The organism is Chloroflexota bacterium, from assembly GCA_026710945.1.
Classification (GTDB): domain Bacteria; phylum Chloroflexota; class UBA11872; order VXOZ01; family VXOZ01; genus VXOZ01.
Window position 1 is genome coordinate 1 of record JAPOQA010000031.1, and the last position, 57,671, is coordinate 57,671.

Consider the following 57,671-nt stretch of genomic DNA (forward strand, 5'->3'; position numbering starts at 1 on the left):
CCAAGTCGGCAAACGTCGGCTGCTCCATGACCTATCTCCCTTCCACGCACCCCTTTCTTGCTATGATACTATGCCCAAGACTTGCTCAGAGAGTTCCTAGAATCTCCCGCACTTTAGATTCTTCGTCGCGGAGTTTATCCTGAGCCTGCCGAAGGGCTCCTCAGAATGACAGATTGGGAACCGCGTTGGGCGCGAGTGCGTACGACGCTTCACACATCTGCACGATGTGAGTCCAATCCTACTCATCCCGCTGAAGCCTGCCATCGTCTTGCTTGGCACTCTTGCATACCCACGCCGACTGGAATCTGTCGACTTGACTGCCAAGAAGCACGCTGCGGAGGAGTGCATTACTTCTGCGCAGGCGCTTCAAAAGGCACTACTTCTACTTCCTCAATTCCCTCGTCTGCCGTAAAGCGCCAGATGCCAATGTGACCCCGCTGCAAATCCCCGTTTTCGTCCCAGTCCAGCGTCGTTGCCGCGCCATCATAGTCGATGTCCCCGCCTTCCGCCAACACCTGCAGCCCGGCGGCAATACTCTCCACTCCGGCAGTCACAACCACACCCGGCCCGCTGCCGATGGCGCGCAACCGGTCGCGAATGGCGGCGCCATCCACGCTGCCGGCAGCCTGAGCCGCGAACGCCAGGGCAATGGTGGCGTCGTACGTCTCCTTAACGTAACCATATTCTGTCGCCGCCCCATACTCGGCGGCGTATGCCTCCTCCCACGCCGCCTTGGAGACGCTCGCGGGGTCGGACGTGCCTGCCGTGCCGTACATGCCGCCGAGGTGTTCGCCGCCGATCTCCTCCACCACTCTGGGGCTCTTCAGGGAGTCGCCGAAAGTGAACTGGTCGTAGAGGCCATGCGCGATTGCCTCCCGGACGATGATTATGCCCTCATCCCCAAAGGTGATGACGACGAGCGCCTGCGCGCCCGCCCTGGCGGTCCGACGCAGCGCGGGGAGAAAAGAAGCCTGGTTAGGGTCAACCGCAACTACCGTGGCCTCCCCCTCCCAGGCGGCGGCAAAAGCAGCCGCCAACCCCTGCCCCCAGGCGTCATCGCGGTAGATGACACCAACGTTGGTGAAGCCGCGTTCCCGCGTGACGCGTGCCAGCACGGGGCCTTGGGCCGTATCGGAAAGAGCCACGCGGAAGAGAAAATCGTTGTCCACCACCGACGTCACGAGAGGAGAGGTGGCAGAGGGGCTGATGAACGGAATGCCCACCGGTCCGGCAACGCTCTCCGCCACCGGGAGCGTGTTCGCGCTGGTGCCGGGGCCGACTATCGCGTGGACGCCCTCAACCTCCACCAAGCACCGCGCCTCCTTAACCGCGACTTCCGGATCGAGGGTGGAATCCGCAATCGCCACCTCCACCGGGCGGCCAAACACCCCACCGGCGGCGTTTATGTGCTTGATGGCTAATTCGAAAGACCGTCGCCGTACCAAGTCCCGGTCGGACACTCCTTCCCCGAGGCTCATCAGCAATCCGATCTTCAAAGGAGTAACAGCCTCCGCGTCTGCCGCGGATGGTGTCTGGGTACGAAGTTCCACCCTGCCGCACGCTGCGGCCCCAAGAAGCAACAGCAAGCAGAGCGCCGCGTACTACATGCACAAATCGCCTCAGGAGTAACACCAGCCTTCCTCTCTGTTGATTACGGCAGCGATCGACACTGATCTCCACTTTCTCTTGAATCGTAGCGCGGGGGCTTCTCCCCCGCCAGAGCAAAGAGAAACAGGCACGCAAAGGATTGACCTTACAAGAACGCAGAGCCTGCCCCGTACTCGATACGGGGTTGCAAACGTGTCCTGAGCCTGTCGAAGGGCGTGTCCTGAGCACTGCGGCAGGCTCAGCACAGGCTCTGTCGAAGGGCCTGCGCTACCGGGAATGTGAGGCGCGGTGTCTTTCGCCATCATGCTTTAATGCGACAACATTAGGGCTTGTCTCCCGCCTCTTGGCCGTCAAGGACGAACACCTGCATCGGCAGACTGCCCGGGTCAATTACTGCCTCGCTGCCAAGCGGTTCACCGATGGACTGTCTGCTGCTCTTATGCGTGCTGCAATCTCAAGCTTCAAGCATACCTGGACAGCTTATGCCTTTCCGCCATCAGTATGTACCGTCAACGCCTCGCTCACCTCCCACAGCCGCCGCGCTGACTCCACGTCGTGCGAAATCGGCGACGACTCCACCGCTTCGCGTCGTTCGAAATAGCGTCCGCTTACATCGGCAACATCAGGAGAAGCAGCCAAATAGATTGCCGTGTCCGCTCCCTGGGCGGGAGTGAGCAGCAAGGGACGCGCCAGCTTGACCGCAAAACCGAGCAACGGCGGCAAGTGGCGGAAGAGAGCGGTCGAAACTACACCCGGATGGAGGCAGTTGGCGGTCACGCCGGTTCCCTCCAAACGCCGCGCCAATTCGTACGTGAAGTAGACGTTTGCGAGCTTCGATTGGCTGTACACGTCAAAAGGCACGTAGCGCTGCTCGTTCTGCAGATCGTCGAAGTTGAGCGAGACCCGCCGGTGCGCCCCGGAACTGACAGTTACAACCCGCGCCGGCGCGGTGGCCTTGAGGCGGTCGAGCAGAAGGTTGGTGAGCAAGAACGGCGCGAGGTGATTGACCGCGAAGACGAGCTCCAGGCCGTTCTCGGCTGTCTCACGCCGCTCCCAAGGTGTTACACCCGCGTTGTTGCCCGCCACGCCGAGCCGGTCACACTTCTCCTGAATGGCCGCGGCCGCCTCGCGCACCTGCTGTTGCGAACTGAAATCGGCCACAATCAGCGAAACGACATCGTTACCCGTTTGCGCCTTTATGTCTTCCTGCGCGGCAGTCCCGCGTCCCTCGTTCCGGCACACCAGCACCACCGTTGCCCCCATGCGCGCCAAAGCGAGGGCAGTCTCCTTGCCAATGCCGGAGTTTGCGCCGGTGACCGCACAGACTTTGCCCCGCATATCGACTTCGATGGGTGCAAGCTCAGTTCGGCGCGTGCGGCCAATGGCTCTGAGGCCCACGCCTAGGTTGGAAGCTGCGGCCCGTACTCTCGTTAACATTAGTGAACTTTCAAACTATCGTGCACATTCAATTGGCGACGGAAACAATCCGGCGTGTTGAATTGGCGGCTACTGGGATTCGAATGCTGTTTTCTGTCTCATAGAATGAGGATCGCATAGTCCGTCATTACGGCGAAGAGCCTGCCCCGTGCTTGATATGGGGCCGGAATCCCACTCCTCGGATTCACTGGACTCCGGCTTTGGCCGGAGAAACGTGGCGCCTAATGCCTTACGTCAATCTGCCAGTACTCAGTATGCGCGCCGGGTTGGTTCTGGTTGCGCATGTCGGCATCGGGCACGTGCACTGCATCCCGCACCGGCAGGTCGTCGTCATCCAGATACTTCCCGCCGCGGGCCCGTTGCCGGCGTACAAGCTCATCCCGCAGCTCTTCTTTCTTGGCGGCGGCGCTACGCTCGTAGGCAAGGTTCCGCGCTTCTTGCGGATCCGCCTCCAAGTCAAAGAGCAGCTCGGCGGGACCCTCGGGATAGTACATATACTTCCAACGGCCGTCCGTAAGCGCCAGATAGACACAGCCCAGGTGCAAGTCCTTGCCGGTGGGCCCCGGGCCGTTCATGCCTTCCAGGTACTTTCGCGGCGATTCATGCTCGCCCCGCGCCACGGCGACGAGATCTTGGCCGTCGGTGTCAGCCGGTGGTTCGCCTCCCGCCGCTTTTAGCAGCGTGGGCAGTATGTCGGCATGGGTGACCGGCGACGACACCTGCGTACCGTGGCAACGGTTGTCCCAGCTACTTGGCAGGCGCATAGCAAAGGGCACGTGCGCCGACGGCTCGTGAAAGTGGCTCTTGGCGCCCGCGCGGTGGTCGCCCAGAAACTCGCCGTGATCGGAAGTATAGACGATGAGTGACTCGTGATAGAGCGCCAGGTCTTCCAAGGCGCTGTAGACGCGCGCCATGTTGTAGTCAATCTGCGTAATCAAACCGTAGTACGCTGAGCGCGCCTCACGAATAACCTCCGGCGATAGAAGGTCGTACGTGCGGCGCTTCTGCTGCTTGGCAAAAGCCGGCGGGCACTCCTCTGTTTCCCGCCAGTCACCGATGACCGGATCGGGAACAGCCTCTTGGCGATACATCGAGTAGTAGGGTTCGGGTGGATCAAACGGCGGATGCGGCTTTGTAAAAGAACACCAGAGAAAGAATGGCACCGACGGATCGCGGCGAAAGTGTATGTAATTCATACATTGCTCGGCAATCCACGAGGTCAAGGTGAGCGCTTCCGGCACCGTGGCCATACCCGGGTAAAGCTCATTCTGGCCGAGGCCGTGCCGCATGGGCTGGAAGTCATTGCCCGAATGGCGCATCTCGCGGTAGTAGTCGTCGGGCAGGATCATCTCATCGAAACCGTGCCGCGCCCGCTCCGGCCCAAAGTGCATTTTGCCGATGGCGATCGTCTGATAGCCCAGTTCGCGCAGATACCACGGCAGCGTGCCTTCTCGACCCAGTATCTTCGAGGTGATGCCGTTGCCGCTCATGCCATGGGTAAACACCTGCTTGCCGGTCATGATGCCCATGCGCGAGGGCACGCAGACCGGATCATCCGAATAGCCGCTGGTGAACGTAATTCCTTCGTGGCGCAAGCGGTCGAAGTGCGGCGTGCGGAGAAAGGACGGACCCGCACCGCCGGAAGCATCATAGCGCTGCTGGTCGGTGGTGATGAGGAGGATGTTTGGTTGCGTTGCCGGCACGGCGACTTCTCCTTAGGGCCTGCCTACTGTCTTTCTAAGTGGTCTCTTCGACGCCAATGAGAACCGTTCGTGCTGAGTGCTGCGACAAGATCAGCACAGGCCTGTCGAAGCCTGAACGGTTTCAATTGCGAATCGCCGCTTCTGCACAAGAAACGTTCGCCCTGAGCCTGTCGAAGGGTGAACGTTTCTTGTCCAGACATCACCATGTAAACATACCCCTACACTTGCTGATACGCCTCGACCACGTTCTGCCATGCCAGAGCCGGATCGCCGCCCCAGTCGTAGAGCGTGCCGCCCGGCTCGCCGAGGAACGACCATACGGCGAGCATGTCCGCCCCCATCTCCGCCGCCGCCAGCAGGCTGCGCTTCACGTCGGGCTCTCTGTTCGGCGGAATCCAGATTGATTGCACCCAGATCTGGCAGGGCTTGTCGTATTTGTGAGACAAGTCAATGGCCTTCTGGGTGTTCTGAGTAAAGTACTCCCAGTCGCCGCCGTGGCGGTGGATCCAGTACGGGTCGGTGGAAAAGACGTCCACTTCGGGCACCGCGACAAAGGGCTCCCAATCGTCAACACCGTACCAGCCGGGACAGGAGGACGGGTGGTTTCCACTTTCGTCCAAGGGCATGAGACAAAGCACGTTCTCACCGCCGCCAACCTCCTTGCTGGCACGAATGAGTCTGGTCAGGAAGACCAGCAGGGAGTCTTGCCGAAACTGGCGCACATCGGCGTCGAGTTGAATTGGCATCGCCCGCCGGAAGCGCCGCGAAAAGCCTTCCTGGCAGGAGGAACAACGGCACGCCCACACGTTAGGAAAGTTGCTATCGCTGGAAAAGTGCGGCTCGTCCCAGAAGACACCGTCCGGCGCAAAGTGCGCGATGATCTCCCGCGCACGCTCCTCCATCCATGCGGCAAATTCCGGGTTGTTCGGACACGCCATGGCCTCGGCGGACCGGACGCCATTTGAGAAATACTGCGCGGCCGACGGGTTTTCCAGGAGATAGCGCGTCGACTGGATGTAGGAAGCAAACGCGCCAAAGCCGTGCCAGTTCAGATAGACCTTGAGACCCAACTCCCGTGCTTTCTCCACGATGCGTTCGCGGGCCGCCCGGAAGACGTACCAGTCGCTCTCGTTCAAGGTCATATTGATCGAGGTGCAGCCTGCGGCCTTGATCTCTTCCAGGTCTTGATCGTTGTGGTGCGGATACCACCCACCGGGATAGGCGACGTTCTTATCTACGACCATGTGCCGCTACTTTCCTTCTGTGCCAAATATAGTTCTCGTTGCGCGGGGAATGTACGTGTAGTTGGCTGTCAATCCGTCACTATCATGAAAACAGGCTATCATACCGTTCGCCCCCGTACCCGGTACGGGGCAGGCTCAGAGCCTGCCTGTCCTGAGCTTGTCGAAGGGTCGAAGAGTGAACGGCGGGAGGCGATTGACCGACTTCGCCACTCCTCTCTCCTTTCACGCTTCAACAAGCCTGTACTGGGCTTGCCGAAGTGCTCAGCACGAACGCGGGGGTTCAATTCTTATTCCCTTGAGCGGCCTGAGCAGGGCAGCGGTCACTCTCGCTTTCGCGGGAATCCATCTTATCCGCGTACCCTGGACTCCGGCTTCCGCCGGAGTGACGGATTCAGCTAGCGAATCTTGCCCCGCGCCCAGATCGGCCAGATGGCAACCACCTCGCCGTTGCGGTGCATTACGACTTCATCAAAGTTGTTCGTTGCGCCGCAGGCGTGATTAGGGATCACGGACACGCGTTCGCCGATCTCCGGCGTGCGTGCGCAGAGGCTTACGTCCACATGGCCGTGTTCCTCAGATTGCGCGAACATGCGGGCCTCCGGGTACTCGATGATGTGGCAGAACGTGCTGCGCGGATCGCCCACCTGCGGCATGTCGCTCGTAAAGGTCTTGGTGCCGCCGTCGAGAATGACGCGCTCCGGCGTCGGCTTGCTTACCACCGTGCAGATAAAGCGCTGAGCGCACTGTTCGTAGGTCATCACGCCGTTGCCAACAGTGTTGCGGTCGCCGTAGTTGAACGTCCCGACGCGCACCTCGGTTGCGTGAGGGATGCGATGCAGGTCGTGGAAGTCCACCGACCCGCCGCCGCTCACGATCTTAACCGGCATGCCATTGCGCTCGAAGTGCTCGCGCGCCGCGACTGTCTTATTTTGCTGCTCGGGCTTCGTGGACGGATACACCATCAGTCCGCGAAAGTGCACACCGGGCAGCTTATCGATGACTTTCGCGAGCGCCAGCGCGTCCTCTTGAGTCGGCACGCCCGTGCGCTCGAAATTGGGCATGGCAAGCTCGACAACGAGGTTTATGGGATGATTGGGATCGGCGTAGGCGGAAATGCCGCGGGCAGTGTATTCCGAATCGACGGTGAGAGTAATGTCCGTAAGCTGCGATACCGCCCGCAGGCGCTCGAGCTTCTGCGCGCCCATCACGTTGTAGCAAAGCATGATGTCGCCGGTGATGCCAGCCTCCACCATCACCTCGACCTCGCCCAGCTTCTGGCACGCAATGCCGGTGGCGCCGGCGTCGAGCTGCATCTTGGCGATGTAGGTGACTTTGTGGGTCTTGATGTGGGGGCGGTTATTCAGGCCGTGGGCGTCGCAGTACGCCTGCAGTTCATTGATGTTCGCCTGCAGCTTGTCCATGTCCACGACCATGGCCGGTGTATCGAGGTCATCGATCGTCAGGGGTTTGCCCCGGGTCGGAGCAGCCATTGCGCTCGTTGCTTGTGCCGCACTCGTCATGTTCGCCTCACCTTCCGACTTCGTTGACACGTAGTATGCATACGATACCATAGAAGCACTCATCTCTCCGTTCTAGCCGCAGCCGTTACAGAAGGGCAACAGTTGACTGCTCCTGCCTCACAATACGCTGACCTCGCGGGCAACATTCCCACTATTGCCACGCCTATGCGTGACGGCGCGGTCGACCATGACAGCTTACGGAGTCTGTTGGCGTACATTGACCCCTACGTTGACGGTTACCTTACCTGCGGCAGTGTGGGTGAAGGGGCGAGTTTGACACTGAAAGAACGCATCGACGTCATTGGGACCGTCGCTTCGTTTCGCGACACAACCGGCTCCAGGCGCACGTGGTTCTTTGGCACGTCGGGCACAGCACTCCCTGAGATTGAGCGCCTGGTGGCTGCCTGTGTGGACCACGGTGTGGACGCGCTGCTCACACCCCAGCCGTCATACTTTGCTACTTCGACGCCTATGCCGCAGCAATTCTTTGCCGCCGTCGCGGGCATGAGCGACCTGCCAGTCGTCATTTATGACAACCCGTACCCCACCAACTACTATCTTGGCACCGACGAAATCATCGAGTTGGCGGCCGCGAATGCCACCATCGTCGGCGTGAAAGTTACCGACCCCAACGTGCAGAAGGTGAGCGCGCTGAAGTCACGCAGCGACATGCTCGTTTACACCGGCGACGACTTCATCGCCTGGCGCATGCTCTGCCGTGGGGCCGACGGCGCCATGCTGGCCTATCCCATGATCCTGCCGGAGACGTTTGCCCGCATGTATCGCCTCCATCAAGAAGGCCGCCGCGAAGACGCGTTCACGGTCTGGTCGCGGGAGATCCTGCCCTTTGTCAACGAGTGCCTGCGTGATACCGATTACGTGCAGACCAGCAAGGCGGCGCTCAACCGCCTGGGCGTAATCGGCTCAGCCGAGATGCGCCTGCCGTTGACACCCTTGGATGCCACACGCTGGCAGGAGGTGGATGAGGCGCTTGCGTTCATTCCCGAAGCGCGGCTAAGAATTCAAGTGTAGCGGACTACGCACGATGAATTGGAGAACAAAGGCACCCCGGAGATGCCCACGTTGTACACGGGTCAAGTGAAACAGTCCGCACGAAAGCACTGGGCCGGTCGGAAGTACGTTCAGATCCGCCGGAACGGCTGACAGGTTGCAACCGTTCGTGCTGAGCCCGTCGAAGCATGAACGGTCGCTTCGCACCTGCCTAGCTGTTTGAATTCAGACAATTGAATGTGATGTGCCCATTCTTCGCACATCTCGCCCGCATGTGGCAAAGTGAACGGTATTGAAAGATTCGGGCCCAATAAGGAGACCGCTCATGGCCGATCCGGCGCAACAAATCGATGATTGGGTACACGCCCACCAAGACGAACTCGTTCAATTCTTGCAGCAGCTTGTGCAGATACCCTCGGAATCCCTTCCGCCCGAGGGGCACGAGGCCGCAGCCCAGGAATTCGTGGCACAGGCATTCGAAGATGCCGGAGCGGAAGTAGACGTCTTTGACCCCATTGACGTGCCCGGTCTCACCGAGCATCCCGTCTACCATCCGGTCTGGGGTGACATGCCGCGCAACTTGGAAAACCGCCCCTGCGTCGTCGGCGTTTTTCGCGGCTCCGGCGGCGGCAAGTCAATTCTTATGTCTAGCCATATTGACACGGTCGGTGCCGACGATCCCGCCCTTTGGACGGAAGCGGCACCATTCAGCGCAGACATTATTGACGGCAAAATGTACGGACGCGGCACTTATGATACGAAGGCCGGCATCGCCACCGCCCTCTTTGCTGTTCGCTGTTTGCGCGACCTCGGACTGCCGCTCAAGGGCGACGTCATTGTCGAAAGCGTCTCGGACGAGGAATTTGGCGGCTCCCATGGCACCCTGGCGTGTCGGCTCAAGGGCTACAACGCCGACATCGCCATCAATTGCGAGCCGACGAACATGCATATCGCGGCTGCCACCCGCGGCGGCGGGCAGTGGAAGATCACGGTCGCAGGCGAAGCCGGCATGGCGCTCGGCGGCGTGGAGCGCGTGAGTTCGTCGTACAAAATCGCCTGGGTCATCGAGGCGCTGCGGCAATATAACCTCAAGCGCAATCGCGATATTCCCACGCCGCCGCTCTACGCCCACGAACCGGGCCTGCCACTCTACGTCTCGCAAATCGGCGGCGGTGGTGACACATTTGCCGAAGACCAAGGCGCCGCGCCGCCCTCGTGCTACGCCAACATGTGGTGTGAGGTCTATCCCGGCACCACCGCGGAAGAGCATATGCATGAGATAAAGACGTTCGTGAACAGCTACTTGGACGGCATCGAGGGTTTCGACGGCGAGTATCCGGAGTACGAATTGGAATTGCGCTTCTTACCGGGCAGCGAGACCAGCACCGACCACCCCATCTTCGCGCACCTGGAAGACGCCTACCTATCGGCTGATCGGGAGTATCTTGTCCAAGGCGCGCCGTTTGCCTCCGACGGCTACGTCTTCAACCTGCACAGCCCGACGCCGGTCGTTACCGTCGGCGTCGGCGGCGACAACGCCCACGCACCCAACGAGTACATCTACGTGCAAGACCTTATCGACCTGACCCGCATCTTCGCGCGTACGATGCTTTCCTGGAGCGGCTAGGAGCAAATATCAGGCAAGGCTACCAGGCGGTGTCTCAAACTGAGCGTCCGTTCATCCTTCGACAAGCTCAGGACGAACGGATACGGGGACTTCCTTAAACGAAAACTCGGACTTTCCAAGTTGGAATACTATATCTTTCGTACGCAAGAAAAAGGATACTCTATCCTCCGTTCAAGAAGGGAAATTCTACCCTCCGTTCGTATCAATAGGGGATACTCTACTCTCCGTTCATGAAGGGATACTCTGTCCCCCGTTCATGTTAATGAAGGCTACTCTACCTTCCGTTCAAGAAGGGAAATTCTATCCTCCGAACGAATAAATAAGGGATCCTCTACCCTCCGTTCATGAAGGGATACTCTGTCCCCTGTTCATGTTTATAGGGGACACTTAATCCTCCGTTCATGAAGAGACAATCTATCTTCCGTTCATGATAATTGGGGATATTGTATCCCCCGTTCGTGGTGAGCTTGTCGAACCATGAACGGCGACTGGCCGGGGTCTTCTCACACATCCCCGAAGAGAGGTCTGGATATGCAGCAACCCCACATTCTTCTCATTACGTCAGATCAGCATCGCGGCGACTGCCTCGGCATCAACGGGCATCCGGTGGTCAGCGCGCCCAATCTCGACTACCTCGCCGCCTCCGGCACCAACTTCCAACACGCCTACGTGGAAGGGCCGTCCTGCATTGCCGCGCGCCGCACCATTCTCTCCGGCCAGAAGCCGGTGACCCATGGCATGGTGACGTATTGGGACGGCGTGCCGTGGGAAATCGATCACACACTGCCGGGTGAGTTGGGCAAAGCCGGCTACCAGACCCAGCTCGTCGGCAAGCTGCACATGCATCCGCCCCGCAAGCGCTATGGCTTCGACCACGTGCTCTGGGCCGATTCGCCGTGGGGCGAGAACGACTACACGAACTGGCTGCAGGAAAACGGCATTCAGTCCGTGTCGCCGGGCGTCGCCCACGGGCAAGACATGAACTCCTGGGTCGCTCGTCCTTCCCATCTGCCGGAAGAGATGGAGCACACCACCTGGTGCACCGACCAGGCCATGCGCTTCCTGGACCGGCGCGATCCCTCGGCGCCTTTCTTTCTCTATGTGTCGTATTTTGCGCCCCATCCGCCGCTCACGCCGCCGCAGTTCTACTACGATCGTTACCTGTCTCTACCCACGCCTGAGCCCGTCGTTGGCGATTGGGCGGACCAGTACGACGGTCCGGTGCCGGGGCTCGATCCCAATTCGCCCCGCGGCTCGTGGGATCCAGAGGCCATGCATCGCTGCCGCGCGGCGTACTATGGTTTGATCAACTTCCTTGACGACCAGGTTGCCCGCCTACTGCAGCACGTGCGCAAGCTCGGTCTCTTGCAGGACACGTTGATACTCTACACGTCCGACCACGGTGAGATGCTCGGCGACCACAATCTCTTCCGCAAGACGTTTGCCTACGAAGGCTCCGCCCGCATCCCCTTCTTCGTCAATGCACCAAGCTGGCTCGTGGGTGAAAGCGGCGCGGCTAGAGCAAATGTAGTAGGGCTGCAAGACGTTATGCCGACGTTGCTCGACGCGGCAGGGGCAGAAGTCCCCGAAACCGTTGACGGCGCCAGCCTGCTGCCCCTGATGCGCGGTGAAGATTCCACATGGCGCGACTACCTCCACGGCGAACACCTGGGCACCTACCGTCCGGAAGACGCCATGCAATACCTCACCGACGGCAAGGAGAAGTACATCTGGTACACGGTGACGGGCGAGGAGCAACTATTCAATTTGGTTGACGATCCGCAAGAGTGCCGCAATCTTGCCACCGATCCAAACTGTGAAGAGCGCCTGGTGCTCTGGCGCCAGCGCATGATGCAAGAGCTGTTGAGCCGCACCGAGGGCTATACCGACGGCAAGTCCCTCATCCCCGGCCGCCGCCCGAACGCATTCCAACCCGACGAATGACGGGTCAGGACTGGTCTATCCTTAAAGTGAGCCGCGCTCACGACGAGATCCGCCAAGTCCTGCCCATCATTGCCGTGCCACACATGCTTCGGGTCAAGGTTGCGGTCACGGCACTCATAGGCGACGAGAACGGGATTCTCTTCAATCCTGCATCAGCGGCTGGTGCTCGGCAGATTATTGCGGCTCTCCTCAGTGTGCGACAGAGCCTCAACAGTTTTCGCCATTGACTTTCGTGGCACGGGCCCTACTCCACGCTATCAACTGATTGAGAGCCATGCTGGGGCCTAGAGAAGCCGCTCGTCAACTTATCAATGTGCTCTGAAAGGTCGGGCGCTACTTGCTGCCAAAGAGGGTCTAGGATGAAGATAACGCCTTCTCGCCGGGCGAGTTTTGCCGCCGGCACAAAATCGCTATCACCGGAAACGAGGACAATGATGTTGGCCTGCTTCTTGAGCGTGATTGTAGCGATATCCAGGCCAATTCGCATATCAACGCCCTTTTGCCGGAGTTGATCGGTAAAATCAGAGTCTTCGAGGTCCGATGCTGCCAAATCGCCGCTTAGGAGGCGTTTCTGAGAATCCTGCTTCAACACCCACAACCCCTCGCTCGGCTTTCTCACTTGCCCCAATCTGAGGGCAACATTTGGCCGGCTGCGCAGCGCCTCGAAAAGCTCCCGGCGAAACACCGCCACATCCGATTTGGCATAGTCTATGGCTTGATTGCTTTTTGGTTTATGTGCCTTGGCACCATAGGGCAAGGCATCGTAGTAGAAGATTCGATAGAGTAGCCGGCGGGGATTTTGGGAGCCATAAACACTGCTTAGCTTTTCCAGATGGCTCTGCACCAACTGCTCAACCGCCTTCACTACTGCATCGGGATTTGACGTGTCGATGTCACGGCGAACCTGAGGCAGGCGCTTTAGGAAGAACCCGCCGTCAATAAGAACTGCCGTCCTGACTAAGCCGGACACCATTTACCTTTCAACATAGACAAAAGAAATAGCCCCAGGGGATCGGCCCTGCTCGCGATTACCGAATTATCCGGGAGCCGGGCGTACTGCCAAGGGGCGAATGTACATTGTAGGCTACCAGACACAGAGGTGCCTGTCAACCCCCTTGGCGGCCCACCTGTGTGCTGGCAAGCACGTCACGCCGGCTGCTGCCATGCCAATGTGCGTGAAACTATAGACACCACGTCATTCGTAACGTGTGGCACTTTCGCACATCCTGAATTAGACAGTCATTGTCTTTGAGATGTGCCCTAGAGTCCACATTGGGCGCTTCCAATGGAAGCACCCAATGTATGAACTACCAGTCGTACAGCGGATCTTAGCCAATCACACCCAGCCGCCTTAGCTCTACCTGTTCCTCATCGAGGATCTTGTTGCCAACAGCGACGGCGGTGGCAACGGCTTCATCCATGGTCACCTCGTTATCCACGGCCTTGTTGAGTTCGGCCGGGATGGCGCTGTTCCACTCCAGGGTGGAGTACGACTGCGGGTAGTCGAAGCCCCAGTCCATGGAGTCGAGGAATTTCTGCGCCAGTTCGGGGAACTCGTTATTGGCGGTCCAATTGCGAGAGCCCTTCCAACTGCCGGGCATGGTGAATTCGGCGGTGGAATTCTCGCCGGTGTCCGAGGTGGTGGCGTACTTGATGAACGCCCACGATTGGTCGGGTGTTGGCACTTGGTCACCGGCCGCAAACGATGAGCCGTGCACTACGTTCGCCTGGCGGGCGTTCCTGGGGAGATATTGCACACCCCAGTTGATGTGGTCCAACGGTGCCAGATGGCCGAATTCCCACGGGCCGCTGGCGCGGAACGTAAGCAAGCCGTTGTGGAACATATCCCGCTTGCCGCCGGCGTCGGAGGCCTCCGGCCGCGTGGGCGCGACGCCATGCTGGTGAATGAGACCATGCATGAAATTGAAGGCTGCCAGTCCCTCCGGCTGACCGAAGAGAAACTCTGTCTTGTCCTTGCTCAGAATCTCGCCGCCGTTCGCCAGAACGTAATTGTAGCCTTCGGTCTGGCCCCAAACTGAGACATATGTGCCCCAGCGCTCCGGCGTTTCGCCCTGGCGGATGGTGAGCTTTTGCGACATCTCCAGCCAGTCGTCGAACGTCCAGTCCTCCGCCGGCTCGTCCAGCCCCGCTTCACCCAGGTGCTCGCGGTTGTAGTACATGCCGATGGTGGCGTGGAAGTTGGGCAGACCCCAGACTTTGCCGAACAACGTGTATACGTTTACGAGATAGGCCGGGAAGGTTTCCAGCATGTCGATGCCGTCGGCCTTGACGTAGGGCGATAGATCATAAAGGATGTTGTTCGCCGCGTGGAACATGATGTTGGGGCCGTTCATGATCATCACGTCGAACGGCGTGCCCACGGCGGCTGATGTCTTAAGCTTCGGCCAATATTCCGCCCACGCCGTAATGTCGATGGAGAGGTCGATTTCTGCGCCGACCTCCTGACGATAGCCGTCAATACACCGCTGGTAGTCGCCGCCCTGCGCCTCCGTATAGCAGATGGCATTGAGCGTCACCGTCTCCGGCATGGCTTCCTTGGCTTCCGCCGCCGGTTTCTCAGCCATCTCCGCGTCCGGCTCGCCAGTCATTGTGGCCTGGCCGCACGCCGCGAGCAGCAGAGCGCCGCTCCCCCCAAGCATGCCGGCAAGTACGCCACGTCGAGAAATACTGCTCTGACGCATCGTTAACTCTCCTTCAGTTCGCTGCAAACGCGTCTACAATGTGGGAAGTATACTCCCAATAATTGTTCGATGCAACGCTTCAACATATCGGCTTTTCATCTTGACAGCTAGAATGGAGATGCAATTCGCGCTGCGAACTTTGCAGCCATGACAGAAAACCCAATCCGCACACAGTCATGTCGAAAACGAACCAAGCACGAGAAAGGCAGTTGCGCCGCAGCTTGACTGACTTTCTAACAAGCCGCTGCACCTCCGCATTTGCTATGCTGGGAGGAACCGGACGGGCAACTGATATCGGGTCTTGGCGGAAGATTCTTCACGTGACCGGAGGTGGCAATGGCATCGTTGATGACAGAGACGTGCGTAGTCTGTCGCACAGGCGCGCCGACGATGACTACAGAAGAAATCAAGGAGCTTAAGCCCCAGATTCCCGAGTGGAAGATTGTGGAGCGAGATGGCATATCTCAGTTGGAGCGGTTCTACGCCTTTCGGAATTTCACCCAGTCGCTCGCATTTACCAATGAGATCGCAGCCTTGGCGGAAGAGGTGGGGCATCATCCCGCCCTACTCACTGAGTGGGTGGGCGTCACAGTGTCGTGGTGGACGCACAAGATCAAGGGCCTGCACCGCAACGACTTCATCATGGCAGCCAAGACCGACGCGCTGTATCAGGGTTGATTTACCTCTCGATTGAGTCTCACCGGTTGCGCGCGATTCCAATGCTCCGCGGGAGGGACGACTCAACTTGCCGCCCAATGAGCCAGTTAAATTCGGGTTCTAGTGAAGGAGCCGCTCTCCGTTCATACTTCGACAAGCTCAGTACGAACGGAGAGCGGCTTGACTGCTCTATCTGATCCAACTCCGCCGTTCGCCCTCCAACAAGCTCAGAGCCTGCCCCGTACCCGATTCAGCGTATCGTTCAATACAGCCTATCGCTCAGTCCAGCGTATCGTACGATTTGGGGGGCGAACAGGCATTCGTTGTGCAACCTAAGAGCGTTTCCTCGCTTCTAATCTTCCACGTCGTTCCGGCGCAAAAGCACGGGGCTAAGCACGGTATAAAGCACAAACGCCACGACAAACGACGGCAGCGAGCCGCCGTAGCCGGTGAACGCGGCCGGCACAAGATCCTGAACTTGCGAAACGAAGGAGCCCATGATCTCGAAGGCACTTAGCAAGTTCGTGTTGACCGTGTGGTAGACGATGACACCGGCCGCCCAGCAGAGCAGTGCGAGCCAGTTCACGCCGCCCAAGTACCAGTACGCGCCCTCACGATTTTGGAGTTCGGCGGAGTCGTACTCCTGCCGCCGCACGACGAAGTAGTCCGCCGCCATCACGCCAAAGAGCGAAATGAATACCGAGCCGATGAGCAACATGAAGATCTCGTACGTCACCATATTCAGGAACGATGCCAGTATGAGGCCGATCACGGCCACGATGACGACAAAGACCCGTTGCGGGATGCGCGAGAAGACGTTCTGGGCGGTAACGGCCGCCGAATAGATGTCGGCGAAGGCCTGATCTGTTTCCACTGCCAGGGTCGCCAGCAGCGCCAGCCAGCCGGCGGTGAAGACGATGATCGCGCCCGCAATAGCCACCGCCGGATTGCTCAGATCACCGAGCGTCACCGTAGCTACAAGCAGCACGCCGAGTCCGTAGAACCACGTATTCGCCAAGAGGTATCCCAGTCCGGTACCGGCAAACGCGCCTCTGTCGCTGCGCCCGAAGCGGCTGTAGTCCGCGACAAGCGGAATCCAGGAGATGGGCATAGCAATGACGAGATCGACGCCGACCCAGAAGGGCGCGCCGTCCGTGCTCGTTTGGGAGAGAACATCGCCAAGGTTGAAACTGCTCACAATCGAATACGTTAGCCAGAGCGACGCCGCCGTCATGACCCAAATGCCAAACTTCTCCATCCACTGGCGCACGACAACTATCGGACCGCCCAGGGCAAACGACGTGCAGATAACGGCAAAGATCACAAGCCACAACAGATACGCGTCGAAATCGAATATGGTCTTGGCGACGTGATTGGCTGCCCACGACATGGCCCACAACTCGAATGCCGTCCATCCCACGAGTTGCAGGAAATTGAAAGCGCTCGGCACGTAAGACCCTCGTATTCCCAGAACGGGACGCAGCAACACCATGGTGGGCACATGCACGCGAGCACCAGCGTAGGCCATGAGCGACAGCAAGAAGACGCCGATGATGCTGCCAACGATCACGGCCAGCAGCGCCTGCCGGGGAGCCATGCCCAAACCGTGGTCTTCCGCAGGCAGCACCAGCAAGGCGCCGGTAAGGATGACGAGCAGGCCGATCCCCAGGTTGAACCAGAGCACGAAATGTTGCCGAAACGACATGCGGCGCTCTGACGGCGGTACGGGGTCAACTCCCCACTCCGGCGGGATCTCGACTCTGGGCAGAACCTTGGATAGTGATCCGAGCATCGGTGCATACCTCCTTCTGGAATCCGGCTTGCGCCGGAATTACGGATTTTAGATGCCTGGAGCCTCCAGGCCAACCGTTAACGAAAACAGGCGTGCTGCGGATTCAGCACGCCCAAAAGGTAAGGCTTAGCAGTGCATTCCCTCCGCAGGTATTACCCTGATCAGGTTCAAGGGTATGAGGACGTAAACGCGTCTCTCTTCTCAGCCCGGACTCTCGGGCACCCCTATCACGCCACTCTTCACTTGTCCGACGTCGTTCACTCTATCACCATCGTGTCAAACGCGCAAGGTCTCGTGCTCGTCAAGATACGGCGCGAGCACACAGCGAAAGAGACGCAAGGCCTCAATTGCAAACTGTCGCTGATTTGCCGTGCGACCGGAATCCGCAAGTCTATGTGTCGTTGTCCATGTCGACTCCTGCCCAGAATAGATGGTTGCCGTAACATTGGAACTCTTCCCCAGTCCATGCGCGAGTCTTGCTTCACCGCAAAGCTCTTCAGTAGCGCGGGGGCTTGTCCCCCGCTCCTGAGCCAAGTCTCCTGCAACTTCCGGTCCGGCGACGGCTAGGCACACCGTTCCCGCGGGCTTGGCCGAGCGACGCCCGGTCTGAGGGCCGGCAATGCCACTCTCCGCCAGCGTCCACTGGCACGCAAAGGTGCGGCGCATGTACTGTGCCAGCGCCCCTACGTACTCCTCGCTAACGACCCCGAATTCTCTGGCAACATCGCGCATACCCTCTGCCAACGGTGCTTCACTGCCCGCGTACAGAACAATTCCACCCAGGAACCACTCAGCACACGCGGGATTCCCATGAATCAATGTTGCCAACACGCCGCCTGCTGAAGTTTCGCCCACAGACAGCGTTTCGTTTCGCTTGGCAAGCGCTGCTCCGACATCTTCGATCAGCCGCTGCAGATCGAGGCTGCCGCACAGTCGTGGTCCTTTACGGCCTTCGTTGGGTACCATTCGAAATTACCGGGATGCATGCCGTAGGCTATTGGGCAAGGGTGCGTTCATCCCCATCACGCTGGGTCACGCTATCGCGGTCCATCTGTTCCAACAACGGCAGCACGAATTTGCGGCTGGTGCCAAAGGCGTCACGCACCTGGGCCACCGTTACCCGATCCTCCCGCGCCAAGAGTTCCCGCACTTTCTCCACTGCCTGTTCGTACGCCCGGCGCGAGTAGATAAGCTCATGGTCTAATTGGATCACTCGGCCCTGTTCCACGAGGAAACTTAGGAAGTCATCGTCCACCGCGAGCTTCTCGCGGATCATACCTAGGCTTGGCGGCGCCAACGGGTCTCGCTCCAGTAGATCGAGTAGAGCTACTGCAACCTCTTCTTGGGCAGGACTCAAGGCAACGTTCGTGCCGAATAGCTGGAGTGAGCCCAGGCTTTCTGCGATCACTTCATCGGCACAGAGTCGCTGCACCATCTCGCTGAAGACCCGGCTCTCCAAGCCAAGACTGCGCCGCACCTCCTCCTTGCCCTGTCCGTAGCGCAAGGGATAGCGCGCGTGGAACTGCTCGAGCAGAGAGGTTACGCGATCCGAAATGTCAGACCAGCCTGCAGCGGAATACAGAGTACGCCCGAGGTCTATCACCTGTTCCGCTCCCAGGAGCCTTGCCATGACTTCCTCTACCTCCGAGACGGCAAGCGGAAGTACGCCAGTGATCTCCTTCTGCGTGCAGGGCTCCCGCTGCCGGATGGCTTGGAGCACCACGTCCTCCGGCGAGCCTTGCTCCAATGTTTCCAGCGCTGTAACTACGTTTTCTGCAAAGCGTTTGTGCCGAGGCGGATAGGGGTCCAGCACCTCGCCTCCGCCAAGGGTGCACGCCGGGCTAAGCTGACGGACTATGAAGAGGTCGCCCTTGATGAGACTTACAGGTTTTACGAGCAGCAGTTGTACCAGCCCACTCTCACCGGGGGTGATCGCTTCCCGGTCGAGAGTCCGCACCCGGGCGAGCGTCTCCATCGTCCCGCTATGAATAGTCACGACGGTCCCGTGCTCAAGCGGACGCGGCGCCGAGGGCAACAGGCGGATGCGGACGTCGGCAAAGCGCGTCGCAGAGAGCGTATCCGGCAATGTGAGCACTTGCCCGCGATACACATTCTCGACGTCGATCCCGCCAATGTTGACGGCAACGCGATTGCCGGGCAAGGCGGTCTCGATCTTGTGCTTGTGACTCTGCAAGCCACGTATGCGGCCGCTCATGCCGCCAGGCACGAATTGCGCCTCTGCGCCGACGTTTAGTTGACCGTCAAGCAGCGTTCCGGTGACGATCGTGCCAAAGCCGGTGAGCGAAAAGGCCCGATCGATTGGCAGGCGTGGGCGCCCCACGTCCCGTTTCGCCTCGGTACCCGCGAGCAATTCGCCGAGAGCCGCACGCAAATCGTCGAGACCCGCGCCGGTGAGTGCAGAGACTCGCACGAGCGGACTTTGGGCAAGCACAGTCTCCGCTACCGTTTCGCGCACGTCTTCTTCTACGAGCCGCAGCCACTCTTCATCCTCCACGAGGTCGCACCGCGTCAACACGAGGATTCCCGCGGGAATTCGCAACAAATCCAAAATATCCAGGTGCTCGCGCGTCTGCGGCATGACCCCCTCATCAGCCGCAATCACCAGCAACGCCGCGTCGATTCCACCGACTCCCGCCAGCATGTTCTTGACAAACCGTTCGTGGCCGGGGACATCGACGATTGATATCTCCTTGCCGTTGGGCAAGGTAAGCCACGCAAAGCCCAGATCGATGGTCAACCCACGCTCTTTCTCTTCGCGCAGCCGGTCCGGGTCGATGCCGGTAAGCGCCTGAATTAGCGTAGACTTGCCGTGGTCCACGTGACCCGCGGTGCCTATGGTGTACATGCTGTGAGCTCTATGTAACTAAGGTGTCGTAGATCACACACGACCGCATTCTTGCCATCCAATATATCTTGGTCCGCCGTACTCGCCTAAACGATCGAGGCGTGTACGGCGGCAAGCAAGCGCCGACCGCTTGCCGCCATGCCGCTGACCCTAAAACTATCACACTGCCAATTGCTGGAGTGCCCATTTCACTCCCCCAACGAAGTCTTCTCGTCTCAGAGCCCTTTGCGTTGCCATTTAGCGAAGCAATAGAGCACCTTCTCCCAGACAAGGCCACTGCAATTCACTGACCATCGTTGGAGATTAGGCTAGTTCAGCAGGAATCCCCCTCACCCCAACCCTCTCCCCAGGGAGAGGAAGCAAGTCCGGCACCGCTGATTAGATTTCTTGCAGAGGTCTCCACTTTTAGCAGGTCAGGGCCCGCCACGTACGCGATAGAATAGTCACGCTAGGTGGACTTTGCGACCTTGAACACGCTGGCTTTCTTTCCCGATACGAGCACATCGTAGCGTTCTACCACGGTCAGCGCTCCCTTCAAGTCTTGTAGAGAATCCTCAAAGAGTTGCGGTCTCCCCGCGAGCAGCACCAGGAGACCGTTCCGGCGCAAGACTCTGTGAAACTCGCGCAGCATTTCGCGCTGAAACCGCTCGGGATCTGGGCTCTGTTGCTGATAGAAGCCCCACGGCGGGTCGGTGATGATCTTGTCAACAGAATCCGGCGCGAACGTGCGCAAGTCCCGGGCATCCCATCGACCAATCACAAACTTCTGCTGCTTCCGGCGCTGTACCCAGCGAAGCTGCCGCACCTTCGAACGCAGACTCTTTACGTGCTTGGAGTCTGCGTCTCCGGCCAGAACGGTCTGATACGGGAATGCGAATGCGCGTTCCAGCGGGATGGCTCCCGAACCGCAAAATGGGTCAAGCACGATGTCATCTTTCGCAGGTTCCGAGACCAAGCAGAGGAGGTGGCAGAGCTCAGGCCGCAACTCCCCGCGCGCCAAGGCTTTTTCATAGGCTCTGTGGCGGGTAATGCGCACGCCTACGCAGCCAAAACCCTCCCGCCGGGACAGCAGCCAAAATTCGATATCCGGATTGCTGTGATCGGGTCTGAGCCGCTTTTCACAAGAAAGGAGCCGCTCTAAGTCCGCGCGTGTACGCTGCGGGATTGAAACAAACTGATTGCCGTGGGAAGCAACAAAGCGGTATGTCAGACTCTTTCGCGGGAGATGTGGTGCAATGCGGTCCAGCAATTGCCCATCCGCCAGCACGGCTCGGCTCATGCTCCCAATCGGATTGTGCCCCAATCCATCGAATGAAAAGACACAAACAAAACTATTGTTGCAGAAACGCAGCGACTGTACGTCAGCAATATCGGACAAAGAGCGGTATACCGCAAGTCCGTCGAGAAGAAGGTCCAGTTGAACATGCGCCAGCGACCGCTTCAGCGCGTCTGCGACAACCTCTCCCAAACCGGGAATGAATGTGGAAACGTATGTGGTCATGAACGTACACTAGCAAGAATCTGTGCCGAGACGCATTAAGCGAGCGCCAAAGTCCTCGTTTGCGCTAATCGTCTCGCGGAGCCTCGCGGCTACACGAATGCTCAAACTCTTCCTTGCAGGGACCTCAGTTCATCGCAGAGATCCTGCGCAACGCGAGGGACCTTAGCTCAACGCAAGGACACTTGTGCAACGTGATTCGGCAACCAAGACTTCCCCCTCCCCTGTCAAGGAGACCTTTGCGTAACTCCGTCATTCCGGCGAAAGCCGGAGTCCAGCGCGCCTTTACAGCTAGAGATTGCATGATGTCAAGTCATTTCACCCCCATCCCAACCTTCCCCCTCATGGGTGAAGGGTTATGCAAAGGTCTCCGGTAGGAGAGGGTGAGAGCCAGCCCCGAACTCGATACAGCGTATCGACACGAAACGGGAGTGAGAGAGAAATCCCACGTGGGCAAAGGCCAATGCCTAATCGCCCAAATAAGAAAGCCCCGCTCCTCAGGAGCAGGACTTCACCTTCCAACCTGTTCAGGTGTCCGTCACGTACTACACGGCCGGGCCTCACCGGCGCTCTCCGCCGTATCAAACGACTGGCCGCACGAGCACGACTGCTCGGCATTGGGATTGAGAATAGTAAACCCGCCGCCAATCAAGGCATTGCTAAAGTCGATTTCCGATCCGCTGAGGTACATCAGGCTGAAAGGGTCCACAAAGACGCGCACGCCCTCGTCCTCAACCACCTCGTCACCGTCGTCCGGGCGCTCCTCCATGGACATGCCATACTGAAACCCGGAACACCCGCCCGGCGACACAAACACCCGCAGCCCCGCTTCCGGATTCCCTTGCTCCGTCAGCAGGCCCTTCAAATGCTCAACAGCCGTCGGCGTTACAGAAAGCATCGCAATCCATCCTACCGGTTCAGCGCAACGTAAACTATCTAACTAATTCATACCTCTACCGCAATCCTACTGTTTCCAAACCTAGTAGTCAAGCGAAAAGCCCAACAGCACGTCTTGATCTAGGTCACAAGAGTCTTACCCGCTGGCCAAGACCCCTTACTTCTGCTCCGTTGCACGAATATGGGCTGCTATACTGGATTTAGAGTGAGAGATCGAGGGTCTGTTGAGCAGATAGGCGGGGAGTCTAGACAATGGAACTGGGCCAACTATTCAAGAATTTCAATCTGGAAAGTATTAGCTTGTCCGCTGCGGCGATAAGCGCAGAGGTTTCCTTCCAAGAGACGGACAAAGACGCCGCCTGGGAACTCTACATTGAAATGCTGACCAGGATCATCACGCAGCCTCTGCCGGCGGAAGCAGGAGACGAAAAGACCGCCCTGGACAGCGTGTACTCGCTCTTCCCAACTACCCGCGAGATATTGCGCAGGCATGGTCGCAAGACAATCACATTCAGTAAAGTCGCTATACCGGTTCTGAATCAGATAGTTCGGCCCTTCACCGCCAAATGGCATGGAGAATCCTTGGCCGGCGCTTTCGAGGACGAGCCAAAGCGGCTGGAGTTTCGCAAGGAACTCTCAGCCTTGCAGGTAGAACTACGCAACTACAACCGCCTGCTGGCAGAAATCGCCGGTGTAGAAGACTTGACGAACCTTGAACAGACAGAAGGGAGATAGCTTTGTATCAATCTCAAACTCCGCGTCACAGGACATTCATCAGTTTCCACCATGAGGATCAGGAGTACAAGGATTATTTCGTTCAGATGCTAGGTGATGACATTGTAGATGAGTCTGTCAGCGACGGAGACATAGATGATGATAATCTTTCCACGGACAGAATACGCCAAATAGTTAGGGATGATTTCATTCGAGATGCAACCGTGACCGTCGTGCTAATTGGTCCCTGCACGTGGCAGCGCAAGCATGTGGACTGGGAGATTGGTTCTAGCTTGAGGTCTACGAAACGGAATTCCCGATGCGGACTCTTGGGCATCCTGCTCCCAAATCACTGGGACCGCCTTACAGGAAAATACAACCCTAACTTGATACCGCCACGATTGGCGGACAACTGCATTGTCGACGATCCGTACGCTCTAATCTATGATTGGTCGAAAAACTCGACTAGGGTTCGAAAGTGGATCCATAGAGCCTTTGAGCGCAGGAGCGGCACACCGCCAGATAACAGTCGACCGCAGTTCAAGAACAACAGAAGTGGTGACTGCTACGACGGATGGACAAGCTAGAGCGACGCGTCCCGGCAAGCGACAATGGCACAGTGTGTCAAGATGTTGAGATGTAAGCAATCACCGGAAAGCAACGCCTTCTTTCAGTTGCGTCAATTTTGATACCAGATACTCCATTGGTCTATCGCCCTTGATGCGATTGCACGAGGAGCACAGCAGTTGCAGGTTATCTATGTGATCGGTACCGCCCCGAGACTGTGGCACTACGTGGTCTACGTCGAATATCTTGAAGGGGAAGTCCATTTTGCAGCCGTTGCAGACACCCTCTTGCCGTCCGAATAGCACGTGCTTGTTCTGGCGGTAGTGGATAGGCGCATCAACGTCTGTACGCTTTGGTATGTCTTCGCGGGAAGTTACGAAGCCGTAGTGGTAGAGACTACCTAGCGCGCTTTTCAAGCGGAAGTTGACCAATTCCACGGCCTTAGGCGAGAGGTCAATTCCTACCCACTGTCGTCCCAGCGACTCTGCTGCAACGCAAGCGGTTGCGCATCCAGCGAAGGGATCTAGGACCACATCCCCAAGTTTGCTGGACGCCAATATGACGCGCTCCAAGAGCTTTAGGGGCTTCTGGGTTGGAAAGCCTATACGCTCTTTAGCTTGTGAATTGACCGCACTAATGTCTGTCCAGTTGTTGCTTGGCACTTGACCTGGGCTAGCGTCCAAGTAACGTTTGAGCTGTGGCACAGCCCCCTTAGTCGCATGGATGAGCATGTCGGCCTCTTCCAATGCGTCCAAGCGTGCCAACACGCTCTCAATCTCCAAGTATCCCGGTATTACATTTTCGTCAATCCACTCAGCATACTTGCCGGATTTCGGAGCTGACCAGCAGCGCCCAATGTTTGAAGGGTCATAGTTTCGCCAGATCTGCCCACTCTCGCCCGCTGATAGGCCGGGACCCGTTAGGTTGTCCGTCCTATACCGACCTCTCAAATCTTCAAAGCTATAGTGACTCTTCACATACGAAGCGGCTAGAGGGGTGCGGATGGCATCAGCATTGATAGGCGACGCGCCGTAAAAGAGGATTCTATCGCATACATTGCCAAATGTGCGTGAGTCGCTATGCGCGGTCGTTCTTTGCCAGTTGATTTCCGCCTTGTACAGTTTCGCTCCAAATGTCGCGTCCATGAGCATTTTGAGGTAGTGGGACGCCGTAGTATCACAATGTAAGTAAATGCTTCCAGCCTTCCTCAGTACCCTCCGCATTTCAAGCAAGCGAATTGCCATCATGCACAAGTATGACTGCATGCCCTTGCCGTGTGTCAGTCTGGCCGCCTCCAACAGCTTGTAGATGGCAGGTTCCTGGTCGGCAATGAGACCCATCCAAGCCACGTCTAGGTCGGATAGAGTCCACGTATCCTTAAAGGCCGCTCCCGCCGCTTTGGAACCTACCGGAGCAGCATAGTTCTTGTTGGAGTTAAAGGGAGGGTCAAGGTAGATGAGGTCAACGCTCTCGCTATTCATGCCGCGCATGATATCGAGATTGTCGCCGGTGAAGATTGTGCGGTTAGCCCAGTTCGAAGTACCCATAGCGCCTTGGAGGACAAGGGCAAGCCACAGAGCATGAAAGTCATTGTTCTCTAATTCCGAGGCTTGCCCTAGATGCAGAAAGACAGCTTGATATACTAGCATAGGAGTATACGGGCCGCAATCCCTAAAGGACAAAGGTCATATACTCATGTCCATTGAAACATAGTGTTTAGCGTATCGACTTTAGAAGGATTGAATTGCCATCAGGGCAGCTCTCAATAGCAAACCTGCAAGGAGAACTCCATGGCTGTTCGTAAAACTACGGCTGACAGGGGACAGTGCACTCAAGCTAAGCAAGAGAATAGTGCAGGAAAGTTGAGGCATTCAATATGGCATGGGTAAAGCCACAGTACACTAAAGAGAAAGTTGATGCTGCGGGTCGAGCACTAATCGACGAAGACTCAACAGCGAGCATTCACCTCGAAGAGACCCTAGACATCATCAACAACTGGCGGTCTTCACACGCTTTTCCATTGAATACAATGCAAATGAACTTGCGTGGAAAGGCTACGGATGCTGATTCAGGAAATCTAGTAGCTCAGCGCATTAAACGCCTCTCTTCCATAAGGTCTAAGCTTGAGCGCTTCGATTGGCTCACGCTCTCTGAGATGCAGGATATTGGAGGATGTAGGGCGGTCCTAAGGACGGTAAGTGCCGTGGAGGATGTAGCTCGGGCATTCAAGAACAGTAGGATAAAACACAGACTCATAAATGAGGATGACTACATTCAGTGTCCAAAGAGAACTGGATACAGGGGGCACCACCTCATCTACAGCTATTTCAGCGATAGGACTGAAACATATTGTGGCAAAAAGATTGAAGTTCAGCTTCGTTCAAGGTTACAGCACACTTGGGCAACAGCAGTTGAAACGGTTGGGACATTTACTAATCAAGCGCTAAAGTCTAGTCAGGGCGAAAAGGCTTGGCTGAGATTCTTTGTTTTGGTGAGCAGCGTGTTTGCAATAAAGGAAGAGAGGCCGATTGTCCACAATACATCAGAGGAACGCAACCAATTGGTCGACGAATTGAAACACTACGTTGAATGCCTAGACGTAGTGAATCGTCTTCGTTCCTATCAGGCTGCCCTTAGAGTTACAAGAACTAATCCCGTACTAAGACGAGCTCGTTACTTTCTCCTGGAACTTGAGCCGGAGCGTCCAGTTCTAAGAATCAGGAGTTTTCCATCCAACAGCCTCGAAGTAGCAACAGAGGAGTATTTAGAAGCAGAACAACGCCTAAGAACGAAAGTTGGTGGAGATGCGGTTCTCGTCTCAGTTGGATCATTAGACTCACTTGAGCGGGCTTTTCCAAACTACTATCTTGATACGTCAAGGTTTCTCGGTGAAATTGAAAGTGCCATAGCTCGATAGAGTCATCGAAAACTGCGTACTCTTGAATCTAGATAATGGTCGCCAAGGGTCTCATCAAGCTCTTGAATAGTATGCCTATTCTGGGAATCCTCACATTGCAATTTAGTTAAGGTAGTAGGCAGCTATGAACGAAAGACCTAAACAATACCAGAATTGAGCATTCGGCGGTTTCCCTGTAGTTGATAGCGGTTAGGCCAAGTCATTGAATCTGGTTGACGCCAGTGGACGCAAGAATTCCTTGACGCTGTGGCCTGGGTTTGCGTAGCATGAGAAATGAGGCTGTGCTAGACGGGGAACTAGCGGTGCCCTGCACCCGCAATCCGCTATAGCGGGGTTGACAGCTTTCCGTGAGGTTCGCGTTGTTTGGAGGCTGCTGCGTGGTAGCGGCGTTGATGGCTGGGTCTTGCGCGGCGAGAGGCCGTGAACCCCGTCAGGTCCGGAAGGAAGCAGCGGTAAGCGGTTACTTTCGGGTGCCGCAAGGAAGCTTGGCCGGAGCTAGCGCCACGTAAGCGCTTCAGGGAGCCGAATCGAAGGAAAGGCACGGCCTCTTTTCGTCTCATTCACATCGGCGATTCAGGGACGTTATCGGCAACCAAGAATAGCCGGAATTCGCCTGCCTACCACTCCTGGCGCAGATTAACGCCTCCCCAGCCTGCGCTTGCATGGCGGGCAACAGAGTACGATTTACCCCTCGTTATTTCAGGATTAGCCTTGCCCATGGTTTAAATGGGGCCGTTGTCCTTGGTGCGGGGCAAAGATTAATTCCCGCCCATGTCGAGAACGGGGCAGGCTTTTCGCGGGAATCACCATGATCTTGCCCAGGCCGCACAAGGGAACGAAAATGAACGCCACTCTTCCCGTTCGTGCTGAGTGGGCTTCGCGAAGCCCTTGTCGAAGCATGAACGGAGACAAGAGTGTCTCAGGTAGTTAACCGTTCCCGCTGCCGTTCACCCTTCGACAAAGCCTGTGCTGAGCCTGTCGAAGTACTCAGAGCCTGCCCCGTACTTGATACGGGGGCGAACGGCAAGATCGCTTGTTTTCATGGTATTGACAGACCCAAATACTCTCTTCAATACCCCGCAGCCGGAACTCCAGCAACGCTAGGCGTCTGTTTTCTAAGACCACCTGGATATGTGCGTCCCGCTGTACACTTGACCCTGAAAACATTGACTCTAGATTCCTCGCTCCGCTCGGAATGACATAATCTGTCAACACTGCCGCGTGTGAGCAGGATTCTGTCAACGAATTTCTCAACACTTACAGGAATGACGTACAATTCAGTTCAAGGAATGAGCAGGGGTTTCATTCGAACGATTTCGGCGAATTCTTGCCATTACAACGTTCGCCAAATGACAAACGACGTGGCTGACCTAATCGAGGAGATTCATTACCGGTGTCGCGGGTGGTGTTGTACAACAAGTGGCGGCCGCAGACGTTTGCCGACGTGGTCGGCCAAGAGCCTACCGTGCGCACGCTGCAGAACTCCCTGGCATCCGGGCAGATCGCCCACGCCTACATCTTTGCGGGACCGCGCGGCTCGGGCAAAACTTCGCTGGCGCGCATCTTGGCAAAAGCCCTCAACTGCCTACAGGGCGTCCAGCCGGAACCATGCAGCAAGTGCGCCGCCTGCACGGATGTCGTGGAAGGCCGCTTCCTCGATCTGGTTGAACTCGACGCCGCCTCCAACCGGGGCATCGAGGATATTCGCGACCTGCGGGAGCGCGTGAACTTCGCGCCGGTGAGCGGACGCTACAAATTCTATCTCATCGACGAGGTACACCAACTCACGCCGGAAGCGTCGAATGCGCTCCTAAAGACGCTGGAAGAGCCGCCCGAACACGCCGTATTCGTGCTGGCAACTACCGAAATTCACCGGGTGCTGCCCACTATCTTGTCGCGGTGCCAGCGGTTCGACTTTCGCCGCATCCCCGTGCGGGCGCTGGTAGGGCGCTTGCAGGAAATTGCCGCTGCGGAGAAGGTCTCCGCCGATCCGGAAGCGCTGAACATCCTGGCGCGCATGGCCGGCGGCAGCGCCCGCGACGCGGTGAGCCTCTTCGATCAGGCAATCATTTACGCTTCCGGCGGCGTGACCGCCGAACAGGTGCGTGAGATGCTCGGCCTGGCCAACACGGCGGTGGTGGCCGAATTCGTCGATACACTCGCCCGCCGCGATACCAGGGAAGGCCTGCGGGTCCTTTCCCACGCCGCGGACCAGGGTTTGGACATGCGGCAGTTCGCGCGGGAGACCATCCGCTACTTGCGGGGTACGCTGCTTCACAAGAGCGGCATGGAAGCTGCCGAACTTCTTGAAATGAGCGAGGAAGAGGCCGCGCTCATGGATGGGTTGGCGGGGCGAATATCTCTCGCCGAAATCGTGCAGGCAATCAAGCTCTTTTCGGAAGCAGAGCAATCTTTGCGCTTGGGAGTTTTTCCGCAACTTCCGGTCGAGCTGGCATTGGTAGAGTTTTGCGCCGCTGAAGACTCCTCTCCCCCAACATCCACCAGACCTGTCGCACGGCGGGCGCCGGCGGGGGCTCCCCGACGAGAGGAAAGCCCATCTGTACCTCCGGCGAGCACGCCCGCTGCCGACAGTCCGCCGGCAACTCGAACCGGCACTACGGAATCGAAAGCTGATGCCGGCGATCCGGCCGCTGCCGACTCTCCAACGCCAAGCCCACAACCGCAAGCGGACCCGCCCCGGACGACGAATCTGGAAGACTCACCACTGGCCGAGATCCAACAACGCTGGGATGCCGTGGTGGACTCGTTCCGTAGACCAAACGTGCACCTGCGCGGTGTCCTGCGCGACTGCACGCCAAAGTCCGTACAGGACCGCGTGCTGACGTTGGAGTTTGCGCACGGATGGCACCGCGACCAAGTGCGCCAGCCGGACAACCTCTTTCTCGTGGAGAAAGCCGTCGCGCAGACGATCGGCCGCCATTTTTCAATTGAGTGCACGCTGGCGGAAAAGGACTCGGCTGCAAGCCGCTACGAAAAGGACCCCGCCCATGACCCGGTGGTACGCAAGGCCCAGAAACTCTTTCCCGGTACCATCACATTTGAAGACTCCGACGAGGACACGCCCTCTTCAGCCGAAGAGATGTAGACCTGTAAATTAACTACGCCTACTCCGAATTCTGCATTCCCGTTAGCGCCTGCAGCAGTGCCGGAACATAGCCACCGATCTCGATGCAATGGTACATTAAGCGGGTAAAGCTGCAAGAGATATGGCCCGGCGCAAGCAGAGAATTGGCCGGACGAGGCACGGCGGCACGTTTCAAAGGAGATCTGAACCATGGGTCTAGAGATTTTCGAGCGGGGTAAGCTGCCCCGATGGGTGAGGGTACGGCAGAATCTCGTCACCGCCACCATAGACAACGTGGCTGCTGCCGTTGCCGGTGAGTTCTCGCGTCCGGAGATTCGCGAAACCATTCAGCCGGGTCAAAAAGTGGCGCTCACGGGTGGCAGTCGCGGCATCGACCGCATCGATCACGTGCTGAAAGCAGCCGCGCACGAGATCAAACGACTCGGCGCCGAGCCCTTTATCGTGCCCGCCATGGGGAGCCACGGCGGTGCAACTGCAGAGGGTCAGTTGGAAATCCTCGAGCATTACGGTGTCACGGAAGAGAAGATGGGCTGCCCGGTCCGCTCCAGCATGGAAACGGTCCTGCTCGGCCACGTAAAAGACAACGTGCCGGTTTGGGTGGACAAGACGGCCTATACCGAAGCCGACATTACGATCCCAATCAACCGCGTCAAGCCGCACACCGACTTTCACGGGCACATCGAATCCGGCTTGATGAAGATGATTGCTATCGGCCTCGGCAAACAGAAGGGCGCGGACACATTCCACGGCCGCAGTTTTGTCGAATTCCCCACGCTCATACCCGCGGTCGGTCAGTTTACTCTCCAGCACATGCCGATGCCCTTCGGACTGGCACTCGTGGAGGATGGGCAATCCCGCCTCTCACTAATCCAGGCTGTGCCGGCCGCGCGGATCCTGGATGAGGAACAGGAATTGCTCAAGATTGCCCGCGAGCGCATGGCGCGCCTGCCCGGCGAAGAGATCGACGTGCTGATCGTCGACCAACTCGGTAAGGACATTAGCGGTATTGGCGCCGATACCAACGTCATTAACCGCTATTGGAACGGCCCTCTGCCCCATCCTCCTCACATCAAGCGGGTCGTTATGCGCGATCTGACCAAAGATACGGAAGGCAACGCTTGCGGTATCGGACTGGGCGATGTCGTTCTGCAGCAGATCGTGGATAAGCTGGACCCGGTGCAAACCTACATGAACGTTGTCACCGCCAAAGGACCGGAAGGCGCGCGTATACCGCTCACGGTGGCAAATGACCGCGAAGCGCTCTTCGTCGCGTTGGCCTGCTGTCATCAAATCGAGAACGAGTCGGCCCGCATCATGCGCATCCAGGATACGAAGCACCTTGAAGATCTCTGGGTCTCCGAGCCGCTGCTGCCGCAAATGGAAGCTACCGGCCGGGTACATCGCATTGGCGAAGCGGAAGACATCAGCTTTGATGCACAGGGGATGTTCACGCAAGCTACCCGGAACGGCGCCGCGGTGGCTGCTTCTTAAATGCGAGGACAAAGAGAGGCAAAAGAGCATAGAATAGAATTGTCCTACGGTAACGGATTCAGCATCGCCGCTGAGCGCGTTGATCGAGTAGTCTTGCTTGAGTCCAGCGCACCCGTAAAGGGATACGAGTATCGAATTCACTAAGGGTAGTGAGCGTCATGGCAGTCGAGACCCACAGTACGCGCAAATCCTCCAAATCTACACTTAGCCAGCAGGCTGAAGTGCTCTATGCGCGCTATGGCAAACCGCTGGAAGCCGAGCACTCCGGTGATTTCATTGCTATCTCAACGCAAGGGAAGGTTGCGCGCGCGCCCACGCTGCCGCAGGTTCTGGACCTATCGTTAGAGCAGCTTGGTAAAGGCAGCTATGTATTCAGGCTCGGAGCCGACCGCAGTGTCATCAAGTGGCGATGACGGGGCGCCAGTGCAGTGCGTGTCGAGAGTGAACACTTTCCTTACCTTCCTGTTTGTCTCTCGCTTCGCGGTCGCAAGACCGAGTTCGAAGCTCTTCTCGACACTGGCTTCGATGGTGGTTTGGCAGTGTCCAAAAGCTCCATTGCAGACCGGCAAACTGCCGAGTGGCACCTAACGGCTTCTTTGGCAGATGGGTCCATGGTGGACGTTCCTGCATATCTGGGAACGGTGCAGGTCGGTGAGCTACCACCCGTGACCACGATCATCGTTACTTTGGGTGACGAGCCAATCCTGGGTCGTGCAGTATCCGATCAGTTCAACATCACGCTCGACCACGGCCAGCGCATAGTTGTCGAACCATAGCCAGGAAGGAAATCCTTGTGCTCAATGCATTTGACCTGACCGGCCGGACAGTAATCGTCACCGGCGCGAGCCGCGGCATCGGCCGGACTACGGCGGAAGTGCTCGCTGCTGCCGGTGCCAATGTCGTGGCCGTTGCCCGTACCGAGAGTGCGCTTCAGTCTCTTGTGCAGGACATCCTCGCCTCCGGCGGCAAGGCGCTCGCAGTGCGCGCCGACGTGAACGTGCCCGAAGACACTGAGATGCTTGTGGAACGCACAAGAGAAGCCTTCGGCACGGTGGACGCGCTGGTGAATAACGCGGGCGAGGCTGGGAAACATGGGGCCATGGGCGAGACCTCCGCGGCCGATTGGGACGAACTGATCGAGAATAACCTGCGCAGCGCGTTCCTGTGTTCCAAGGCTGTCTTTCCAACCATGGAGAAGCAACAGCACGGCAGCATTGTCAACATGGCAAGCATCAGCGGACAGAACGGTGGCCAGAGCGCGCGTGTGCACTATGCGGCTTCGAAAGGCGGCATGATCGCGTTTACGAAAGCGCTCGCCCGGCAGATGGCGCCCTGGGGCCGCGCCAACAACATCGCACCCGGCCAGATAGACACCGGCTTCGCCCGCATTCCCGAAGACCGGCTGCGCGTTGTACTCGACCGCACCCCGCTGCAACGCCTCGGCAAGTCGGAAGACATCGCCTACGGCGTGCTCTATCTCGCCAGTGACGCTTCATCGTTCATCACCGGCCATACGCTTTCCATCAACGGTGGGATGATCATGGATTGAGTGAGCAGTGGCACGATAATTCATTATGTCGACCACTAAGCACACGGCTTTGCTAGGAAGGTCAAGGGTCATTCGCAGCGCAACAAGAAAGTAGGTGACATTGGCTGCAAATGCGAGCACTGCCGCGCTGGGCAGTCCGCCCGGGCCGGGCGACTTCCTGGGACTACGTACGTTGCGCGCCTTTAAGCGCGATCCTCTGGGGTCACTGCAGGACCTGCATCTCGCGTATGGCGAGGTCGTCTATTCACCCCTGGTCAATGCTCCAACATACTTGCTTGCTCACCCCGACCATGTCGGATACGTACTCCAAGCAAACCACCGCAACTATCGGCGGAGCCGCAACAGCGACAAGCTCAAGCGGGCCCTCGGCAATGGTCTCTTGACCAACGACGGCGCGTCCTGGCTCAAGCAACGCCGGCTCATGCAGCCGGCTTTCCACCGCAATCGCATTGTTCACTTCGGTGAGACCATGACGAACGAGACGCAAAAGCTGCTAGCGGAGTGGCAGGCTGAGGCGCCTCGTGGCAAGCCGCTGGACGTGAGCAGTGAGATGATGCGCCTGACTCTCGCCATAGTGAGCCGCACGATGTTCGGCGCCACAGTAGTGCAGGAGGCTGAGCAGCTCGGTCCGGCGATCTCGCAGTTGCAGGAAGAGGCCCACAGGCGTCAGTTTGTGTTGTTCGACGTGCCGGAGTGGGTCCCTTTGCCACATCTGCGCCGTGCCAAGGCCGCACGGGTGACCATCGAGCGAGTTGTAACGCGCATGATCGAGGAAAGGCGCCGCACGGACAGACCTACCCACAATGACTTGCTCGCCATGCTGCTAGACGCCAAAGACGCCGGCACCGGGGAGCCCATGGACGACACGCAACTGCGCGATGAGGTGCGCACAATCTTTCTTGCCGGGCATGAGACAACGTCAAACGCACTCACGTGGATGTGGTACCTGCTCGCGCGCAATCCTGCCGCCGCCGAGAAATTGCGGGCAGAGCTCGCTCATGTCCTGGGAGGCCGTTTGCCCACCGTGGCCGATCTCCCCCAGCTTCCGTACACCAAGATGGTCGTGGAAGAGTCCATGCGCCTGCTGCCGCCGGTCTGGGCCATTTCGCGTGAGGCAATCGCTGACGATGAGATTGGCGGGTACCGCATTCCATCTGGCAGCACGGTTGTCGTCAGCCAGTTCATCACGCATCGGCACCCCGATTTCTGGGAAGAGCCGGAGACCTTTGACCCGGAACGCTTCTCACCGGACCGCGTGAAGCAGCGCCATCGCTTTGCCTATTTTCCCTTCGGTGGCGGGCCCCGACTCTGCATCGGCAGCAACTTTGCGATGCTTGAAGCGCAACTAATCCTTGCTACGATTGCCCAGCAATACGAGCTGGAACTTGTGCCCGATCACCCGGTCGAACTGGAACCCCTCATCACTCTGCGACCCAAACATGGGGTGATGATGACGCTCCGTCCGTGTACCTCAGGCGACAAGCGGGATACCGGCCACGCACGGCACACTGCGTGATCTCTCTGACGCTCACCACATCACTATGGCAGCCTTCGAGTCATTCGTCTTCGTCTTCGCCGCATCGTTCTCCATCGGCCTCTCCGGTGCGATGTCCCCCGGTCCGTTAACCGTATTCGTGATGGGGCAGAGTGCCCGCTACGGCATAGTAGCCGGCCCGCTGGCATCGTTGGGGCACGGACTATTGGAGGCGGCACTCGTCGTGCTGCTGTGGCTCGGACTCGCCCGCGTACTTCAGTGGGATCCGGTGCTTGCAGCTATCGGCGTGGTAGGCGGCCTCGTGATGATTTGGATGGGCTGGCAAATCGTGAGCGGCGTGCGGCGCAAAGGCGCAAGACTGGCCGAATCTGTTTCTGACAAGCATGCCGATCACCCTATGGTGGGCGGAGCCCTACTTAGCTTGGCGAACCCCTATTGGTCGTTCTGGTGGGCCACCGTTGGCATCTCCACGATGACAACCCTCGCGTTGCCGCGTGGCGCGACCGGTCTCGCTGCCTTCACTCTCGGCCACGTCGCCAGCGACTTCCTTTGGCTCACGCTGGTTGCCATTGTCTTTGCGACCGGGAGACGCTTCATCTCGGACCGTATGTACCAGTCCGCGCTCTATCTCTTCGGCATGGTCCTGGCGCTCTTTGGGCTCTACTTCATATGGTTCGGCGTAATGAAGCTCTTGTCACCCTAAATCCGGGTGGCTCGCGCCATAGAGCTTACGGAGTATTGAGGACCTCTTGCGCCGCAGGATTCTAAACCAAATTCCATAGACGGTAGGCAAAATCCGCTGGTATAATCGGATTCGGCGCCATTCATTCGCCACGGTTGATCGAGCGTTACTTCGATACATCTCGTGCGCTGGTCAATTCCTTCTGCCCCCGTAGCTCAGTGGACAGAGCAACTGCCTTCTAAGTAGTCGGTCGGGTGTTCGAATCACCCCGGGGGTACCGCTGGTCTGCCTTCTTCCTCAGTTGTCCGCCCCGCGGGCAAAGGTCCCCGCAACCCATGCCTCCGCAGGGTTTACCAACGGCCCGCGCAGCACGGTATGCATGCCAAACTTGCCACGGATTTTATCTACGGCCCGGTCACGTTGGCTCAGCCGATCCTCGGGCTCTAACCAAAGCGGCAACTGACCCTCTCCTGCGGGTATCAACTCGTGCACCCCCACTCCGATGAGTCGATACCCACCGGCGACGAGCTTGACGCCGTGCAGGAGCCGCTTCGCTTCGGCATAGATGATGTCGGTTGCATCAGTCGGACGCGCGAGCGTGGTCTGGCGGGACAGTGTCGCAAAGTCTGCCGAACGCAGTTTAAGTGCAATCGTTCTGCCCCGCATTCCCTTCCCACGCAGTCTCTTTCCCACCTGTTCCGCCAGCGACATGAGCATATTGAACAACGTCTCACGCTCATAGACCGTGTGAGGAAACGTCGCTTCATTGCTTACACTCTTCATCGAATGTGACTGCGACACCCTTCGCGAATCACGCCCGTGTGCCAGATGATACGCCTGCCTACCCCATGCGCCAAATGCACGCTGCAACGCATCGCTGGAGTAAGCTGCTAACTGGCCGATAGTGCGAATGCCGTAGGCGTGCAGTCGCGCTCCCATCTGCGGACCCACCCCCCACATGGCGCCAATCGGCAGTGGCGCCAAGAATGCTTGCTCGCCTCCCTGAGGAACAAGCACCAACCCATCGGGCTTGCCGGTGTTTGTCGCAATCTTGGCCACATACTTGGAGTTCGCGATACCTATTGAGATCGTCAGTCCGCACTCAACTTTGACTCGCTCCCTGATTTCCCTGGCCGCGGGCACCGGACCGCCTTTCCAGCGTTCCAAACCCGTCGCATCGAGAAAGGCCTCGTCGATTGAAAGCGACTCCACCGCAGGCGAGTATTCCCTCAATATGCCCATCACGCGAGCCGATTCAGTCTGATACTTTCTGTAATTGCCTCTTACGAAAATGCCGTGCGGGCACAAGCGCCGCGCCCGCGCGCCGGGCATCGCCGCATGGACGCCAAACACCCTCGCCTCATACGACGCCGCTGTTACGACACCGCGCCCTCCCGCACCGCCTACCATGACCGGCTTGCCGCGCAATGCAGGATTGTCACGCTGCTCCACGGCAGCAAAAAAGGCATCAAGATCGGCATGGATAATCCAACGCGAGGCCATTGTGTTTCCCTTCGTTCTTCAATCCGGCAATACCTACCCCAAATTACTGCATGCGAAGAAAGGCTTCACATGAGAGCATTCTTGAAGGGAGGCCAAACGCAACACCACAAGCCACCGAGAGGAGGCCACTTCCCAGGTAAACTGTCGCAGGACGAGCCGATGCCAATGCGGCTCAGCGACTCCAATGCCTACTCTCTTGAAAACGGTTACACTGTGATTGCTGCCCGCAGGGGGTTGACTTCGCAGCGGGCAAGGCCAAATAGCTAAGATTAACAGGAGCAGAGGCAAGCAATGGTCACACTTGGCGACGGAAACTACACATACACGGTATCTGGGACTAATTGGGGCAACTTGCCGGCGGGCGCCAATTACAAAGAGGCCACGTCCGTAGCAGTGGACTCCCACGACAACGTGTACGTCTTCAATCGCGGTACTCATCCCATGGTCGTTTACGACTCGGACGGAAACGTGCTGCGCACCTGGGGTCACGGCATCTTCGACACGCCGCATGGGGTTGCGGTAGGGCCGGACGACTCCGTGTATTGCATCGATAGCGGTGACTCAACCGTGCGCAAATTCACGCCGGCCGGCGAATTGCTCATGACCCTTGGCACACCTGGCGAACCGCCGCCGCCAATGAGCGGTAAGCCCTTCAACCGCCCGACGACGGTCGCGTTTGCGCCGGATTCAGAAGACTTCTACGTGGCGGACGGGTACAGCAACGCGCACGTGCACAAGTTTTCGGGGGATGGTGAACTGCTCCACTCCTGGGGCGCGTCCGGCACCGAGCCGGGACATTTCAACATCGTGCACGACATCTCGGTGGATGCCGCCGGGCGCGTGTACATAGCCGACCGCGAGAATCACCGCGTGCAGATCTTTGCGGCAGACGGTACGTACCTGACGCAATGGGTAAACCTCTCGAAGGCCGCCTGCGTGCTCGTGGACCCGCGCGGCGAGGACCTGGTCTACGTGGGCGAGTATTTCGGCGGCATAGATTCAAACGCAATGGGCATGGACCTCGGCCCGCGCGTCTCCATTCTGGACACCGCCGGCAACGTGCTGGCGCGCCTGGGCAGGGAGTCCTACGGCGACGCACCCGGCCGCTTCTACTCACCGCACAGCCTGGCCGTAGACTCTAAGGGCGACATCTATGTAGCGGAGGTTTCCTGGAGCGAGTACGGCATGAAGCTCGACCCGCCGCGGGAACTGCGGTCGTTGCAAAAGCTCATCCGGCAGCCGGCCTAGCTCCGTCGTGATGCGCCGCCCTATCCCATAAGGCCCTATTGCAACGAGGGACAAATGAAAAGAGCGAGAGAACCGATGTGGTTCTCTCGCTCCTTGTTCTTCTCGCACATGTCCGTATTGCGCAGCGCACGCTTGCGTTCGAATCAAGCGCAGCGCGCCCTAAGGGCAATGCTAGCCTGCAGCGTCAAAGAGGGCGTTAATCTGGTCCTGCGCCTGCCGCAAACCTTCAGCCACACCGATTTCGTTATCGAAAATCGGATTCATGCTGGGGTTGATGCCTTCGCGGATCATCTGTTGCCAGGTCACCACGTCATGGGTCGGCAGCGAAATGGTCGCGCGCAGCGAGTCTTCCAGCTGAGCGCGAGATGCCGGCGGACCCGACTTTTCAGTGCTGGTATAGAGCTCCAGCGCGGAGTCAAGCCTGGCCGGAACCTCATTGAAGTTCGCCACGATGCTGTCCTGCACCGGCTTCGTAAGCGAGTGGGCCAACCACTTCCAGGCTGCGTCCGGCACTGACGTTTGCGGGTTCATCACGGTGCCGCGGAAGTTACTGTTGTTGCCGGTCTGTCCGGTAGTTGGCGCCTTCGGCAGGAAGGTAACATCCCAATCCAAATCGGGATGGTCCTTGTAGCGATTCCAATACCAGTCTCCCGCGGAGAAGATTGAGACCAGACCTGAAATCATCAGCGCGGATGGATGGAGTCCACCTTCGCGCATCGCCGTGTACTCGTCGCGGGTTGGCGCAACGCGATGCTTCTGCACCAGATCCACGCAGAACTGCACCGCATCGATCGCTTCCTCGGAGGCGATGGTGCACCGTGTCCGATCCTCATTGAGCACGCTGCCGCCGTTCATCTGGATGTAATTGCCCCAGCCGGTCTCGATCCCGTGCAGGTGTCCCTGGCCGTAGCGCGTGATGTTTTCGCCATCGCGCTGGGTCAGCTTTTCGGCGTACTCCTGCATCGCGTCCCAGTCCCAGCCGTCACCGAGCTCGGCGGGTGGGGTCAGACCGGCTGCCACGACGTGCTCTTCGTTATATTGCGTGTTGCTCGTGCTATAGTCCCATGGTGTCCCGGACGCTTTACCGTCAGTTGAGTACCAGTCGACGAAGGACGGCAGCACTGCTCCCAGGTCTTCTGTTGCTTGCTGATCAGCGGCAAAGAATTGCGAAAGGTCGCCTACCACCCGACCGCCATCTATCCACGACTTGATGTTCACGCCGTTTATCAGAAAGATGTCGGGGCCGGTCTGGGCGGCGAGGGCGGCAAGTACCGCATCCCAATAGCCTCCCGGCGGTTTCTCAACCGTAAGCGCAACCTCTTGTTGCAGCCCGTTGTACTCCCCCACTAACGCCTCAAAGCCTGGGACATACGTGATGCCCCACTGCCAGAAGAGGACCGGAGTTGCGCCCTCGGCCGCGGGGGCCTTGGCTTCCTCTTTGGCCGGCGCGTCGCCTTGCGCCATCTCCTCGCCGTCACCCGATGGCCCGGCCTGCATGCCGCAGGCAGCCAGGAGCACGCCGGCGCCGGATAGAGCCGCCCCACCCAAAAGGGTGCGACGTGAAACTCCACGAATCTCGCTCCCATTCAGTCTGTTCATCACTAAACCTCCTTGATGAGAGAGCACCACCATTGCGATCACAACCGTTGTGGTTGCTTCTTGCAGCATAGCCACAACGTTTTTCACCGTCAAGAGTGAGCTAGGCACATTTAGAGCGCGATTACCACTTACGCCCGAAACTTGCCGGCGCTAGGCACCAAGGGCGGCCTTCACGCCATACTCCACGTTTACCTGCCTGCCGGTGCGCGCCGCTTGATACGCGGCCTCGATGACCTGCAGCACGTGGAGCGCATCTTCCAAGGTCACGGCGGGCGGGCGATCGGTATGGAGTTCTGCCACGAACTGCCGCAAGATGTCGTAGAACCAACGATGGCCGCCGTAAACAGACATCATTGCGGGGTTATATTCGATGCTCTTCTGCGGCGCGCCCGACCACGCAGGCGCATCGCTGACGACTTCCAGCACCTGCCCGCCCACGGGTGTCCAGTTTGCCCAGCCGTGCTCGCCACGATAGACGAAACAGGAGTCATAGCCACTCGCCTGGGGCGGCTGCGCATAGGCGGCGTGCAAACTGCCCAACGCGCCGTTTTCGTACTCCATCGCGACCACAGCCACATCTTCGAGAGGGTCGTCGATGTATCCCAGCGGACGGCCCGCAAGCGCCTGCACGGTCTTGACCTCACACTGCACAAGGTGGCGCATGAACTCGATGTAATGTCCCCCCAGCATATGCAGCACACCGCCGCCCTCGTTGGCAGCAGTAAACATGAAGTGGGTCGGCTCCCGGCTGCCGGGGCGCACCTGGGTGGTTACGAGGCGGCTCTCAAGTGAAAGCGGAGCGCCAAAGACGCCCTGGTCGATGAATTGCTTGAGGTCCTGCATCGCGGGATGAAAACGCCAGGGATACCCCGCAAGCACCTTGACCTGATGGTGATCCACAGCCTGCACCAGCCGCGCCAGGTCGGCCGCCGAACGGGCAAACTGCTTCTCCACAAAGAAGTGCTTGCCGGCTGCCGCCAACTTTATGCCGACGTCGGGTATTTCGTTCGCCGGCAGCACGACACAGGCGAGGTCGAAGTCCTCTTTCTCGATGAGTTCGTCCGCGCTGGCGTACAATGTGGCCGCTGGATCAAACGCCCGTGCCAAATCTCGCAGCCTTGCGTCGCTATCTTCGCAGTAGGCAACAATCTGCACATCGGGAATCTGTTTGAAGGTGTGAATGTACCCCGGCGACGGCCGCGCGGGATCCAAGCTGCCCACGTGCGGATGCCGCAACCCAACCATGGCGACGCGAACTGGAATCTTGAGCGACATAGTTCTACCTCTTAAATAGGGTTAATTCTCTTTGCCAAGGCGACATTAATCCTAGCGAAGTCCAATAGCATCGGTAAAGGCCGTTCCGAATAACCTGCCTCTTGACACTTGAGAGTTACACGCAGGGGCACGACATGTCGTGCTCCTATTGTATTTCAACTGCCAATTGGGCAGGAATACCCCACACGTTACGTTGGCGTAATCAGTCTTGTTTCTCTATCGTCAAACGGAAAGTCTATACGGGCGCAGCCCCGGCGGAAAGACTCCCGCATGGCGAGGGCAATCTCCAGGGCGGCGTAGCCGTCCTCGCCGTTGCAATCCGGCTCCTTGTCGGTTTCCACGCACGCGACCATATCGGCAACCGCTCCGGCAGTAGGGCTTGGCAGCCGCTGCGGTCGCGGAAAGGCTTCACGCACCGGCCGGTCGGCTCTGCCGCCGCCCGCGCGCCGCCAGAGCTCAAACTCCCGGCCACCGTCGAGGGCCCGAATGCGTCCGTGCTCACCTATTATGTCCCACTCCTGCACCGCCGCGCCGGTGCCCATCATGCGCAGGTAGCCGCGTACGCCATTTTGAAATGCAACATAAGCGTTGCCGCCGTACCGGTCCCAATCGTCGCTCAGGGCGGCTGGATCACCGATTTCGCCCACCAGCCAGTCTACCGGCGCGTCGCTGGCAAAGTAGCGCAATAAGTCAACCCAATGGCTGCCGTCATGAGAAAGGGTGGAACCGCAGTAGCCGGTTACTTGGAGCACCGTGCCAATTTCGCCGTCGTCAATGAGTTGCTTGGCTTGGCGGTAGAAAGGATGCCAACGGCGCAGACAGCCCACGCCCAGTTTGGCGCCGTGGCGGCGGCAGGCTGTGAGCATTGCCTCGGCCTCGCCCAGCGACCACGCCAGCGGCTTTTCGGCAAAGATCACCTTTACCCCTGCCTCGGCACACGCCGCCACCACTTCCGGCCGCTCCTCGGCGCGGGTGCAGACGCTGACAATATCCAGGGATTCCCGCTCCAAGAGCTCTTCGTGGCTTTCATAGACGCGCTCCACGCCCCAGCGGCGGCGATAGATGTCCCGCTTTTCTCGCACCGGATCGGCGGCGGCAACCACCTCCACCCGTGGCTCCTCCATATACGCGGCCGTATGAGAAAACGGGAGAATAACGCTGCTGTTGCCCTGTACTTCATCGTCAATGGTGCTGCCGATCCGGCCACAGCCAATGACGCCTACCCGGTACGTCGCCACAATTCTCGTTCTCCTATTTCTTGCGCTGCGCGGCAATAGCGCTTAGCTATTTTCATGGGCAGCGTACAGTGTTTGGACTCCAATTCATACAGTTTATTGGCAAAACAAGAAGCCAGCTAGTTCATCCTAGCTGGCTTCTCAAGAATCTTCCAAGAAACGGTTTGGCTACGTGCCTGTATGGGCGCTCACAGCCTTAGAGGGACGCGAATCATCTCTGTCCCGCGCTGAAGTCAAGCCGGTTCGCGCCGCTGAACTGGCCTGCCTTAGCCGCCCATGCGCGCGATGTCAGCCTCAAGCTGCACCTGTGCGATGTCCTGAATGATCTTCATGCCTTCCTCGGCAGTCAACTCGCCGCGCCACACCGGGTGGAAACCATCGCTGAAGAGCTGAGCCTGGAAGCCACCGTAGCCCGAAGGCAGACCGGGATAGCGGCCGCCGTATTCCAATTCCGCCGCAAACGTGGCGTAGTCCGGATCATCGGCAATGAGGCCCTGGTAACCTTCGTGGTTCAGAACGGACCTACTCACCGGCAGATTCGTGCCGCCGGAAGCCCTGATGACGAAGACTTGGGCGTCAGCCGAAACGGCGTACTGGGCAAACCGCAGCGACGCATCCAGTATGTCGGCGTTTTCCTGTACGAACACCGCGACGTTCTGGCCGCCGTTGGGCGCATGACGCTTCGTTTGAATCGGCGTATGGATCACCTTGAAATTATCGCCGCGCTGGCGGAGCGTCGGCAGGCGGTACGGGCCCTGGGACTCGAATACCGTCTTGCCGTCGTGGAACAACTCGCCGCCCCACTCGTCCTTATACGGCGCGAGTTGGTAGGCGTTCATCCAGTCGCTAATCATCTGGGTGGCCCAGATCGCCTCTTCGGAATCGAAGTTCCAGCGTGTCTGTTCCTCGTTCAGCCACGTGAAACCGGCGCTGCCGGCAACTTGGTCCCAGCGGCTGAGACTGCGCGGGTGGTAGTCCCAACCCCACACGTCGGGCGGATTCGCGGCTTTTTGGGCCGCCTCCAACATGTCATCCCAGGTCCAGCCCTCTTCCGGATCGCTGACACCGGCCGTTGAGAGGATGTCCGGATTCCAGATCATGATGCTGTTGTTGGTATTTATCGGCAGACCGGTCAGCTTGCCTTGCCAGGTGGTACTAAGGGTCATGCCCTCAAAGTAGTCAGCGCGCTGATCGGTCCAGCCGGGGAAGCGCTTCAGCTCTTCCTCGTGGTCCACCGTCACGCCGGCGGCAAAGAAGTTGGTGCTGTCCGGCCAGGCATGCCAGTGCAGTCCAGGGGGTACGCCGCCCGCTGACGCGGTCTTCGCTTCGTCCGCACCCTTGCCGGGCACGATCTCTACGAGGATATTGTCCTCGTTCTCGGCGTTATACTTGACGACCATGTCGGACAGGCCCTGCACCTGCGGGTGCAGCCCTGCGGCGCCAAAGCCAATGTACGACCAAAACGAAATAATGGTGCGCCCATCGGCCATGCTCATCGACTCTTCAGCCGCGGGGGCCTCGGCTTCCTCTGCCGGCGCGTCTGCCGGCGCCACGCCCTGGCCGCACGCCGCCAAGAAGGCGGAACCAAGTCCGGCTACCGCACTGCCGTATAGAAACTTTCGACGACTAATACGCTGCATGTGCATCTCCTCCTTCGCACGATACATTAAAAAAACCTGGAGCATTTACCGCTCGTGGCACTTCGATACTGCCACGCTGCTCCAGATTCCTAACTTAATTGAGATGTTGCAACTTTGTCAAGATTACCTTGCGCTACACCGCGCATCGCAGCTACTCCAAGCTGCAATCGGTCTCCGTGCCACCTCAGGCGCACGGCAATACCGGAATTGCGCCTAGACGCCGGCACGCGCAATGCTCAGCCAAAACCTCTTGACACTAAACGCCCATCGTTCTGCGAACTTTCGCCTCGCGTCGACGCTGACGACGAATTGCCCGCTGTAATGCCAGACGCTCCTTCTCTGCCTTGGAGCGATAGAACCGTCGCAAACGGACTTCTCGCATTACGCCGGACCGGTTTACTGATGAGCGAAACCGCTGCAAGAGACTTTCAAAGCTCTCGCCGTCGCGCACGGTCACAGAAGACAAATCAATCACACTCCTCTTGAGTTCTTGTTGTCCCGCGCACAGGATTATGCCTATGCGCCCACGAAAACAAACCTAGGCCACTCACCATACCATACTTCGCGCTTTACAACAATCCAGGAATCACACCGGCTCGCCAACGGCGCTCTCTTGCTTCAGATCGCTATCCACCATCATCTGTATGAGCCCCCGAAAGTCGACAGTCGGCTCCCATCCCAGTTTCTCACGCGCTTTCGAGTTGTCTGCGATCAAAAGATTGACTTCCGCCGGGCGCAAGAATCGCGGGTCCGTGCCCACATAATCCTGCCAGTCCAAGCCAACGTGATCGAATGCAACTGCACACATCTCCTGGATCGTGTGCGTTTCGCCGGTGCCGATCACATAGTCGTCTGGCTCGTCCTGTTGCAACATCATGTGCATCGCCTGCACGTAGTCACCGGCGTATCCCCAGTCGCGCTTCGGCGACAGATCGCCCATTAAGAGTTTGTCCTGCCTGCCAAGCTTGATACGCGCCGCCGCATTCGTGGTCTTGCGCGTTACAAATTCCAGACCGCGCCGCGGCGATTCGTGGTTGAACAAGATTCCCGAGCAGGCATACATGTCGTAGCTTTCGCGGTAATTCACTGTCGTGTAGTGCCCGTACGTCTTGGCCACACCGTAGGGACTGCGTGGGTAGAATGGTGTCGCCTCGCTTTGCGGCATTTCACGCACCATACCAAACATCTCGCTGCTCGACGCCTGGTAGAAGCGAATGTCGCGATTCACAATGCGAACGGCTTCCAGCAGCCGCGTGACTCCCAGGCCGGTGATCTCACTCGTGAGCACCGGCTGGCGCCACGACAAGGGCACAAAGCTGATCGCGCCTAAGTTGTAGACTTCATCCGGCTGCGTGACTTCCACCGCAGCAATGAGCGAACTCTGGTCCAAAAGGTCACCTTCAATGAGTTCCAGATTGGGAATAAGCCGCTGTACAGCTTCAGCTTTGGGGTTGTTCTGTCCTCTTATCAGACCGCATACCTTATATCCCAAGCCAATGAGATGCTCGGCAAGATACGTCCCATCCTGGCCGGTAATTCCAGTGATCAACGCTGTTTTCACGGCTGTTACCTCGTCTCAGAATGGCGATAGCGCCTCGAATAGTTCGCACATGCTACCTGCCGCCCACTAGAGAATCTGCCGCCTGGCGCAAACCTCAACTCGCATCGGCCGAGCTTCAGACTCGACCTCTGCACCATGCAGCACCGCTTGAGAAAGTTTGGAAATGGCAGGCATAGCGCGCCGTTAGTGCAGCGGCACAGAGCCCCAGAGGCAGAATCACATGCGCACTATGGACAGGCAGTGTGGGCGAGAAACCTCAAAGAGGCTATCTATGCATGGGAGCGATCAGGTCGCACCTTCTAATGCTATCATAGGTGCAATGACGCTCGCACTGGGGTGCAATTACGCTCGCACTTGACGCTCTGCTCGATGGCTCGGGTACGCAAGCTCGGCGAATTCCACGGTCCTGCTCAAGGACGCTCGTGATTGTCTGTGCCTGCCGCTGCGTGAGCCTCGGAGAATAGCTTATGGCTGAAGAACGGCAACCGTTTTCGTATACGGTGGAGACCGCACGCGGCGTGCGCACGCTCGCGTTTCCCGCTGAGATCGTGGCGCAGGGCCGCGGCGTGCCGCGCACCGTCAGGTGCTACGCCGTGACGGATGAAGTCCGCATGGTACGGATTGAAGCGCGACGCGCGGATGGCCTGCGCTTCAACGTGCTCGATGAGTACAATCAACCGCTCAACGATGCCCCGGTACAATGGGAAATCATCTGGCGGTGAGCGGCCGCGCACCGCACAAAACGTACGGGACTCCTTTAGCTCAATGCGGACTGGAGCTTGGACTCGCTCACTGGGGAACTAGGGTGCGTATGAAAGGACTTATGAAGTCGTGAGAAGGCCGGACGAATGCCGCGACATGCAAGACGTACGCGCTGAGATAGACCGCATAGACAAAGAGGTCATTCGACTGCTAGGCCAGCGGTTCGCGTACGTGCAGGCTGCGTCCCAATTCAAGACGAGTGCGACCTCCGTACGTGCGCCGGAACGCTTCACGGCTATGCTGGAGCAACGCAGAGCTTGGGCGCAGGCAGCCGGGCTGGACGGCGGCGTTATCGAAAACATGTACCGCGAACTGGTGAACTACTTCATCGAGGAAGAGATGAAGAAGTGGCAGTCTGAAACGCAGGATAATCCTTCCTGACCTGGTATTGCCACGGCGTCCGGATAGTCCCAGGGATGGAGAGTTGCCACAGCAGCACCAGCGGCTTTAGCAAATAACTGCCATGTCAGGATGTTCCGATTGACGTTATCCTGCTTAAGGCACTACTCCAGATTGTCGGCCAAACTAAACTCACGTTCGGCCTTAGTTTCGGGCAACTGAATAAATCGCAGCAATTAGTAGTTTTAGGCTGGGGTTGGCAAGAGGCAAGACATGTGATCGTCTCTAGGTCTGAGCCAACTTCCAACTGTCATTCTGAGGAGCGCAGCGACGAAGAATCTAGAATCGGGAGCTTTTTTAGATTCCTCGCTGCGCTCGGAATGACATGAACGCTGCCTGCAAAGACTACAAGCCTATATCTACTAGTTCCCTAAATCGCGTCTTTGCGGTCTCCTCTCACCTGAGGAACAAGCGCTGATAGAATCTGCTCAGTAACGCGCAAGGCCCCATTTCGTGTCCGCACAAAGTGTTAGCTCACTCCAACGTCGCATAGCGAAACTCCTGACAAGGCGAAATGATACACTTGCTTGCGTCGAGATTGAGAGTGGCGGTCTCGTCTCCCGCAGCCTAACCTCAGTGCCGGGCAGCTCCGCCTACTTTGCCGGCGCTCTCATCCTTGCGGCAGATGCCGCACTATGGCCCCAAGCGATCACGGGCGACAGGAGCTGGCAGCATGAGCCGGCTGGCAGTCACGTTCGCCTTGACGGTGCGGCCGCGGCCGCCCAGCAGGCGTTCGGCGCGCATTGGGGACTGGCAGTGGAGTACGTGCCTGCGATGAATGCGGACTCAGTCCATCTTGCGCTGCGCACGCCTAACGGCAGTTCAGTGCTCGAAGTTATGTCGCCTCGTGTTGAAACAGTGTCGACCGCAGAGAGCGCAGAACTTTCGCATGAGGAACGACTGGTACAATGCATCCTGAGGTGTTTCGCAAACCGTCTGCAGGAGATCTGTGAAAATCTGCCATGATGCGCGCCACCTATGAACGCAATGCGCTTCTTCTCCAGGTTGAGACCTACGACCTGGAGGGAGTCGACCACTACAAGCTGATGCTGGTCTGGCAAGAGGACCGGCACACGATCCACGAAGTGCACCTCGCGGCTCAAGAGGTCTACGCCGGCCCTCAAGCCGGCGACCGGGTTACACTCACGTATCTCATGGACACGCCCCTACGCGTCAAACCCTATGCCGATCCTTCACCATCCGTGGTCCCCCCTTCCGACTCGAAGTCGTAAGTTTGCATGTTTTCAGACATTGTGGACTGCCTTCATGGCTTCAAGAACAGCCTGGATTGCAGACACAAGCAGAGCACGCTAATGCGCAAGAAGGAGCACCCATGCCGACTATAGAAAGTATCGAGGTATTCTCGTTTACGCTGCCGTTCAAGGGCCTATTCAAAACGTCACGGGGGACCGTCGGCAGCGCGGCAGCGGGACGCCCAATCATCGTGACAAAGCTGACCGCAAGTGACGGCACCATCGGCTGGGGCGAGGGATCGCCTTCTCACACCTGGTCGCCGGAGACGCGAGAGTCTGTGATAGGCGTTCTCAAGGACCATTTCGTTCCGGCAGTGATCGGCTTACCGCTGGCGGACTTTGATGGTCTTCATAAAGCCATGGACGGCGCGATCGCGCCCCTCTGGGGTCTGAGTACGCCGATTGCACGCGCCGCTATCGATGTTGCGGCCCATGACGCGCTGGCGAGACACTATGGTGTGCCATTAATCGACCTCTTCGCGCACCGGCGAGCAGATCGCGTGCGCCTGAGCTGGACGGTGACCGGCAGCACTCCGGCGGAGGTGGAAGAAAGTCTCAGCGAGGCCGCAGAGCGCGGCTATCGGAGCTGCAACATAAAGGTCGGCGGCGCCATGGACTGGGACGTGCAGATGTGCGAACTCGTTAGGAACGCTTTTCCCGACGGCTTTCTCTGGGCCGACGCCAACGGCGGCTTTCCGCCCCATGAGGCACACCAGCGCATGCATGCCTTGGTTGACGCGGGCGTGGACTTGCTCGAACAACCGGTAGCGCCGGATAGGCCGGACGTATCCGCGCAGATTGCCGCAGCATCGCCGATCCCCATTGCGTTAGACGAGTCCATTTCCGGCCCGGTGCCGCTGCTGACGATGATCAAGCAGAACGCGCTGACTGCCTATACGTTCAAGGTGACACGGACCGGCGGTCTCTGGCCCAACCGCATCTGCGCGTCGCTCGCCGATGCCGCCGGGTTCATGCTGGTCTGCAGCGGCCTCACCGAGTGCAGCGTGGCATTCGCCGCCAGTGTGCACCTCGCCGCGGCGTGGGGCGTCGCGCACCCCTGCGCCCTCAACGGCCCGCAATTCTTAACTGACGATATTGCGGCCAAGGCGCTGCCCCGGGAGGGCGACGCGGCCCTCCTCACCGACGAACCGGGACTGGGCATCGAGGTGGACGAAGACAAAGTCCGGCATCTTGCCGCGCAGGAGGCATGACCGCAATGGCAGAGCACGCTCCCATACGCACCATTCACGTTGGTGTTGGACGCCGTGGACGGTGGCCGCTGGAAGTGCTGACGGCTGACCCGCGCTTTCAGCCTGTAGCCCTCGTAGACGTTTCTGCGGAATTGCTCGTAGAGGCCCGGGCGCTGACGCGTCTGGACGAGGCGGCTTCATGCTCGCAACTCGAAGCAGCACTGGCAGCCGTCCCCGCCGACGCCGTCATCATCTGTACGCCCACGGCATTTCACGGCCCTTTGGCACGGCAAGCATTTCAGGCCGGCAAGGACGTGCTCGTAGAAAAAGGCATGACGACGAACTGGCAAGATGCCGTTGCGCTGGTCGCCGAGGCAGAGAGCGCCGACGTGAGATTCTGTGTATCGCAGAACTACCGCTACCGGACGGAAGTGCAGACGCTGAAAGCCGCTGTTGCCAGTGGCGCTTACGGCACGCCCCACCTCATCGACCTCGTCCATCACCGCTACCGGCCCACGCCCCGCACATTGGACTACCATTTTGCAATGGTATGGGACATGAGCGTGCACCATCTCGACAATTTGGTGTTCTGCTTTGGGCCGGTTGCCGAAGTCACGGCCCGCAGTTTCACGACGCCCTGGTCGCAGTATTCCCACGACGCGGGCGTCTCCGGCGTGCTCCACTTCGCGAGCGGTGCCATTGCCACCTACGCCATGTCGCACATTGCCAGCTTCAACGACTACCGCTTTGTCGTGCAAAGCGCCGAGGGAGTGCTCACCTGGGACGGGACAGACTGGCAGTGGCAGGAAACGCCGCAGGCAGACTTCGGCAAAGCGCAACCGCCGCAGCCCGTGCCGCATGCGCCGGCGCCCGCTCGCAGCGAGCAAGGCGTCATCGACGCCTTCTACCGGTACATCGCGAATGGCGTCGAGCCCGGTATCAGCGGACGCAACAACCTGGAAGTGCTCCGCGCCTGCGAAATGCTCTGCCGCTCAAGCCAAGAACAGCGCACCGTACGGAGCGATGAAGTGCGCCCATAGGAGACTTTTGCGAAACCCTAGCGGAAGCGAGAGAATTCCCTCTCCCTCGACAGGAGAGGGAGTGCCCCTGCCTGAAGGTGGGGTTATGCAAGGGTCTCCATAGGCTCATTGACCTCTTGGATGCATAAATGGATCTGGGGAATGTCGCAGGCCTGCCGCGTGTCAATGTTCACAAAGAATTCACATTCCAGGACTAGAATGTCGACGAAGCAATCGCCGAATATGAGGAGAAGTGTCAGCACATATCATGAAGACTCGCTTGCTTGTGTGCCTAGCCGGACTTGCCATGCTTGTTTCCTGCGCGTCCCAAACTGAGTTTCAGTCCGGAATGACCATCACACGCGCGGCACAACCAACGGAAGTGCCGACGCCCGCGCCACAACCGGCTGCCCCAACGCCCTCCGCCGAAAGTCTCATCATGCTGCAAGACCCGCTTGACGAGCCGGAGTTCTATTGCGTCGACGTCGCGGGTTTTGGCAGCAATCTGAATCTGAACGCTCCGCTCCAGGCCCACACGTGCAAGCCCGGCGCCGCCGATGAGCTCTTCATTTTCAACCGTCCCGCACCGGGCCAGTTCTATATGAATGCCTACGACGTGTGCCTGGAGGCGGGCGAAGGCGTGCTGTACGTGAAAGCGTGTTCGGACTCTCAGAATCAGCGATTCGTGTTCGGTAGCGATGGGAATATTAACCCGCAAGATTCGAGTCTATGCCTTGCGGTCGAGACTGGCGAGGGACAGCCCGCTGGCGGCAGATCTCACGTGCGCCGCGATCTTTTGCTGCAAGCCTGCACAGACGTTGAAGACAGTCACGCCCGCTGGGCGCTCCCGGGTCCAAGACCGTAATTGCTACCTGCTGTTGGATTGTTCTCCCAGGATGTGTCCACAGATTCACCGGTGTGGTGAGGAATACGATGAATTGGTGTTGAGAGCGTTTATTGGTTGACACCCTCCTTAGCCGCCTGCTATCATGCCTCAGTACTTGCGGCGTGCCTAGCACGCTTGGCAGACGACAAAAGGTAATTCGGGTGTTGGTCGCAGTCCACAACTATTATTATCTGTTTACTAAGCCGGAGGGTCCGGCTTAAGCAGGTACGCTTTGTCCCAGTGGACAAAGCGAGGACAGGCGGCACCCTCCGGCGATAGCAGAAAGTGAAAAGCTTTCTGCTTTTTCTTTTATTGATAGGAGCGAGTGCCACCGAGAACTCTTCTGATCGTGCACAACCGACAGCTGAATTGGCAAGATCACCGTACAAGAAACGCCGCCTCACTTAACTGAGGCGCAACACACCACAGAGGAAAGGGATCAAGGGTAGAAGGTCATGATAGTCATAATGCGGACCGACGCCACTCAGGAGCAGATTGACGCCGTGCGACAGCGTATTGAGGATGGCGGCGTGGAGTCGACCATCAGCCAAGGTGTAAACAAGACAGTAATCGGACTCATCGGCAAGCGGCCTCCCGGCATGATGGAGCAGGTGCAAGTGCTGCCGGGTGTCGAAATGGTCATCCCCGTCGACAAGCCGTACAAGTTTGCTGCACGCGGCGAGGGCGGCGGCGATACCCACATTCGCGTCGGCAACGTGACCATCGGCAGCAACGAAATCGGCGTCATCGGCGGTCCCTGCAGCGTGGAGAGCGAGGAGCAGATCATCGCTACCGCGCAGGCCGTGAAAGAAGCAGGCGGACACATTCTGCGCGGCGGCGCCTTCAAACCGCGCACGTCGCCCTACAGCTTCCAGGGCATGGGTGGTGAAGGACTCAAGCTGCTGCGCACTGCCGCAGACGCTACGGGACTGCCTCTTATCACCGAGGTCATGGATCCCCGTCGGGTCTCACTGGTTGCCGAGTACGTCGATATCATGCAGATTGGCGCCCGCAACATGCAGAACTTCACGCTCTTGCAAGAGGTAGGCAACACCGACAAGCCGGTAATGCTCAAGCGCGGCATGGCGGCAAGCATCGAAGACCTGCTTATGTCCGCGGAATACATCATGGCCGCCGGCAATATGCGCGTGATCCTGTGCGAGCGGGGCATCCGGACCTTTGAAACGGCTACCCGCAACACGCTCGACCTGAGCGCAATCCCCGTCCTCAAGGAAGAATCGCACCTGCCCGTCGTCATCGACCCCAGCCACGCCACGGGCAAGTGGGAGTTGGTGAAGCCGATGGCGCTCGCTGCGGTAGCCGCCGGTGCTGACGGCGTGATGATCGAAGTGCATCCCAATCCTGAACTCGCGCTATCTGACGGTCCGCAGAGCGTCACGCCGGCGCGCTTCTTCGACATCATGGATGCCATTCGCAAAGTGGCGGCCGCAGTTGGGCGGGAAGTCCCTGCTGCCACAGCCGAGTTGGAAGCCGCCACTACGTAGCCAAGACATGACTGTTTACATGGGAAGAAATACGTGAATGCCTGGGTGCAGATAATAGCGGAGGACGAGGCGGAGGGTCAGTTACGCGCGGTCTACCAGGAGCTACTCGGTGAAGGTCGGCGGAGCAGTGTGCCCGATTTCCTGCGCTTGCATAGTCTCGTGCCCCGCGCGATTGTTCCGCTCGCCCAGTTGCACCGGGCCATCGCTTACGGGCCAGGCGAGTTGTCGCGGACACAGCGCGAGTTAATTGCCACGGTAGTTTCGGTCATCAACGGCTGCGGCCTTTGCCAAGAGCTGCATAGCCGCCTGCTGCTCCACCGCACCCGGGATGAAACGCTTGTGAAGCAAGTCCAATGCGATTTCCGCACAGCCCCCCTCACCGCTGTGGACCGCGCGATGCTGGAGTACGCAGCGAAACTCACCACCGCTCCTGCTGCCGTTGCGCGTGAGGACATAGAACAATTGCGTCAACTTGGACTGAACGATGCTGCCATCGTCGCAATCGCCACGCAAACCGCTCTCTTCAACTATCTGAACCGCGTCATTCAAGGCCTCGGTCTGGGAGAGACCGACGCACTATGAAGCGAATCCAACCCATCAATCACCCCGTGAACGCCACCGTTACCCTACCGGGATCCAAAAGCTATACCAACCGGGCGCTCATCCTCGCTGCGTTGGCTGACGGCACATCAACGTTACGCCAGGCGCTGTTTAGTGACGACACCGTGTACATGGCAGATGCGCTCCGGCAGCTTGGAATTCCTGTATGGGCAAACGAATCCGACAGTACGTTCGTGGTCGAAGGGAAAGGCGGCTCTATTCCCGCCAGCGAAGCGGACCTCTTCGTCGGACTCTCCGGTACGAGCGCGCGCTTTCTAACGGCGTTCGCCGCACTGGGCCACGGCCGTTACGGTGTGGATGGCGTCCCGCGCATGCGCGAACGCCCTATGCAACCGTTGCTTGACAGTATTCTCCAGCTAGGCGGCAGGATCCGGTCTCAGACCGGGAATGGCTGCCTGCCCATCGCCATTGATGGGCGGGGGCTGCGCGGCGGCAGCGCTTCTATGGCCGGCGACCAGAGCAGCCAGTACTTCAGCGCTCTCCTTATGGTCGCGCCATACATGGCAGATGGGCTCGACCTCGCCGTGAACGGCCGCCTCGTCCACGGTCAGTATGTCACTATGTCGATGAAGAGCATGGCGGAATTTGGGGTTGCGGCGACACATGAGGGAGAGCAGCGCTTTCGCGTTGCACCCGGGCAGCACTATCAAGCTCGCACGTACGACATAGAGCCGGACGCCTCCGCCGCATCCTATTTCTTTGCGGCTGCGGCGCTTTCGGGCGGCACGGTCCGCGTAGAAAATCTCGGCGCCGACTCCGCCCAAGGAGATTTAGACTTCGTTGACGTGCTCGCTGCCATGGGTTGCGAGGTCGAAAAGAGCGCCGATTACGTGAGCGTCACAGGTCCCAGCAATTTACAGGGCGTTGACGTAGACATGGGTTCCCTGTCCGACACCTTCATGACTCTGGCCGCCCTTGCGCCATTTGCCGACGGGCCTACCGTCATTCGCGGAATTGCGCACACCCGCTTGCAGGAAACCGACCGTGTTCACGCCACCGCGCAAGAGTTGCACAAGCTGGGAGTTGCCGTTGAAGAGTTTGACGACGGCTTGCGCATCAAGCCGGGCGCTGTGCACGGCGCCACCATAGATCCCCACGACGACCATCGCATTGCGATGAGCTTTGCGCTGGTCGGCCTGCGGCAGCCCGGTGTTATAATCGGCAATCCAGAGTGCGTGGCAAAGACGTTTCCAGATTATTTCGACTGCCTAGAGGAAGCGGTTCGCCCAGCCCAGCGCTCTGCGCCAATCTGATCGGCCGCGCCCAGCAATCGCTTGCAGCAAGCCTGGTTTGCCGCCTATCCCCATCTGGATGGAACGCGAGTGCTCGCTTTCGTTACTATCCCGGCGCCAAAGGCACAGAGTTTGCCCCAAGAATGCTCTACGGCAAGCTTTGCCCTAGTCCCGGCCAGCCCTTAAGTGGGCTATCGGCCGCAAGGCTCTCATAGATTCCCCGCTCCCGGGTTTCACAGTTGCCTCTCCATGGGGCTCATCTTGCGTGAGAGCGACACAGCAACGGCATACAGAATCCAACACCGAAAGATTTCACCGCGCCGAGACCATCCAGCCTGCATAGCGGATTCTTGCTTGGTTGCTACAGCGCTCTACGCCCTGCTACTATCGCTACTATGAGCCGCTTTCTTTCCACCCTTGCGACACCTCTCGCGGGCTTCCAACCGTCCTTGGAAGACGCACCAAAGCACTCGCCACGCTTGATTGGTGTTATCTTTCTGTTCTTCTTCTTGCTGTACACCCTAACCGGCGGCGGTCATGTTTACAGCGCAGAGGGGGAACACGCATACGCCATCAGCCACAGCCTCCTCTTGGAGCCGGAACGCGAAGGCCTGCAGCAAGACTATCGCGAACTCGCATCGTGGGAGTTGGGGCTACCGGTCTTGATGCAACCCACCTTGCTCCTAGGCGCCATCATCGATCCTTTGCTGCCCCAGAGGGATGCATTTGGGCATCAGGGAGACACATATGTGCTGGGAGAGTATCCGGTACTTGCACGACGAGGCACGCCCAATACTCGCGATACACTCCATATACCCCTTGAGGACACACGAGCCAAGGCGCTCGTAATCTTTTCCAATTTGGAATCATCTCAAGAGATCAAGGAAGGTTCGCGTATCGCCACGATTACGTTTGACACCGTCCCCGTAGGTAGATTCTTTGGAGAGGTGAAGGCCGGGCGAGACACTGCAGAGGCAGCATACGACCTTTCTGTCATTCAAGGAGGAGTGGCGCATGGCAAGGCTGAGACTGTGGCTCGTCGCATCGGCATGCCCAGGTCCAACATCTACGTCTCAGAGCTGCAGTTTACACAGCGCTTGACCGTTAAGAGCATCACCATCCAGTACCACGCACAAGAAGGCGCGTTGCACATATCTTCTCTTAACCTCATAGACGCCGAGACTGACGAACCTATACTGATCGGCTCCACTGGAAGAGTATGGTCCGAGCAGGAAAACAGTGACTATTTCAGGCGCTTATTTGCGCTCTTTACCAACGCCTGGGTAACCGCCCTCAGTGCGGTGCTCATGTTTCTCATAACGCGACGCCTGGGATACCACAGCCAGGTCGCCCTTGCCTTGACGTTGCTCTTTGGACTAGCCACGCTTGCGTGGCCGTACGCCAAGTATGACTATACTGAACCGGGAATTGCTCTCGCTCTCTTGGGTACGGTCTATTTCCTGCTGCGGGGTGTCCAAGACCGGCAATTGGGTTGGATTCTTGTCAGCGGACTCATCATTGTGTGCGGCATTGCCATTAAGTTTGTTACGGCAATCAATCTGGCTGTCCTTGTTCCGCTGCCGGCACTCGTTTCATTCCAGGGCTCCCGCCAATTCCTGCGATCCCTCGCTTGGGCTCTCGTACGCACTCTCGTATTCCTGGCCCCGATAGGCCTTGTTGGCCTCGTGGCACTCGTCGCGCTTGTGTCTGCATCGGACCTGGAGTCTTTTGTGCCTACCGACTTGATCGAGAGACTTTCCGCCGGGCTCGACCTGCCGACATGGATTGGTCTGTATGGCAACCTGTTAAGTCCGGGGAAGAGCGTCCTGCTCTATGCGCCACCCCTCATTCTTGCTCTCTTTGGGAGTCTGCCGTTCATATCGCGACACAAGTGGTGGTCGCTTCCATTCGCGTGCATACCCCTGATCTACTTGCTCATCTATAGCAGTGCAGGCGACTGGTATGGCGGGAGTACCTGGGGACCGCGCTACCTGGTTCCTGCCGTACCTCTGCTGCTGGTGATGGCTGCGCCAATTCTAGAGAAAGCGCTATTTGACAATGGCGTGAGAGAATTGCGGGCCGCCGTGGTTCTCGGCGCTGTAGGAATCGGTATGCAACTCCTCGCCGTCGCCAATAACTTCGAGCGGTACTTCAGCCTGCTGCGTTCCCAGGTCTTGCCGCAGATTCCGGAGAGCGGCGCGTTTCTGGCCGGACGTGTAGGACAAGCATATTACGCCCATCCTGCAAACTTGCCAGCCGATAAGGAGAGTGTCCTCTATCTTTTTGCGACACCATTTTCGCCCATATTCGCCCACATCTGGATTCTGGCGGCAGACACAGTGGACCTTTTCCTGATTTCAAGCCCCGAAATCCTGCGAGCCGTGCTAAGTCGTCCTCCATGGACTTTGCTGGGAGTGGCAATTTGGCCTCAGCACCCCGAAGAGGTGCTGGGTCTGGACTTCTGGTCGATGACATTGTGGCGGGACTTTACCAACCACGCCATCCTTCTCGCGTTCATCTTAATCTTCGTATTGGCCTGCCAGGCCGCAACCCTCTACTGCTGGACGTGGCTAAGCCAGCGTTTCGAGCTAAGCATGCGGCTCTATTGGGGTGGAATTATCGGCCTTGCGACGTTCTTTATCCTGTTCGATGTGTCCCACATTCTTCAATAGCGCAGCTCGCATGCCGAGAATTCACTTGGTGATTCACGCGGGATTTAGGCGTGCCGCAGGTGTGCCAAAACACGCTACTGCGAAGCCTGCCGCTTGCCAAAGAAAATACGCAGCTTAGGCACGCCGCGCGCAGGCCTCGAGAACTAGCCTCTTCCCAGATGCCAAGAATCGCAAAGGCTTACTGGACGTGGGTAAGAAAAGGCCGAGACAACCTGGGTTGAACAAAGTCATCGCCCGGACGGGCAACTCAAGGGAACTGCGTCAACCGAATTGCAGGATTAGGCGTTGCAGGGTATGACTTGAACAGCCACCGAGCGTCGTGGGCGAGGGCCGTCAAGCTCTACGAAGAAGACGCTCTGCCAGGTTCCCAGGACAAGGCGGCCTTCATGAACCGGGATCATAAGGTTGCCGCCAATGATACCGGCCGTGAGGTGTGACCGGGCATTATTGTCTACGCAGTCATGCCGATACTGCGCTTGGGGCAGCAAATCCCGCACGACCGCCTCAAAGTCTCGCTTGAGACCGGGTTCGTTTTCGTTGACAAGCATACATGCGGTTGTATGCAAACAGAAGACGCTGCAGACACCTTCTTCAATGCCGGATTCCGTCACGGCATCGTGAAGGTCATTGGTGATATCCAGCAACTCAGTGGGTTGCGCGGACGCAAGAGTTATCGTCTTCATAGCTTTGATTTCACGATACCACACGACTCTGAAATGAGACAAAGACGCACGGGACAGACAATCTCTGCTTCTCCAGGTCTACAACCACCGGTCTATCGCCGCCCACTTGCCGTTATTCCACACTTACAAATGCAATCCGGCTGCGCCATTGCTCTACCCACAGAAACGCTACCAACGAGCCTCCACTGCTGTGGTCTTGACCTGACCCCTTTTCAAGCGAAAACACACATGTGGCAACTCTTTGGTAACGCTGTGTCACAGCACGCTACGCGTGTGCCCGGCAGATTCAAGGCGGTCCGGCCCCAGCAGTTTTCAATCCCTCTCCAGAACTCGTGGGTTTCCGGCTAGTAGTGTACACGAT

At 58.4% G+C, this 57,671-nt stretch carries 47 protein-coding genes, 1 tRNA gene, 1 other RNA gene and 1 riboswitch (1 of these 50 running past the window's edge); of the genes, 28 read left to right on the top strand and 21 right to left on the bottom strand.

Features of this window, described 5'->3' with window-relative positions; translation table 11 throughout:
• Positions 1–347 precede the first annotated feature (347 nt).
• From OXE05_06190 to OXE05_06210, 5 genes are all read right to left on the bottom strand, one after another.
• Positions 348–1,550 (bottom strand): ABC transporter substrate-binding protein, encoded by a 1,203-nt coding sequence (locus OXE05_06190; GenBank protein MCY4436908.1) that lies wholly within the window; start codon positions 1,548–1,550, stop codon positions 348–350.
• Between the two features lie 538 nt (positions 1,551–2,088).
• On the bottom strand, positions 2,089–3,045 hold the full coding sequence (locus OXE05_06195) for an SDR family oxidoreductase (GenBank protein ID MCY4436909.1): 957 nt from the start codon (positions 3,043–3,045) through the stop codon (positions 2,089–2,091).
• Between the two features lie 221 nt (positions 3,046–3,266).
• The gene (locus OXE05_06200; GenBank protein MCY4436910.1) at positions 3,267–4,748 is read right to left on the bottom strand and encodes a sulfatase-like hydrolase/transferase; all 1,482 of its coding nucleotides are present in this window, start codon (positions 4,746–4,748) and stop codon (positions 3,267–3,269) included.
• 218 nt (positions 4,749–4,966) lie between these two features.
• Positions 4,967–5,992 carry a hypothetical protein gene (locus OXE05_06205; GenBank protein MCY4436911.1) on the bottom strand — a complete coding sequence of 342 codons (1,026 nt, stop codon included), beginning with the start codon at positions 5,990–5,992 and terminating at the stop codon, positions 4,967–4,969.
• Between the two features lie 395 nt (positions 5,993–6,387).
• Complete coding sequence (locus OXE05_06210) at positions 6,388–7,563, bottom strand: alanine racemase (protein MCY4436912.1); 1,176 nt, start codon at positions 7,561–7,563, stop codon at positions 6,388–6,390.
• A 51-nt stretch (positions 7,564–7,614) separates the two neighbouring features.
• Here OXE05_06210 and OXE05_06215 point away from each other — a divergent pair, with 51 nt between their 5' ends.
• The 3 genes from OXE05_06215 to OXE05_06225 all read left to right on the top strand — a co-directional run bounded on the left by OXE05_06215 (position 7,615) and on the right by OXE05_06225 (position 12,094).
• Positions 7,615–8,544: a dihydrodipicolinate synthase family protein gene (locus OXE05_06215; GenBank protein MCY4436913.1), complete on the top strand. Its 930-nt coding sequence runs from the start codon at positions 7,615–7,617 to the stop codon at positions 8,542–8,544.
• A 304-nt stretch (positions 8,545–8,848) separates the two neighbouring features.
• Complete coding sequence (locus tag OXE05_06220; protein MCY4436914.1) at positions 8,849–10,150, top strand: M20/M25/M40 family metallo-hydrolase; 1,302 nt, start codon at positions 8,849–8,851, stop codon at positions 10,148–10,150.
• Between the two features lie 531 nt (positions 10,151–10,681).
• On the top strand, positions 10,682–12,094 hold the full coding sequence (locus OXE05_06225) for an arylsulfatase (GenBank protein MCY4436915.1): 1,413 nt from the start codon (positions 10,682–10,684) through the stop codon (positions 12,092–12,094).
• Positions 12,095–12,338: 244 nt separating this feature from the next.
• Here the strand turns inward: OXE05_06225 and OXE05_06230 are convergent, their stop codons facing one another.
• Both OXE05_06230 and OXE05_06235 read right to left on the bottom strand, forming a co-directional pair.
• The gene (locus tag OXE05_06230; GenBank protein MCY4436916.1) at positions 12,339–13,067 is read right to left on the bottom strand and encodes an NYN domain-containing protein; all 729 of its coding nucleotides are present in this window, start codon (positions 13,065–13,067) and stop codon (positions 12,339–12,341) included.
• A gap of 355 nt (positions 13,068–13,422) precedes the next feature.
• Positions 13,423–14,796 carry a sugar ABC transporter substrate-binding protein gene (locus OXE05_06235; protein ID MCY4436917.1) on the bottom strand — a complete coding sequence of 458 codons (1,374 nt, stop codon included), beginning with the start codon at positions 14,794–14,796 and terminating at the stop codon, positions 13,423–13,425.
• Between the two features lie 336 nt (positions 14,797–15,132).
• Between OXE05_06235 and OXE05_06240 the strand changes: the two genes are divergently transcribed.
• Positions 15,133–15,474, top strand: a complete 342-nt coding sequence (locus tag OXE05_06240) for a 4a-hydroxytetrahydrobiopterin dehydratase (GenBank protein ID MCY4436918.1) — start codon at positions 15,133–15,135, stop codon at positions 15,472–15,474.
• A gap of 331 nt (positions 15,475–15,805) precedes the next feature.
• On the opposite strand, the gene OXE05_06245 is transcribed toward OXE05_06240, so the two are convergent.
• The 5 genes from OXE05_06245 to erpA all read right to left on the bottom strand — a co-directional run bounded on the left by OXE05_06245 (position 15,806) and on the right by erpA (position 22,507).
• Entirely contained in the window at positions 15,806–17,245 is a 1,440-nt protein-coding gene (locus tag OXE05_06245) for a cytosine permease (protein ID MCY4436919.1), read from the bottom strand.
• A gap of 120 nt (positions 17,246–17,365) precedes the next feature.
• Positions 17,366–17,481, bottom strand: a riboswitch (TPP riboswitch).
• Positions 17,482–17,521: 40 nt separating this feature from the next.
• The gene (locus tag OXE05_06250) at positions 17,522–18,211 is read right to left on the bottom strand and encodes a CinA family protein (protein MCY4436920.1); all 690 of its coding nucleotides are present in this window, start codon (positions 18,209–18,211) and stop codon (positions 17,522–17,524) included.
• Between the two features lie 28 nt (positions 18,212–18,239).
• On the bottom strand, positions 18,240–20,111 hold the full coding sequence (selB, locus tag OXE05_06255) for a selenocysteine-specific translation elongation factor (protein ID MCY4436921.1): 1,872 nt from the start codon (positions 20,109–20,111) through the stop codon (positions 18,240–18,242).
• Positions 20,112–20,559: 448 nt separating this feature from the next.
• Entirely contained in the window at positions 20,560–21,612 is a 1,053-nt protein-coding gene (locus tag OXE05_06260; GenBank protein MCY4436922.1) for a methyltransferase, read from the bottom strand.
• Between the two features lie 535 nt (positions 21,613–22,147).
• Complete coding sequence (gene erpA, locus OXE05_06265) at positions 22,148–22,507, bottom strand: iron-sulfur cluster insertion protein ErpA (GenBank protein ID MCY4436923.1); 360 nt, start codon at positions 22,505–22,507, stop codon at positions 22,148–22,150.
• A gap of 251 nt (positions 22,508–22,758) precedes the next feature.
• Here erpA and OXE05_06270 point away from each other — a divergent pair, with 251 nt between their 5' ends.
• Together OXE05_06270 and OXE05_06275 are read left to right on the top strand one after the other, a co-directional pair.
• Positions 22,759–23,241, top strand: a complete 483-nt coding sequence (locus OXE05_06270; GenBank protein MCY4436924.1) for a hypothetical protein — start codon at positions 22,759–22,761, stop codon at positions 23,239–23,241.
• Between the two features lie 2 nt (positions 23,242–23,243).
• Positions 23,244–23,807 carry a TIR domain-containing protein gene (locus OXE05_06275; GenBank protein ID MCY4436925.1) on the top strand — a complete coding sequence of 188 codons (564 nt, stop codon included), beginning with the start codon at positions 23,244–23,246 and terminating at the stop codon, positions 23,805–23,807.
• 60 nt (positions 23,808–23,867) lie between these two features.
• On the opposite strand, the gene OXE05_06280 is transcribed toward OXE05_06275, so the two are convergent.
• The gene (locus OXE05_06280; protein ID MCY4436926.1) at positions 23,868–25,334 is read right to left on the bottom strand and encodes a DNA methyltransferase; all 1,467 of its coding nucleotides are present in this window, start codon (positions 25,332–25,334) and stop codon (positions 23,868–23,870) included.
• Between the two features lie 329 nt (positions 25,335–25,663).
• On the opposite strand from OXE05_06280, the gene OXE05_06285 reads away from it, so the two are divergent.
• The 10 genes from OXE05_06285 to OXE05_06330 all read left to right on the top strand — a co-directional run bounded on the left by OXE05_06285 (position 25,664) and on the right by OXE05_06330 (position 35,304).
• Positions 25,664–26,704: a RelA/SpoT domain-containing protein gene (locus tag OXE05_06285; protein ID MCY4436927.1), complete on the top strand. Its 1,041-nt coding sequence runs from the start codon at positions 25,664–25,666 to the stop codon at positions 26,702–26,704.
• 279 nt (positions 26,705–26,983) lie between these two features.
• An RNA gene (gene ffs / locus OXE05_06290) (signal recognition particle sRNA large type) lies at positions 26,984–27,248 on the top strand.
• 849 nt (positions 27,249–28,097) lie between these two features.
• Positions 28,098–29,810, top strand: coding sequence for a DNA polymerase III subunit gamma/tau (gene dnaX / locus OXE05_06295; GenBank protein ID MCY4436928.1), 1,713 nt, complete (start codon positions 28,098–28,100; stop codon positions 29,808–29,810).
• A 189-nt stretch (positions 29,811–29,999) separates the two neighbouring features.
• Positions 30,000–31,301, top strand: coding sequence for a hypothetical protein (locus tag OXE05_06300; protein MCY4436929.1), 1,302 nt, complete (start codon positions 30,000–30,002; stop codon positions 31,299–31,301).
• 158 nt (positions 31,302–31,459) lie between these two features.
• Entirely contained in the window at positions 31,460–31,714 is a 255-nt protein-coding gene (locus tag OXE05_06305; GenBank protein ID MCY4436930.1) for a hypothetical protein, read from the top strand.
• Between the two features lie 126 nt (positions 31,715–31,840).
• Positions 31,841–32,077, top strand: coding sequence for a hypothetical protein (locus OXE05_06310; GenBank protein MCY4436931.1), 237 nt, complete (start codon positions 31,841–31,843; stop codon positions 32,075–32,077).
• Positions 32,078–32,094: 17 nt separating this feature from the next.
• Positions 32,095–32,850, top strand: coding sequence for a glucose 1-dehydrogenase (locus OXE05_06315; GenBank protein ID MCY4436932.1), 756 nt, complete (start codon positions 32,095–32,097; stop codon positions 32,848–32,850).
• A 100-nt stretch (positions 32,851–32,950) separates the two neighbouring features.
• A complete protein-coding gene (locus tag OXE05_06320) occupies positions 32,951–34,366 on the top strand; it encodes a cytochrome P450 (GenBank protein ID MCY4436933.1) in 1,416 nt (471 codons plus the stop codon).
• A 25-nt stretch (positions 34,367–34,391) separates the two neighbouring features.
• The gene (locus OXE05_06325; protein MCY4436934.1) at positions 34,392–35,048 is read left to right on the top strand and encodes a LysE family transporter; all 657 of its coding nucleotides are present in this window, start codon (positions 34,392–34,394) and stop codon (positions 35,046–35,048) included.
• A gap of 183 nt (positions 35,049–35,231) precedes the next feature.
• Positions 35,232–35,304: transfer RNA gene (locus OXE05_06330), tRNA-Arg, on the top strand.
• Between the two features lie 20 nt (positions 35,305–35,324).
• Here the strand turns inward: OXE05_06330 and OXE05_06335 are convergent.
• A complete protein-coding gene (locus OXE05_06335; protein MCY4436935.1) occupies positions 35,325–36,530 on the bottom strand; it encodes a DNA polymerase IV in 1,206 nt (401 codons plus the stop codon).
• 291 nt (positions 36,531–36,821) lie between these two features.
• Here OXE05_06335 and OXE05_06340 point away from each other — a divergent pair, with 291 nt between their 5' ends.
• A complete protein-coding gene (locus OXE05_06340) occupies positions 36,822–37,778 on the top strand; it encodes a peptidyl-alpha-hydroxyglycine alpha-amidating lyase family protein (GenBank protein ID MCY4436936.1) in 957 nt (318 codons plus the stop codon).
• A gap of 171 nt (positions 37,779–37,949) precedes the next feature.
• Here OXE05_06340 and OXE05_06345 read toward each other — a convergent pair whose 3' ends face one another.
• The 5 genes from OXE05_06345 to OXE05_06365 all read right to left on the bottom strand — a co-directional run bounded on the left by OXE05_06345 (position 37,950) and on the right by OXE05_06365 (position 45,088).
• On the bottom strand, positions 37,950–39,377 hold the full coding sequence (locus OXE05_06345) for an extracellular solute-binding protein (protein MCY4436937.1): 1,428 nt from the start codon (positions 39,375–39,377) through the stop codon (positions 37,950–37,952).
• A 150-nt stretch (positions 39,378–39,527) separates the two neighbouring features.
• Positions 39,528–40,652: a Gfo/Idh/MocA family oxidoreductase gene (locus tag OXE05_06350; GenBank protein MCY4436938.1), complete on the bottom strand. Its 1,125-nt coding sequence runs from the start codon at positions 40,650–40,652 to the stop codon at positions 39,528–39,530.
• Positions 40,653–40,840: 188 nt separating this feature from the next.
• On the bottom strand, positions 40,841–41,890 hold the full coding sequence (locus OXE05_06355; GenBank protein MCY4436939.1) for a Gfo/Idh/MocA family oxidoreductase: 1,050 nt from the start codon (positions 41,888–41,890) through the stop codon (positions 40,841–40,843).
• Between the two features lie 263 nt (positions 41,891–42,153).
• Positions 42,154–43,527 carry a twin-arginine translocation signal domain-containing protein gene (locus tag OXE05_06360; protein MCY4436940.1) on the bottom strand — a complete coding sequence of 458 codons (1,374 nt, stop codon included), beginning with the start codon at positions 43,525–43,527 and terminating at the stop codon, positions 42,154–42,156.
• A gap of 586 nt (positions 43,528–44,113) precedes the next feature.
• A complete protein-coding gene (locus tag OXE05_06365; GenBank protein MCY4436941.1) occupies positions 44,114–45,088 on the bottom strand; it encodes a GDP-mannose 4,6-dehydratase in 975 nt (324 codons plus the stop codon).
• Positions 45,089–45,555: 467 nt separating this feature from the next.
• Here OXE05_06365 and OXE05_06370 point away from each other — a divergent pair, with 467 nt between their 5' ends.
• The 11 genes from OXE05_06370 (at position 45,556) to OXE05_06420 (ending at position 56,627) form a co-directional block, all read left to right on the top strand.
• Positions 45,556–45,810 (top strand): hypothetical protein, encoded by a 255-nt coding sequence (locus OXE05_06370; protein MCY4436942.1) that lies wholly within the window; start codon positions 45,556–45,558, stop codon positions 45,808–45,810.
• Between the two features lie 109 nt (positions 45,811–45,919).
• The gene (locus OXE05_06375; protein MCY4436943.1) at positions 45,920–46,231 is read left to right on the top strand and encodes an isochorismate lyase; all 312 of its coding nucleotides are present in this window, start codon (positions 45,920–45,922) and stop codon (positions 46,229–46,231) included.
• Between the two features lie 471 nt (positions 46,232–46,702).
• Positions 46,703–47,215 carry a CinA family protein gene (locus OXE05_06380; protein ID MCY4436944.1) on the top strand — a complete coding sequence of 171 codons (513 nt, stop codon included), beginning with the start codon at positions 46,703–46,705 and terminating at the stop codon, positions 47,213–47,215.
• Positions 47,212–47,481 (top strand): hypothetical protein, encoded by a 270-nt coding sequence (locus tag OXE05_06385; protein MCY4436945.1) that lies wholly within the window; start codon positions 47,212–47,214, stop codon positions 47,479–47,481. Before OXE05_06380 ends, OXE05_06385 begins: the two co-directional genes overlap by 4 nt.
• A gap of 101 nt (positions 47,482–47,582) precedes the next feature.
• Positions 47,583–48,713 (top strand): hypothetical protein, encoded by a 1,131-nt coding sequence (locus OXE05_06390; protein ID MCY4436946.1) that lies wholly within the window; start codon positions 47,583–47,585, stop codon positions 48,711–48,713.
• A 5-nt stretch (positions 48,714–48,718) separates the two neighbouring features.
• Positions 48,719–49,732: a Gfo/Idh/MocA family oxidoreductase gene (locus tag OXE05_06395; protein ID MCY4436947.1), complete on the top strand. Its 1,014-nt coding sequence runs from the start codon at positions 48,719–48,721 to the stop codon at positions 49,730–49,732.
• 328 nt (positions 49,733–50,060) lie between these two features.
• On the top strand, positions 50,061–50,576 hold the full coding sequence (locus OXE05_06400) for a ricin-type beta-trefoil lectin domain protein (GenBank protein ID MCY4436948.1): 516 nt from the start codon (positions 50,061–50,063) through the stop codon (positions 50,574–50,576).
• Between the two features lie 476 nt (positions 50,577–51,052).
• Positions 51,053–52,102, top strand: coding sequence for a 3-deoxy-7-phosphoheptulonate synthase (gene aroF, locus OXE05_06405; protein ID MCY4436949.1), 1,050 nt, complete (start codon positions 51,053–51,055; stop codon positions 52,100–52,102).
• Positions 52,103–52,135: 33 nt separating this feature from the next.
• The gene (locus OXE05_06410) at positions 52,136–52,684 is read left to right on the top strand and encodes a peroxidase-related enzyme (protein ID MCY4436950.1); all 549 of its coding nucleotides are present in this window, start codon (positions 52,136–52,138) and stop codon (positions 52,682–52,684) included.
• Positions 52,681–53,976, top strand: coding sequence for a 3-phosphoshikimate 1-carboxyvinyltransferase (aroA, locus tag OXE05_06415; protein MCY4436951.1), 1,296 nt, complete (start codon positions 52,681–52,683; stop codon positions 53,974–53,976). Before OXE05_06410 ends, aroA begins: the two co-directional genes overlap by 4 nt.
• Before the next feature lie 458 nt (positions 53,977–54,434).
• The gene (locus OXE05_06420; GenBank protein ID MCY4436952.1) at positions 54,435–56,627 is read left to right on the top strand and encodes a phospholipid carrier-dependent glycosyltransferase; all 2,193 of its coding nucleotides are present in this window, start codon (positions 54,435–54,437) and stop codon (positions 56,625–56,627) included.
• A 278-nt stretch (positions 56,628–56,905) separates the two neighbouring features.
• On the opposite strand, the gene OXE05_06425 is transcribed toward OXE05_06420, so the two are convergent.
• Complete coding sequence (locus OXE05_06425; GenBank protein ID MCY4436953.1) at positions 56,906–57,310, bottom strand: secondary thiamine-phosphate synthase enzyme YjbQ; 405 nt, start codon at positions 57,308–57,310, stop codon at positions 56,906–56,908.
• A gap of 286 nt (positions 57,311–57,596) precedes the next feature.
• Positions 57,597–57,671, bottom strand: partial view of an O-antigen ligase family protein gene (locus tag OXE05_06430; GenBank protein MCY4436954.1) — the final stretch only. 3,042 nt of this gene lie beyond the right edge of the window; the window shows 75 of its 3,117 coding nt (coding positions 3,043–3,117); its start codon lies off the right edge, out of view — the gene reads right to left on this strand; the stop codon is at positions 57,597–57,599.

Bases quoted from the DNA above. Each gene is read 5' to 3' on its own strand.
- OXE05_06195 (MCY4436909.1), bottom strand. From the start codon at position 3,045: ATGTTAACGAGAGTACGGGCCGCAGCTTCCAACCTAGGCGTGGGCCTC.
- OXE05_06205 (MCY4436911.1), bottom strand. From the start codon at position 5,992: ATGGTCGTAGATAAGAACGTCGCCTATCCCGGTGGGTGGTATCCGCAC.
- OXE05_06210 (MCY4436912.1), bottom strand. From the start codon at position 7,563: ATGGTATCGTATGCATACTACGTGTCAACGAAGTCGGAAGGTGAGGCG.
- OXE05_06220 (MCY4436914.1), top strand. From the start codon at position 8,849: ATGGCCGATCCGGCGCAACAAATCGATGATTGGGTACACGCCCACCAA.
- OXE05_06225 (MCY4436915.1), top strand. From the start codon at position 10,682: ATGCAGCAACCCCACATTCTTCTCATTACGTCAGATCAGCATCGCGGC.
- OXE05_06230 (MCY4436916.1), bottom strand. From the start codon at position 13,067: ATGGTGTCCGGCTTAGTCAGGACGGCAGTTCTTATTGACGGCGGGTTC.
- OXE05_06235 (MCY4436917.1), bottom strand. From the start codon at position 14,796: ATGCGTCAGAGCAGTATTTCTCGACGTGGCGTACTTGCCGGCATGCTT.
- OXE05_06240 (MCY4436918.1), top strand. From the start codon at position 15,133: ATGGCATCGTTGATGACAGAGACGTGCGTAGTCTGTCGCACAGGCGCG.
- OXE05_06245 (MCY4436919.1), bottom strand. From the start codon at position 17,245: ATGCTCGGATCACTATCCAAGGTTCTGCCCAGAGTCGAGATCCCGCCG.
- OXE05_06250 (MCY4436920.1), bottom strand. From the start codon at position 18,211: ATGGTACCCAACGAAGGCCGTAAAGGACCACGACTGTGCGGCAGCCTC.
- selB (MCY4436921.1), bottom strand. From the start codon at position 20,111: ATGTACACCATAGGCACCGCGGGTCACGTGGACCACGGCAAGTCTACG.
- OXE05_06260 (MCY4436922.1), bottom strand. From the start codon at position 21,612: ATGACCACATACGTTTCCACATTCATTCCCGGTTTGGGAGAGGTTGTC.
- erpA (MCY4436923.1), bottom strand. From the start codon at position 22,507: ATGCTTTCTGTAACGCCGACGGCTGTTGAGCATTTGAAGGGCCTGCTG.
- OXE05_06270 (MCY4436924.1), top strand. From the start codon at position 22,759: ATGGAACTGGGCCAACTATTCAAGAATTTCAATCTGGAAAGTATTAGC.
- OXE05_06280 (MCY4436926.1), bottom strand. From the start codon at position 25,334: ATGGGTACTTCGAACTGGGCTAACCGCACAATCTTCACCGGCGACAAT.
- OXE05_06285 (MCY4436927.1), top strand. From the start codon at position 25,664: ATGGCATGGGTAAAGCCACAGTACACTAAAGAGAAAGTTGATGCTGCG.
- OXE05_06300 (MCY4436929.1), top strand. From the start codon at position 30,000: ATGGGTCTAGAGATTTTCGAGCGGGGTAAGCTGCCCCGATGGGTGAGG.
- OXE05_06305 (MCY4436930.1), top strand. From the start codon at position 31,460: ATGGCAGTCGAGACCCACAGTACGCGCAAATCCTCCAAATCTACACTT.
- OXE05_06325 (MCY4436934.1), top strand. From the start codon at position 34,392: ATGGCAGCCTTCGAGTCATTCGTCTTCGTCTTCGCCGCATCGTTCTCC.
- OXE05_06335 (MCY4436935.1), bottom strand. From the start codon at position 36,530: ATGGCCTCGCGTTGGATTATCCATGCCGATCTTGATGCCTTTTTTGCT.
- OXE05_06340 (MCY4436936.1), top strand. From the start codon at position 36,822: ATGGTCACACTTGGCGACGGAAACTACACATACACGGTATCTGGGACT.
- OXE05_06345 (MCY4436937.1), bottom strand. From the start codon at position 39,377: ATGAACAGACTGAATGGGAGCGAGATTCGTGGAGTTTCACGTCGCACC.
- OXE05_06350 (MCY4436938.1), bottom strand. From the start codon at position 40,652: ATGTCGCTCAAGATTCCAGTTCGCGTCGCCATGGTTGGGTTGCGGCAT.
- OXE05_06360 (MCY4436940.1), bottom strand. From the start codon at position 43,527: ATGCAGCGTATTAGTCGTCGAAAGTTTCTATACGGCAGTGCGGTAGCC.
- OXE05_06370 (MCY4436942.1), top strand. From the start codon at position 45,556: ATGGCTGAAGAACGGCAACCGTTTTCGTATACGGTGGAGACCGCACGC.
- OXE05_06385 (MCY4436945.1), top strand. From the start codon at position 47,212: ATGATGCGCGCCACCTATGAACGCAATGCGCTTCTTCTCCAGGTTGAG.
- OXE05_06390 (MCY4436946.1), top strand. From the start codon at position 47,583: ATGCCGACTATAGAAAGTATCGAGGTATTCTCGTTTACGCTGCCGTTC.
- OXE05_06395 (MCY4436947.1), top strand. From the start codon at position 48,719: ATGGCAGAGCACGCTCCCATACGCACCATTCACGTTGGTGTTGGACGC.
- OXE05_06400 (MCY4436948.1), top strand. From the start codon at position 50,061: ATGACCATCACACGCGCGGCACAACCAACGGAAGTGCCGACGCCCGCG.
- aroF (MCY4436949.1), top strand. From the start codon at position 51,053: ATGATAGTCATAATGCGGACCGACGCCACTCAGGAGCAGATTGACGCC.
- aroA (MCY4436951.1), top strand. From the start codon at position 52,681: ATGAAGCGAATCCAACCCATCAATCACCCCGTGAACGCCACCGTTACC.
- OXE05_06425 (MCY4436953.1), bottom strand. From the start codon at position 57,310: ATGAAGACGATAACTCTTGCGTCCGCGCAACCCACTGAGTTGCTGGAT.